We start from the raw sequence: 57,671 nt of genomic DNA on the forward strand, positions 1-57,671 counted from the left end.
AAAGTGGCTTAAAGAGGAGAAAGCGCATGTTTGCTGGGGTAAGGGGAAGTATGCGCTCTTTACTACTTTTTTCCTGTATGTTTCGAAAAATAAAGGGGGCTGGGAAAATGGAGTCAGAGCAACTCCATTTTTTCACAGCCCCGTTTTTTTCATCCAGCTGCATAGTTTACCTTTATGACGCCAATGCGACAATACCGGAGATTCATGGATGTGCCAGAGCCTATGAAATGACAGGAGAGGAGCAATACAGAAAAGTAGTGGAGAACTACTGAGAACTGGCTGTAAACAGGCGGGGAAGCTTCGCAACCGGAGGACAGACGGCTGGAGAGAGCTGGCTTTACCGATGAAGTCCAGCTTCACGGAGATAAGGACAATCCACAGTCAATCCTGACTTCTTCCCATGAGTGGGAGTGGGAGCACAGGAAGGAGGATTACAGGACGGTAGGGCAAGAACGGAATTTCTGTTTCAAGCCTTTGAAAAATATTGGCAGAGAGATGTATACGGTTTATTTTCCGGTAGCAGATACAGATTCGACAGTGCACAAAAATTAATGCGGAAGCGGATTTCTAAGATATGGAAATCCGCTTTTTTTAATTCTGCTGCCAATACAATGCGTTTCCAAAGAGAAGAGATGAGTTTCTGCATTCAACTCTGGCGGATTGTCCATGTCGTATGTTAAGGCCGGTATGCTATAATAAGAATACTTTAACAGGCTTCTGTAAACAGACGATGGTAATCAGTATTGAAGGAGGGTATTTTATGAGAAAAAACAGACACATCTTAGCATGGACACTGGCTGCACTGACAGCAGTATCTTCTCTTTCCGGATGTTCCGGCTCTGCAAACCAGACAACAGCTGTGGAGACAAGCGCAGAAGGAACTACAAAAGCAGAAGAGACCACGAAAGCAGAGGAAACTGCAAAAGAAGAGGAAACCACACAAGCGGAAAAGAAAGACGTGACATTATCTCTTTTGATTGACAACAACGTATCTTTGGACGGACTTCAGGCTGTGTGCGATCTGGCGAAGGAAAAGCTTGGAATTACGATTGAGATCGAGTACAAGGTAGATGACAGCGTGCTTAAGACGAGACTTGCATCCGGAGAAATGACGGACCTGCTGGTATATAACTCGGGTTCTCTGCTGGACGCATTAAATCCTTCTGAGTACTTTATTGACTTAACCAACCAGCCTTTTGTAGAAAAGTATGATGAGACCTATAAGAATTCTGTTACTGTGAACGGGGCTGTCTATGGTGTTCCATTTGCATCTACGCAGGCAGGTGCAGTTATGTATTATAAGCCCATCTATGAAGAATTGGGATTGAAGATCCCTGACACGTGGGATGAATTCTTATCTAACTGTGAAAAGATAAAAGCAGCGGGGTATACCGCCTATATTAGCTCTACGGCAAAAAAATCCATGACACAGGTGCTGTTTTTAGGTGACCACTACAACCTGGTGTCAGCCAATCCGAATTTTGTAGCGGAGTTTGAAAAAGGAAATGCAAAATATGTTTCAGATCCGGCAGCTATAAGAAGCTGGGAGAAGTATGAAGATGTGTGGGGATATCTTCAGGAAGGACATACGGCAACTACATATGATGAAGCCTGCGATATGCTGGCTAACGGAGAAGGGGCTCATTGGATCAGTTTGACGCAGGCTCTGTCCAATATTTATTCTTTATATGGAGAAGACACGGTTAATAAGATAGGTGTATTTGGGGTTCCAGGAGATAAGGCGGATGATCATGGTCTGACCGTTTGGATGCCCAATTCCCTTTATGGGAATATCAATTCTGATAAGAAGGACGACATACTTCGGTTTATGGAGTTCTATATTTCAGACGAAGCACTGAATGCATATGCGGGAGCAATTCTTCCCGATGGTCCGTACTGTATTAAGGGGTACTCCCTTCCGGATAACTCTTATGATGCAGTAAAAAATGATATGCAGGTTTACTTTGATCATAATAAAACAAAAGTTGCCATGGAATTTGAGACAGCAGTGAAAGGTGCGAATTGTTCTACTATTACGCAGTCGCTGATATCTGGTCTTACTACTGGAAAAGAGGCCGCTTCAGATTATGACGAGGACTGTAAGCTCCAGGCACTTCAACTTGGACTCGATTGGAAATAAGTGATTGAAAATAAAAGAGGATGTGGAAACATCCTCTTTTGTGAAAGCAGGTGAGAGTATTGAAACAGAAAAAAAGATATTCCGGATGGTTTTTAGCGCCTACGTTGGTGGTTTTTATCGGACTTTTCATATTACCACTTATTATCTCCCTTTATTTTAGTCTGACAGTCTGGAGCTTTACGAATGTCACCTTTGTAGGACTGGAAAATTTTAAAATGTTTTTTAAAGATAAAGCGCTCAGCCGCAGCATGATTAACACGTTTCTCTACGCGTTTTCCACTTGTGCCATAAAAGTCGTGCTGGGCTTTTTTCTGGCCGTATATCTAACCGGGAATATCCGCTTAAAAAGAACCCTGAGGTCAATGGTGTTTTTTCCTCATCTGGTCAGTTCTGTTGCTGTAGGAATTACATTTGCGGCATTGATGCATCCATCCCGGGGATTGTTTAATAAAGTTATTATATTTTTTGGAGGACAAGGGATTAACTGGCTTGGAAACCCGGATATTGCATTATTTTCTGTTATAGGTACAGATGTATGGAAGGGACTGGGAGTCGCAACCGTCATCTTTATTTCTGGAATCCAGGCCATAGACAGGATTTATTATGAGGCGGCGGAGGTGGATGGAGCGAGAGGGATTCAGCTTCTGCGTTATATCACAATGCCATTATGCCGGCCGGCAATGAATTCTGTTATTATCCTGGCGCTGGTGACAGGTATGAAAACATTTGACTTAATTAAAGCCATGACAGAGGGAGGGCCGGGGACTGCAACCGAAGTAATCGCACTTTCTGTATATAAACAGTTCGCCGCGGGATATTACGGCCTCTCTACAGCAGGAAACGTTATTATGCTGGTAGTAATTGGACTCATTGCTTATCCTCTGCAGAAGTTTCTGATCAGCCGTGAAGAATAGGAGGGCAGTTAAAATGAAGAAGAAAAATATACGGTGTTTTGCAGCGACTGCAGTCGGTGTTGTATCGGGGTTTATTATATTTGTTATTCCTTTTTTATTTATGCTCGTTAATTCTTTAAAAGACAGAAAATCGGCTAACCAGTTGAGGCTTTCACTACCGGAAAGCGTGCATTTTGAAAACTTTCTTGACGTCATAAAGGAGCAGAACTATATGTTGCTGCGGGCGTATAAGAATAGCTTTATTCTGGCGTTCTTTTCCATTCTGCTGCTGGTTGTATTTTCATCTATGGCCGGATATGTGCTGCAGAGGCGCAGCGACAGAAAAATTACAGCCGCAAACGCTGTAATTCTGGTTGGCCTTATGGTGCCGCCAGCCATTATGCCTACGATCTGGGTACTGCAAAGTGTAGGCCTTTACAAAACTATGGTGGGGATGATTCTTATCGAGGTGGCGCTTCATACTCCGTTTACTGTCATGCTGTATCGGGGATTTATGGCATCAATTCCCATTGAACTGGAGGATGCCGGATATATCGATGGATGCTCCCAATGGAAGATGTTCTGGACGGTTGTATTTCCACTGCTAAAACCAGTGAGTGCCACAGTTACGATTCTCAATATGGTTTCCGTTTTTAATGATTTTATGAATCCGCTGTATTTTCTTCCAGGAACAAAGAATGTAACGCTTCAGCTGACACTATACAGTTTTATGGGGCAATTTTCCAGTTCTTACAATTTATTATTTGCGGATGTGATACTGATTGTCTTGCCTATGCTCATAATTTTCTTTATACTGAATGATAGAATTGTTGATGGTATGACGGCGGGGGCGGTCAAAGGCTAGGTTGAGGCCTAAGGTCAGCTACGCCCGGAAAAGGTGGGGAATGGTATGAGGTTTCAGCGAAAAATTCTGTTGAATTATGTACTTCTTCTTTTTATATCTGTGGTGATTATAATTGTGCTGTATTATAATTCCTCCCGAAAACGGTACGCGGAGCAGGAGTATTCTTACTTACAGACCCTGTCAGGACAGATGATGCAGCAATTGGAGATGGAATACCGATCCATGCAGGAGATGACGGAGTCTCTTCTTTCTGACCCTGTGATTCTGGATAATTTAAAAATTCTGGCTACCATTTATGAGGACAGCGATTATCGGGTAGAAGCGAAAAAGAAGATTATGATCAGACTGAACACCTACCATATTGTGAAAAATTTTTACAGGGTTTTAATTTATAATAATCGTGGCGACATATTTGCAAGCTATGATTTTGATGAACGAAAGATCAAAAATATGATTCCGGAGGAACAGGAGGTATGGATAACAGGCGCTACGGGTAAGAAAGGAAGGACCGGACTGGTTCTGCCTCATGAGGATCCCTGGGGAATGAAGACCTCACCTGTCATATATGGGGTCATCCGGGAGATTTTAGGCAGCAATATGGGATATTTAGAGGTACAGAAGACAGAAGATTCGCTGAAACGCATCTTTGAGATTTTTGATGACAATATTCGGGTAGCCGCTGTATACGATGGGGGCGGCGCCCTATATGGACTTGAAAACGAAGAGATGATGCAGTACTATGAGGGGCTGGGTAAGAGTGAGAAGCACACGGTAACGGATAGAAAGAATCCTGTGACGGGCCGCAATGAGATCGTGTCCAGTGTCTACTCTGAACTTACAGGAGTTACAATTTTGCTGGCGGAGGACAGACGTGTCATTACACAGAAGATGTCCGGTCCGCTGTGGATGGCATTCTGGATTCTGCTTCTTTTCGTGTCACTGTCTATCTTGTTTATTGTCCGTATATCACAGAATCTTGCGCGGCCGATTAATGAGCTGCGCAGGCAGATGGAGCAGACTAATACAGAGAATATGGGGGAAGCGATCCATATAGAGAACAGCATGGATGAGATTACGGCTCTTACTAATACATATGAAAGGATTTTACGGAGACTGAAAGAATCCCTGATTCAGGAGAAGAACTTATCCTATCTGCAGCTTCAGGCAAGATACGACCTTCTGCAGGCTCAGATTAATCCTCATTTTTTTCATAATGTACTGAACGTTATCTCTTCGAGGGGACTGATGCTGGGGGACGAAACCATCTGTGAAATTTGTGGAAGTTTGTCCGGTATGCTTCGCTATGCCACTGGCAATAAGATACGTTATGCCACGATAGCGGAGGAGTTAATCTATTTGAAGCAGTATCTGTATCTGATGAAGCTTCGGTATCAGCATAAGCTGGAATATCTTATCGAGGTGGATGAGAGGCTTGGCAGCCAGCTGGTACCTAAAATAGCGTTTCAACAAATTGTAGAAAATTCCATTAAGCATGGGTTTAACGGGAAAAATGACGTGATGAAGATAACTGTTACCATAAAGCTTACAGAGTCGGGAGAGCACTGGATTGCGGTATTTACTGATAACGGAGAAGGGATAAAAAAAGAGACGGTGGAACAGTTGGAACAGCAGATGATACGAATGAGGGATAGTCTGCTAAACCGTCATGAAAGCATCGAGATGGAAATTGGCGGTATGGGGCTGCTTAATACCTATGCACGTCTCGTACTGTTTTTTGGCGATGATGTGAAACTGGAGATTATGGGACTGGAAAGCGGGACAACCGTAGTTATAGCTGTGCCGGTATCAGCAGGAGCGGGGGAAGATGTTTCGAGTATTGGTAGTGGACGATGAGCCAAGTGCGGTGGAGTATATCTGCAATATTATAAAAATGAAATGTCCTGATTTGAACGTGGTGGGAACGGCGGAAAATGGACTGGAAGGTCTGGCGGAGTACCAGGTGCTGGAACCGGATCTGGTGGTAAGCGACGTTAAGATGCCGGTTATGGATGGCCTTCTTATGGTAAAAGCCATCAGGGAAATGAACCCGGAGGCACAGATTCTTCTGGTAAGCGGTTATCAGGAATTTAAATATGTAAAAGAGGCTCTTTCGATTGGAGTTTCTGATTATGTATTAAAACCAATGACACCAGCTAATTTTGTAACATCAGCTGCCCCGATTATTAAAAAGTTGAAAGGCAGGATGTATGAACAGCGGAAAGTACTGGTACGTCAGGTGGTGGCGGGAGAAAAGGCCGATGAGGATGAAATCAGAACGTACTTTCCGGAAGAGGAATACTATCTGGCTGTCATTCGGGAAAATGGGCTTCCAAGGCGTTTTACCGGGAATTATGGAATGGAAATGCTCTCTGAGCTGGAAGATACGATATTTGTGTATGGGCGTGATGAGAGGGAGGCTCTCTATATCTGTCCTGCAAATGCACTTAACGATCGGGCATTCAGCCTTATGATTGAGAAGGAGGCATTCAGAAAAAAGAATGACAGCAACTTTGTGACTACGGTGATGATGGAGAAGGCCGTGGAAAGAAGCTGGCTTCCTAAGGCTATGGAGCAGATATACAGAAGTTTAAACAGCCGCCTGTCCATAGGGGTCAACCAAAGATTTTTTGCGGAGGAAGGCGAAAAGGATATGGACAAGAGGAAGGAGCTCTATGATAAGGAGGCGTTAAGGAGTATGGAGCGATTCCTGGAGAAGAAAGAATATGATATGCTCTTAGAACGGCTGTGGGAATTTATAAAGAGTACAGAGAGGGCGGCTTATCCGCAGCTCTGTCTGGAGCGGTTCGTGAGGCAGCTGGCGCTTAAAATTCAGCAGTACAGGAACTTTCGGGGGGATGTATTTGAGGATGAGATGATGATGGAGGATGCATTTTACTATGCTGGCAGTGTAGAAGAACTGTTCGACAGCTTAAAAAGTATTTTTATACGGTATTGGAAGGAGGACAGGGAGGCAGTAAAACTGGATTCTAATCAGTTTTTAGACACGATAAAGTGCTATATTGACCAGCATATGGCGGAAGATATCACGGTTTCCACGGTTTGCAGGGAATTCGGACTGTCTCAGTCCTATTTAAACATGATATTCCGGAAATATGGGATGCAATCGTTTAATATCTATCTGCGCACAGTCCGCATAGAGAAGGCAAAACGCATCATGGAGAGGAATCCCCAGATGTTTATTAAGGATATCGCTATGATGGCGGGCTATAAGGACCAGTTCTATTTCAGCAGAATATTCAGAGCAGTAACGGGCGTGTCTCCATCGGAGTATATTGAACGTGGTTCGGTGGGATGAGTTGGAGGTAGTAAGGTGTATCGGGAAAATCAGAAAGAATTTTCAGAAGAGATATTTGCAGACCCGCCGGTGGAATACAGGGATTTTCCGTTTTGGGCGTGGAATACAGAGATGACGAAGGAAGACATCGATTTCGGCCTTTCTATTTTTAAGGAGATGGGAATGGGAGGGGCGTTTCTTCACAGCAGAACGGGGCTTAATATCCCCTATTTAGGCGAAAAATTCATGGATCTAATTGATTATGCGTGCAGCCGAGCGGAAGAAACAGGGCTTATTCCGTGGCTTTATGACGAGGACCGGTGGCCTTCCGGTTTTGCAGGAGGTCTCGTGACGAAGGAGAAGGCAAACCGCAGCCGTTTTTTGGTCTGGTCTCCAGAGCCGCTTAGGGAAGGACAGATTGTGGAGAACAGGGGCTTTACTTCCTCTGCGGCCCCTGTCAGGAGTGGAGAAAGAAAATTTTACAGTATATATGAAGTAACAGGAAAGAATGGTTATTTAAAATCGTATCGAAGGCTGAAGGATTTGAATTTGCATAAGGCGCAGACGGAGGAGGGAGAGCAGACCTTTCTGTGGTGGGCTTACCTGGAAATCTCAGGCGATAATCCATGGTTTAATGGCCAGTCGTATGTGGATACATTAAATACGGAAGCAATAAAACAGTTTATTGATATAACCTATGAGGGATACCGTCTAAAGCTTGGCGATAAATTTGGCTGCAGGATCCCTGGAATATTCACGGATGAGCCTCAGTTTACACCGAAGCAGCGGGCGGAGGGGATAGAAAGCCGGGAAACGGTCATTCTTCCATTTACGGATGTACTTCCAGAGCTGTTTTTGGAGAAATACCATTTTGACCTGATGGATGCACTGCCGGAATTGTTCTATGACTGGGAGGACAGAGTTTCCCTGGCCAGGTACTGTTATCATGATTTGACAAGTCAGATGTTTGCCGAAAGTTATGCCGGACAGATTGGTAAGTGGTGCAAGAACCACAGACTGGCTCTGACCGGTCATCTTATGAAGGAACCGCTCCTCTCGTCCCAGACCCAGTATGTGGGGGAGGCGATGCGCGCTTATCCGGCATTTGAAATTCCCGGTATCGACATTCTCTGCGACCGGCATGAATATACGACTGCAAAACAGGCGCAGAGCATCGTTCATCAATATGGAAAATCTGATATGATCAGTGAACTGTTCGGGGTAACGAACTGGGACTATGATTTTCGGGGGCATAAGCTTCAGGGGGACTGGCAGGCAGCTCTGGGGGTTACAATGCGGGCACCTCATCTTTCCTGGACATCAATGGAAGGGGAAGCAAAAAGGGATTATCCTGCCTCTATTTTTTACCAGTCCCCATGGTATCAGGAGTATCGGCTGATGGAAGACTATTTTGCCCGGATTACGTCTGTCATGAGCCGGGGGAATGCAGTTGTAAGAATCGGGGTAATTCATCCGATAGAAACGTGCTGGCTGCATTGGGGAACACTGGAAAAGACGGGAGAACGGGTAATGGAACTGGATGAGCAGTTTTTGCAATTGACGGACTGGCTGATCGGAGGCAGTTTTGATTTTGATTTCATATCGGAGGCGCTGCTTCCGGAATTATACAGAGGGTGTGCCGGGGCTGGTTTTTCTGTGGGGGAAATGAGCTATCGTGTGGTTATTGTACCAAATATGGAGACGATCCGATGGGCGACACTGGAGGCACTAAAGGAGTTTCACAGCAGGGGAGGCGCTGTTGTTTTTTGTGGGAGAATTCCGGCCTGTGTGAATGGAAAACTTTCCAGTGAAGGAGTGAGGCTGGCGGAGCAGTGTAAAACAGTTCCGTTTATGAGAAGCAGCCTGCTAGGGGAACTTCAGGAGTTTTCAGAGGTTGAATTATTCGAGCAGGGGTGTGGAAGAATTGATGATGTGATCTGCCAGCTCCGGGAAGAGGGCACAGAACGTTTTCTTTTTATAGCGCACAAAGAGAATCCGAAAGGAAAGGATACGGCCAGAGTACGGATTATAATCGTGCGAATGAGGGGGAGTTGGTTATGCCGGCGGCTGGATGCTGTGAGTGGTCGTGGAGAAGATATGGAAGCGCGGCCAGGACTTGATGGATGGACAGAGACAAAGGTAAGAATTTATGAGCACGACAGCGTATTGATCCACTTAAGACCATTTTTTAGTGAGGAGCAGGAGACGCGGACAAAAGGAGAGAAGGTAAGCCAAAAAGGACAAACAGTAGGAGAAAAAGCCGGAGAAGAGGGGCAGATAGCAGTGGAGAAGGGGCAAAACAGAGATCAGGAAGTCCAATACTGCAAACGAACGCGAGTGTCTCTATCCGAGCCGAACGTACTCGTATTAGATATGCCGGAGTATTCGTTGGATGGAGAGGAATGGAAGGAAGAAGAGGAAATACTGAGGATTGACAATGAAATACGGAAACGGCTGGGATACTCTCTGCGCATGGAGGCGTGGCCTCAGCCATGGGTAAAGCAGAAGGCGGACGAAGAAATACATAAGGTTGAACTGCGTTACTTTATATACTCGGAGTGTGAGGTCCGGGAGGTATGGCTGGCCCTGGAACGGCCGGAAGAGACTGAAGTTTATTGGCAGGGGAATCCTGTTGCCGGAGAGCCGGTTGGCTGGTATGTGGATAAGAGGATTCAAAAAGTAGCTTTAGGGGGACTGAAAAAGGGCTGGAATGAACTTCGGATGGTCTGTTCATTTGGCAGCAGGACCAATCTGGAAGCAGTTTTTCTTTTAGGCGGGTTTGGTGTTAAGGTAACTGGACGCAGAGCCGTGGTGACAACATTTTCAGGGGACTTGGATTTCGGGGACTGGACAGTACAGGGACTTCCGTTTTATGGAGGAAATGTGACCTATCACATAAGTGTTATAGGGGAAGGACATCCGATGAAAATCAAGGTGGGAAAGTTTCGTTCACCGGTTCTCCGCGTTGATTATCGTGAGAAGAAGCAGGGGAATATCGCATTTTCACCGTATGAGCTGGTAACGGAAAAAATTGAGAAAGGAGAACAGCGCATAGATATTACGGCGTTTGGAAACAGGTTAAATACATTTGGTGCACTCCATAATTGTGATGATTCCGACCATAAAGCGGCGCCGGGATACTGGAGGAGCGAGGGGGATGCCTGGTCCTATGAATACTGCCTCCAATCAGCCGGAATATTGAAGGCGCCAGAAATCACGAGATGTTAGAACTCCATTTCCTGGGAACAGGAGCGGCTTTTTATCCGGAACTGGGCAATACAGCTGCCTTTTTCCTGCATGGTGATACTCTGTATCTGATAGACTGCGGGTCTTTGGTGTTCCACAAACTCTATCAGTTGTCTGAATATAAGGAGGCTCGCCACATTACTGTTCTTATTACCCATATGCACACGGATCATATTGGCAGTCTGGGAGATTTAATCGCTTATTCCTGGTTTAAAAAGGGAATTCGTGTTCGGGTTTTCTATCCGGATGAGCGGTTGAATGTATATTTAAAATTAAGTGGGATTGACCGTGAAATCTATGAATATACTGCCTGGCGGCCGGAGGAATTGCCTTTAGGGATTAAGGCGAGACGTGTGTATCACGATCCCTCTATGGGGTGTTTCGGGTATGAGATCGGTGATGGAGAGGAGACAATCTATTATAGTGGAGACAGCGGGCTGGTTGACAGTAAGATGCTGGAGGGACTGAGGACGGGGAAATTCACACGCCTCTATTTGGATACCGCCAAATATGCACCGGCTGAATCGGGGCATGGCAATTTCAATGCACTGAAGATGGTGGCGGATCCTTCTCTTAGAGAAAGGATTACCTGCATACATCTTGACTGTGATTTTAAAGAAGAGATCCTGGAGGCGGGATTTTGTATGGCGAAAGTGGTAAATTAAACAGTTGATTCGTATCGTAGAACAGGCTCCCAAATCCTGGATTTCAGATTTGGAAGCCTGTTCTTTGTCGTATGGTTTAAAAAGTGTATGGCAGGATCATCAAAAACTCATGGCGCTACAGTTCATTCTTTTCTCTAAGGTCTTTTACTGCATTAACCAGAGTTTCATTTTGGATATGGGTGCCGATGGATATGCGGGCATAAGGGAAATCACCGCGTATCATGACTCCATAGGGCAGGAGCGCGAAATAGAGATCATGGCAGGAACAGCCAAAATCCACGTAGATAAAGTTAGCCTGAGATTCGTAAACCCTGTAGCCCAGCGCTGTAAACTCATCTGTTAAGTACGTTCTCTCATCACGGTTGCTGTTTACTGTTTTCAGACGGAATTCTTCATCATCGAGGGCCGCGATCGCGCCTTCAATTCCTACTGTATTTAAAGAACGGGCCGCCATGGCCTTATTCATATAGCCGATGATCTCAGGGCAGGCAAGCGCATATCCCATACGGATGCCAGCCATTCCATAAAGCTTTGAAAATGTTCGAACGACGACCATGTTAGGCTGATCTTTCAGGCGGGAAACCATGGTGGTATTCTCCGGATCATCTGTAAAATCTATGTATGCCTCATCGACTACCACGATAACATCTTTAGGGAATTTCTGAATAAATGAGTAAAGCTCATCTCCGGAAAGACAGGTGCTGGTTGGATTATTAGGATTGCATACAAACACGAGGCGTGTCTTGTCCGTTACTGCATTTAGAACCGCTTCCGTATCCAGTTTCATATCATCTTTTCTGGAGGGAATATCTACAATGGTGCCGTTATTCTTGTAAACAATGTAGTAATATGGCGGGTAGGCAGGGGAGGTGATAATACATTCGTTGCCGGGCTTTATGAATGCCTCGCCTGCAAAGGCCAGGGCGTTGGCGGCACCGCATGTAATCATGATATTCTCCGGAAGCATGTCGTGTTTTGCAGCCAGCTTGTTTTTTAAAACGGTGTCACGGGTGGAGTCCGGGTAGAGGTGACAGTCGTTTAACGCGGCCGCCATGGCTTCCAGCGCCTTGGGCGATACGCCATAGGGATTCTCGTTGGAGGCCAGCTTATAAAGGGTGTCTAAGCCGTATTTTTCCTTTGCGGCCTTGATGGAAATACCTACCGGAATTACGGTAGAGGGTGCTTTTTTCAGAGCATAGCTCTGAGCAAGATGTTCAAACATGATTAAACTGCTCCTTTACATATTGTAGTAATTAACCAGATTGTAGCATGGTCATGAAAGTTTGTCAATCTAAAATCACCATAAAACATGCAATAAACCAATGAATATATTTAAAAAGTTATCATAAAATAGTCAAAATGGATTGACAAACGCATTGCATGACAGTATAGTTAGGTTGAAAGTAATTGGATTCCGGGGGGCCAGGCATGAGGTGACCGGAGAAATTTTAAAGGCAAAGCCGAAAGGAGACGATTTATCATGAGTATCAGAGAAAAAAGAATATCTTTCAAAGAGCTTCTTGAGAAGGAAAAGGGGATTATTGCTCCCTGTGTGTTTGATTCCGCTTCTGCGCGAGTTGCGTATATGGCAGGTTTCAAAGCACTCTGTTTAAGCGGAGCAGAGCTTTCCATGGCTATGGATGGGCTTCCGGATCTTGGCATTCTCAGTCTGCCGGAACTGGAGTGGATCATCAGTCGTATTACGGAAAATTGCCCGCTGCCGATTATCGTGGATGCCGAAGACGGATTTGGCGGACCACAGAATGTATACCGTACGTGTAAGCGTCTGGCTGCCGCAGGTGCTGCGGCGATTCTGATGGAAGATGAATCGGAGCCGGGATTTGCAAAAGGGGTTGTGGAGAAAAATATTATTCCGAAAGAAGAGTACTGGGCAAAGGTACGGGCAGCGAAGGCCGCGCTGGAAGGCACCGAGTGTATTTTCATTGCACGTACCAATGTGCTGATTAACACAGAAGAAGGATTCCAGGATGCGATTGAGCGATGCAGAGGATCACTTGAAGCCGGCGCTGATATGCTGCTGGTCAACCAGCTGAAGACCGCGGAGCAGGCCGAGCGCTTCTCGAAGGAGTTTCCGGATGTGTGGAAGATGTTCCCGGATATCAACCAGTCGGTTAAACAGCCGACCATGGATGCAAAGGACCTGTATCCGTTGGGCTACAATATCGTAACCATGCATTTTCTGATGAAAGGAGCCATGGTGGGAATGCTGAATTATGCGCTTCGTGTGGCAGATGAGCAGAATAACATTTATCCGCGTGATGATATGCCATATAATATTTCCGGCCAGAGCGCGCAGCCGTTTTATCCGGTACAGGAGTGGCTGGACTTAGAGGCGGGCTTCTCGGGAATACATAATACGTTCTGGGGAGATAAGCTTGATTTAACAAAACGGTAAGAGAGAAAAAAGACGGTGCTGTCAGATCAACGACAGCACCGTCTTTTGTTAGATGGTTAATAAAAGTTTTCTTCTGGCTGAATTTCGCCGCTTTCCGGACATTCAAAGAGTCTGACATTATGACGGTCAAAGTAATCATGCCATTCATCGGAGACCACTTCATCGGTAAAGAGATTATCTATTTCATCAAAATCGCAGAAATGAGCGAAGGATACCTTTCCGAATTTGCTGTGATCGGCCAGGAGGCACCTCTGCTCCGCGCACTGTATAATGGTTTTTTTCATGTCTGCGACCCGTTCGTCGGAGACGCCCAGTCCTCTTGCCATGTCGAAGGATTTGCAGGAGAAAAATGCCCGGTCTACCTGAAACCGTCTCAGATACTCGGAAGCTGTCGGTCCCAGAAATGATTCTTCACTGATATCGTATCTGCCGCCCACACAGATCAGATGGATGGTACTGCTTTTGGAAAGACAGTTAATCACTGCGAGTGAGTTGGTCAGAACGGTAATATTCATGTTTGCCAGGCCTTCACACATGTGAAAGACCGTGTCGGAATTATCCAAAAAGATCGTATCACCTGATTTGATGAACCGGACGGCTCTTTTGGCTATACGGGTCTTCCCCTCTGAAAAGGTGCTGTCCAAAAGCTTCTTGGGCGGAAGGGCCGAAGTCCGTTTTTTCAGTGTGGCACCGCCGTAAACCTTGTTTAGAAAACCTTCATCTGCCAATGCATCAAAATCGCGGCGCGCTGTCTCTACACTGATTTGAAATTTTTCCATTACTTCAGCAATGGTAATGCTTTCTTTTTCTAATAATAACGCCCGAATCGCCTCACGGCGCTGAATTGATAACATTTTCATGAGAAGTCTCTCCGTTTCCATAATCATTTTCTTCCATTTTATCAGAAAATAGGAGTTTTAGCAAGGAAAAGGGGAAAAGTATGAAAATCCTTTCATAAAAATAAAAAATCAGGCAGTACTTTTTGTGATAATGACAATAATAATACTATATTGTGACTGTATCTAGAGGATAAATGATGAAAATATAGCGAAAAATAATTGACAAAGTTGTCATAATGCTGTATATCTGTATTAGGTAATAGTACCAGGATATCGGTGCTGTTTTTAAAATACACGTGTATAGAAGAAAGAGAGGAAAGGGACATGAAACGAGCAATAACAATTGCAGCAGTAGTTATGGCGGCTATTTCGATTGCCGCCTGCGGATCCGGAGGGAAAGAGAGCGCCAATGCTTCGGGCGGAGGCACCGGTGAGGTTACAAAGCTTACATACGCCTGTCCGGGCAAATCGGCGCGCTATAACTTTGTAAATGAAGAAGGTGAACTGGACGGCTATGAAATTGCAATCATGAAAGAAGTGGATCAGCGTCTTCCTGATGCAGTCATCGATCTGATTTATACTGGGGAGTTCTCCGCATTGTTTCCGGGCCTGGAATCTGGTCAGTATGACATCATAGGTGGTGGAATATCGTGGAAACAGGAACGCGCGGACAGCTATTTGTATTCCGAAGTTCCCTATTTTCACAGCCCCACAGTCCTGGGCGTGCGCCAGGAGGAAGACAATATAAAGACGATTGAAGACCTTGCCGGAAAAAATATTGCTCACATAGCGGGAACCGCGCAGGCCATGTGGCTGGAGGCTTACAATGAGGAGCATCCGGATCAGAAGATCAATATCGATTATGTGGACGCCAGCTCTATAGAAATCATGAACATGGTCGCAACCGGACGGTACGATGCGTGTATTCATGCGGCAGCAGATTTCGCAATAGCAAAGCAGGAACTTGGGGTTGATTTAAAGCTGCTGGATATTGAGAATGCGGATGAAATTCAGAAGCCGGACTCTTTTTATCTCTATGCAAAAGATAATACGGAACTTCAGAAGAAGATAGACGCAGTTTTGAAAGAGATTCGTGACGATGGTACGATGTCCCAGCTGTGTGAAAAATATTTTGGAATGGATCTGGTACCGGAACACTGATTGGAGAAAGCTGCGTATGAATAAAATATTTGATGTAAAAGCAATTTGGGAGTATCTGCCGAAAATCCTGGAAGGACTTCCTGTGACTCTGGGGCTGACGGTGGTGGCCATGGTCCTTGGCGTGGTCCTGGGGTTTGGCATGGCAATCGCGCGTATACGAAAGGTTCCCGTGCTGAGTCAGTTCTGCTCAGTATACCTCTCTTTTGTCCGGGGCGTACCGCTCATGGTTTTACTGTACCTGTCCTACTACGGAATCCCGATTCTGCTCCGGGCGGTCAACTTAGAGTACGGGACGGATATGAATGTGAATATGGTTCCGGCGTTTGCGTTTGCCCTGGTGGCGTTTGTGGTTCAGGAGACCGCGTATGAATCAGAAATTATCAGAGCCGCGCTTCTTTCCATCGACAGAAAGGAGATCGAGGCGGCTAAATCTCTTGGAATGACGACGCTTCAGACCATGGTCCGGGTGGAGATACCACAGGCGCTCGTTGTGGCAATTCCGACGTTTGGAAACCAGATTACGTCGCTGATCAAGGGGACATCTCTGGCATTTATGATAGCAGTTGTGGACATTATGGGAAAAGCTAAAATTATCGGAGGGCGGACTCTGCGTTACTTTGAAGCGTATATCTGTACCGCAATTATTTATTGGGTGTGCTGTATTATCATCGGGTTTGCATTTAAGTGGCTGGAAAAGAAAGTGAACTACAGGGAGAGAAAGGAAAAAAAGGATGATTGAGGTTAAAAACTGGAAGAAAAGTTTTGGCAGCAACCAGGTTATTAAAGGGGTTGATTACCGGGTGGAGACCGGTGACGTAGTTGCCATAATTGGAGCCAGCGGGTCCGGTAAATCTACCTTTCTGAGAACCCTGAATTTTCTGGAGAAGGCAGAGGAAGGCATTTTGACGCTGGATGATATAACACTTGATATGTCGGGCAAGATCAGTAAAAAGGATATTCTGAATGTCAGGAGAAACACAGCCATGGTATTCCAGGGATTCAATCTGTTCAGCCATCGCACTGCCCTGGAGAACGTGATGGAAGCACTGATTGTAGTGAAAAAGATGAATAAGGACGATGCGAAAAAGATCGCAAAGGAAGAGTTTGCCAGAGTCGGCCTGCAGGACCGCATGAATTACTATCCCCATCAGCTTTCCGGCGGTCAGCAGCAGAGAGTAGGCATTGCCCGCGCCCTGGCTTTAAATCCGAGGGTAATCCTGTTTGATGAACCGACTTCTGCTCTGGATCCGGAGATGGTAGGCGAGGTTCTGGACGTGATCCGTTCAATCTCACATCAGGGGACAACCTTGATTATCGTGACCCATGAGATGGCGTTTGCCAGAGATGTGGCGGACCGTGTAGTTTTCTTTTCCGATGGTGTTATTCTGGAAGAAGGGCCTGCGAAAGAATTCTTTGCCAATCCGAAGCATGACAGGACCAGACAGTTTATTCAGAGGATTAATAATCATTAAAGTAATAGATTTATGCAGTATATGAAGTAAGAGAGTCCGGCAGACCGGACTCCCTTTTAAGAAAGGCATGTTGGAAATTATTAGTAAACACCCTGTGTCATCATCGCATCCGCCACTTTTTCGAAGCCTGCAATATTGGCTCCGGCGACCAGGTTGTAACCCAGACCGTACCGTTTGGCAGCATCGACAGAATTGTTATAGATATCCTTCATGGCTGTCTTTAAACGGGTATCAACCTCTTCGGCCGTCCAGGACAGCCTCTGGCTGTTTTGACTCATCTCAAGACCGGAAACACAGACGCCGCCCGCATTTACTGCCTTCGATGGCGCTACAATTATGTTTTCCCGGGCACTTAAGTATTCCAGCGCGGAAGAGGTGGAAGGCATATTTGCGACTTCGATATAGTATCTGGTACCGTTCGCGGCAATTTTCTTTGCATCTTCCAGATCAACCTCGTTCTGGGTTGCGCATGGCATGGCAACGTCTGCCTTTACTTCCCATGGACGTTTGCCTGGATAAAACGGGACTCCGAATTTATCCGCATAGTCCTGAACCCGGTCACGGCGGGAGGCGCGCATCTCAAGAAGGTAATCGATTTTTTCTTTTGTGACAATTCCGTCTTTGTCATATATGTATCCGTCAGGGCCGGAGATCGTAAGCGGAATACCGCCCAGTTCCACGATTTTGCTGATAGCTCCCCATGCTACGTTGCCAAAACCGGAGATTGCGAAGGTTTTTCCCTGGATCGATTCGTTCTCGTGATTCAGCACTTCATTCGTATAGTAAACAGCGCCGTAACCGGTAGCTTCCGGACGGATCAAAGAGCCGCCGTAGGCACGCGGTTTTCCAGTGATTACACCGTTTTCAAACGCGATACGGATACGCTTATACTGACCGAACAGATAACCGATTTCTCTGGCACCAACTCCAATATCACCGGCCGGGACGTCCGTATCCGGCCCGATATAATGATAAAGGCCTGTCATAAAGGACTGGCAGAATCTCATGACTTCCCCGTCGCTCTTTCCGGCGGGGTTAAAATCAGAACCGCCCTTAGCTCCCCCCATGGGAAGCCCGGTCAGCGAATTTTTGAAAGTCTGTTCAAATCCCAGGAAAAACATGACACTGGGGGTTACTGTGGGATGGAAACGGAGGCCGCCTTTGTAGGGACCGATGGCAGAGTTAAACTGTACACGGTATCCGCGGTTGATCTGGGTGAATCCGTTGTCATCCACCCAGGCAACACGGAATGAGATAAATCTGTCCGGCTCGATCATGCGGGTCAGGATATCGGCTTTTACATATTCCGGATGTGCATCGATTACCTTTTCCAGTGAATAGTAAACCTCTTTCACACACTGTAAAAATTCCTGCTTGTTCCCGTCTCTGCGCCTGGCCGTTTCAATAACGGCATCAATGTACTCTTTTGCACTTGTGTAGGTTCGCATTTTCTTTCTTCTCCCTCATATTGAAATAAATATGCCTTTCTTATGCCTTTATTATAGCAAAGGGAATAGAGATGTCAATCACTTTTTACCAAAATATATTCAAAATATAGTAATAATATGGTTAATAAACTATCAAAAAGAAGGAAAGCAAAAAGACACCATGAGGGTGTCTTTTCGATGTGGATTACTTCCAGTCTTTCGTATAATCGTGAAGAACTTCCGCACCGTTGAAGGTGTAGCCATTGCGGAACCAGTAGGCGCCGATAATTTCTCCTTTGGGTGCCAGAGGCAGATGCTCCTCGAGATCGGAGGGGAGAAATTCCAGATCGCCGCTGCCCGCCCATGCAACCGGATCAGTCTGTTTATTCACAGCGCCCAGCTTAACAAGTTCACATACAGAGGGCTTGTGGCCGGGAACCAGGCTGGGAAAATGACGCAGATGGATGAGCGGGAGACCAAGCGGTTTCGGAAGCTCGTCGGGTGAAATACGGCGGTCTATGGTGAGTGTTCCTTTGATCAGCCGTTCTCCGTGAGAGGCGACGGTTCCGGTCAGCTTTGCACCGGGCCCCATCTCCGGCATGCCGGGATTATAAGGATTATAGTCGGTAATGCTTATCTGCCCCATTTTTTTAGGAAATCCCATGGTCCAGCCTCTGGCCATGGAAAAATCATTGTCCACCCAGATGGGAAGACAGATCTGGGCTTCTTCTCCCTGATAGTTACAGCCTGTCCAGATCGCGGCTTCTTTGTACTGCGTCCGCTCCGGATTCGTGTAGGCCAGTTCCCTGCCGTCATCCCATACGGACCACCATTTACTGAAGGCCACGTAGGCGATATCGGGATGCTCTTTGCTCAGCGTCAGTGGCTCCGGTATCCATTTAGCCAGGGCATCGGGAGCGGCGCGGTATACAATATTAAGGTACTCAGTGCCGTAGTGCCAGGGATAGCTGCCTAATAAGGAACACTTTCCCTCGGGAGACAGCGGGTAACAAAAACCTTTTAAGTCTGTGATTTTAGCCATCGAAAATCCTCTCCTTATCTATATTATGACGATATTATAGCAATGTTATGACTCTAAGTCAACGAAAAACGGGAATATAAATCGAATGAAATCATAAAAATACCATTCAAAAAGAAAAGAAACAGAAAGAAAAAAGAAAAGTTGTCAACAAGGTGAGAAAAAGAAAAGGGAGATAAGATCATAATATGACAATGTTTTTAAGATATTATGTGAAATTTTAGTAAGATACTATTGACGAACCGTTTGTTTTTTATTATACTTAGACGCAAAAGGGGTGTTTTTTCACAATCAGTTATCATTTAATCAAAATAAAATAAAAATACTGCACAAATGCTAAGGTTATGGAGGGGAAATGGTATGGAATTTGATATAACAAAGCCACATTGCTATTACTTTAATGAGATCTGCAAAATTCCTCACGGTTCTGAAAACGAGAAACAGCTGAGTGACTGGATTGTTCAGTTTGCAGTAAAGCATAAGCTTTCATTTGTTCAGGACGAGATGGGAAACGTCGTTGTCTATAAGGCTGCGACGGCCGGATATGAAGACCACCCCGGCGTTATCATCCAGGCCCATATCGATATGGTATGTGAAAAAATACCGGAATCCTCTCATAATTTTTTAACAGACCCGCTTCAGCTTTATACGGAAGGGACTCATTTGAGGGCAAAGGGTACGACGCTCGGTGCGGATGACGGTATGGGGGCTGCGTATATGCTGGATATTTTATCTGATGAGGAGCTGGAGCACCCATACCTGGAATGCTGCTTTACCGTTCAGGAAGAGATCGGGCTGTATGGAGCAATGGCGCTTAAGCCAGAATATTTTAAGGCGAGAAGACTCATCAATCTGGATGGGGCAGGAGAATACAGAACTTACACGACGCTGGCGGGTTCCAGAAACATGACGATCGAAAAGAAGCTTCCCATGACTCCGGTGTACGATCCGGGATACTGTCTGAGCATCAGCGGTCTTCTGGGAGGGCGCAGCGGTGATGATATCGGGAAAGAGCGGGCCAATGCGGGAAAGCTGGCGGGACGCATGCTGTTTCATTTTCTGCATGAAGGGATATCCTTCAGACTTGCTGATATGAAGGCAGGAGCAAAGAAATCAGGAATTGCATCGGAGGCCGTCGTACTTTTTACATCAAAGTCTCCGCGAAAAGATCTGGATAGAGTATTAAACGATGTGAAAAAGGCGATTAGCGAGGAATACGAGTTCAGCGATTCGGGTATCCAGATTACACTGTCGGAGAGAGAGGTCGTCATGGCGGCTCCGGAGGCGGAGAGCAGGGAGCTTGCCTTGCTTCTATATCTGCTTCCATACGGAGTATTTGCCAGATTTCTTCCACTGGATGGACTTCCTTCCTGGTCTGCCAATATAGGATCGGTGTCGGTAGAGGCTGAGAAAGCGGTAATTTTGTATGCGTCACGCAGCCCGTTTGAGAGCTGTATGGATGAGGCGGAACATGCAGCGGCTCTTCTCTGCGAAAAAACGAACGCTGAGATGACCAGGAAGAATGACTATTACGGTTACCGGTACCTAAAAGATTCTCCTTTACGGGACATCATGGACCGTGTTTTTTTCGAGGAATATGGAATTCCGCTGAATCATGTGGCTGCACACGGAGGGAATGAATGCGGGGCGTTTAAGCATATGTTTCCGGATATGGATATCGTGACCAGCGGAGCTATTTATGCAGGGCACCATACACCGGACGAGTATCTGGATCTGGGTTCATTTGACCGTTCTATCCATTTTTTGAAGGCATTGATCCGGCAGCTGTAAAGGAGAAGGTATAGATGGAATTTGATCTGACAAAACCCTATTGTTACTATTTTAATGAAATTTGTAAAATACCTCACGGTTCCAGACAGGAAAAGCAGCTCAGTGACTGGCTTGTTGCATTTGCCAGGGCGCATGCGCTTACGGTTATCCAGGATGAGTTGTGGAATGTGATTATTTATAAGCCGGCCAGCCCGGGGTATGAGACACATCCGGGAGTGATCATTCAGGCACACATGGATATGGTCTGTGAAAAGACAGAAGGATGCTCTCACGATTTTCTGAAAGATCCGCTGGAGTTGTATGTGGAAGATGATTTACTGCGGGCTAAGGGAACAACCCTGGGGGCGGATGACGGTATGGGATGCGCCTATATGCTTGCAGTTCTTGCAGATTCTTCTCTCTCCCATCCTTATCTGGAATGCTGTTTTACGACACAGGAAGAAGTCGGGCTGGTGGGAGCGCAGGCTCTGAAACCAGAGTATTTTAATGCGAGAAGGATGATTAATCTGGATGGCGCGGGAGAGTATAAGACGTATATGAGCATGGGCGGAGGCGAGCAGATTATGCTTAAACGTCCCATTAATTGGGAAGTGAACCGGATGCCGGCCTACGGTCTGGAGATCAGCGGCCTCCTGGGAGGCCATTCCGGAGGGATGATAGACAGGGAACGGGCCAATGCAGGGAAGCTGGCAGCCAGAATCCTATCCTGTTTCCTGCAAAACGGAATGAAGCTGAGGCTGGTGAAGGTGCAGGGGGGAACGAAGCATAATGTGATTATGAACCGCGCCCAGGCAGTTTTCACCACAGATGCGGATGAAGAGAGACTGAAGGAGCTGGTCGCTGCGTGCGAAAAGATGCTTCGGGAAGAATATGAGCTGAGTGATCCGGAGCTTGCTGTGAGCGTTGCAGGTCAGGAGGCGGAAGCGTACGCGCTTTTGGAAGAAGACAGCCGGGATTTGATCGAACTGATTGAACTCCTTCCCTTCGGTCTCCTGGCGAGAAATACGGCTCTTTCCGACAATCCCCCGGTTACCTCTGTGAATATCGGGATTCTGGATATCGGAGAGAAGGAAGCAGTGATCGGAGTCTCTGCCAGAAGCGCACTGGAATGTGCGGTGGAAGAAGTGAAAAACAGGGTGATGCTGTTGGGAGAACTGTTTGGAGCCAGCGCAGAGTATTCCGGATACTATCCCGGGTGGAAGTATGAAGCTAAATCAGAATTACGGGAGATCATGAAGACGGTGTTTTACGATATTTACCGGAAACCTTTAAATTGTCTGACCGGCCATGGTGGAAATGAATGCGGCGTATTTAAAAAGATGCATCCCGATATGGACATTGTGACCAGCGGCGCAATCTATGGAAAGATACACAGTCCGGAGGAATTCCTGGATCTGGCTTCTTTTGACCGATCCTGGATCCTTCTTACAAACTTGCTAAAAGCTCTTTAAAACATGATAGTTTCAGGGCGCCATGCCCTGTGAGAAAGGAAGATAGAAAGAAATGAGAGATGCAAGAGTAGATAAGATGGCACACAATATTGTGAACTATTCCTGTAATGTGCAGCCGGGGGAAATGGTATTGATTGAGTCCTTCGGGAATCATAACTACGATCTGGTGAAGGCGCTGATGCGCGAAGTGTATTTGGCGGGAGGGAGTCCGTTTCTATGGCTTAAAACCATGGAACTGCAGCGGGAACTCCTGATGCAGTGCAGCCGGGAACAGCTGAAGGTGATGGAGGAAGTGGACAGTCTCATGATGAGTCATATGGATGTCTATATCAGGGTGCGCGGCGAGGAGAATACCTCACAGATGAGCGATGTTCCGGCAGAGAATATGGCTGACTACGCAGCCATTTACCAGAGACCGGTCCATTCGAGACGAAGCACGGATTCGAAGTGGTGCGTCATGCATTACCCTACCGACGGAATGGCGCAGGCGGAGTGTATGAGTATGGAAGCGCTGGAAGACTATTTCTTTGAAGTGTGCACCATGGATTATTCCAGGATGGAAAAGGCGTTTGAGCCGTTAAGGGAACTGATGGAAAAGACGGACCGGGTGCGTCTCGTCGGGAAAGGAACCGATATTACTTTTTCTATCAAGGGCATGCCGGCCATTCCCTGTGCGGGAAAGCAGAATATTCCGGATGGAGAGATATTTACTGCACCGGTGAAGGACTCCATCAATGGCGTGATTACATATAATACAACTGGATTTTTCGACGGATTTGCATTTGAACAGATCTGTTTTCATTTTGAAAACGGCCGGATCACGGAGGCTGCATCCAATGATACAAAACGTCTCAATAAGATTCTTGACCGGGATGAGGGATGCCGTGGAATCGGGGAGTTTGCCATTGGTGTGAATCCTTATGTGACCAGGCCGATGAAGGATTCCATGTTTAATGAAAAGATGTCGGGAAGCATCCATTTTACTCCGGGTAATGCGTATAAAAACTGTGACAACGGAAATCATTCCTCCATTCACTGGGATCTGGTTTATGCGCAGACGCCTGAGTATGGCGGGGGAGAGATGTACTTTGACGATGTTCTTGTCAGGAAAGACGGAAGATTTATTCTTCCGGAGCTTTTAGGCTTAAATCCTGAGAACTTAAAATAAAACAGAGGTCCCATAATCTTAAACGGGAAAACCGTTTAAAAATAAAAAAGGAGGAACTTAAATGAAAAAAGTTGTTTCATTATTACTTGCGGGAGTCATGGTACTTTCACTTGCCGCATGCGGGGGGAAGAAAGAGACTACCGCAGTCACTACAGCACCAGCCGAATCAAAAACGGAAACAGAAGCAGAGCCGCAGAGTGAGTCTTCGGGGGGAGAAAACACCGGCGCCAGCCAGATTGTCTATGGTGTTACCAGCACGATTGCGGGAGATATGGGGCTGAACCAGTGGTCCAGCGTTGGCGGTGACAAGCCGATTCTGTTCCTGATCAATGCCTATTCGCCTACCTGCTATGATCAGGACGCATTGTGGCTGTGGGATGAGACGGTTGTGGAATCCCACGATGCCAGGACGAATGATGACGGAACACTGACCTACACCATTCAGCTAAAGGATGATTTGTACTTCAGCGACGGATCTAAGATCACGGCTAAGAATTACGTAGCGTATCCGCTGCTGTTCTCTTCACCGGCAGCCGTAGCCGTCAGCGCATATGGTACCGCGGGTAAGGAGTATGTAGGACATCAGGAGTATAAAAATGGTGAGAATTCTGTATTTGAGGGGCTCCATCTGATTGATGACAGGACCTTCAGCATTACCGTTGCAAAGGATTATAATCCTTATTATTATGGCCTGGCGCTGCTTAATATTTTCCCGATGGCGTATGAGCAGTGGCTGCCTGATGGGAACTGGGACATCGCAGATGACGGCGATGGCTGTTACTTTAAGGGGGGTGTGGAGTTTGACGGAGCGAACTGCGGAGAAGCGATCACAGCAGGCCGTTATCTCTACGAAGGCCGTATCTGTTCCGGACCATACTATCTGGAAAGCCTGGATACAGGAGCCGGTGAAGCGACTCTCAAGGTAAATGAGCACTATAACGGGAATTTTGAGGGACAGAAGGCGGACATTGAGACCATCATCGTTAAAGCGGTCAACTCTGCAACCATGCTGGATGCGTTGAAGACCGGCAGTGTTGACTTAATCGACGGAATCGGTGAAGGCGACATCATCAATGCCTGTCTCGATCTCGCAGATACCGGAGAATACGGGGCCGACTGTTATAAATACAGCGGATATATGAAGCTGTTCTACCAGTGTGACTGGGGTCCGACCCAGTATGAACCGGTGCGCAAAGCCGTTGCATATTTAACGAACCGGGAAGAAATGTGTCAGGAAGCGACTCTGGGGTACGGCAATGTGACGAACGGGCAGTACAGCTTTGCCCAGTGGATGGCACAGGATATGGAAGAAGAACTGAGCACCGAACTGGAAGCCTATGCCTACAACCCGGAAAAAGCAGTTGAGATTCTGAAGGAAGACGGCTGGATCTACAATGCCGACGGAAGCGATTATACGGATGGGAGCGGAGAGCTGCGCTATAAAAAGGTCAGCAAAGAAGAGACCGCATATATGAATGGCTGTGCGGAAGTAAACGGAGAATGGTATATGCCTCTGGTACTGGAATACTTAGGCCATGCAGAGGGCGATGGTATCGAGACCGTTCTGGATGAGCTGCTGACAATCTATTTATGTGAAAATGAGAATACGTCGAAAGCCGGTATGAAGTTCAATCGTACGGTAATGGCCGACTCTGAGCTGCTCAGCTATTTAAACCGCCGCGGGGCAAACGGCGAGGAGAAATATACGCAGCCAAGCTATAACGTGATCTCCCTTGCATCTGGTCTTGGAGCAGCCAAATTTGACAAGACCTACAGCTGGACTTTTGATGAGAACCTGCTTGCAAATAACAAGAACCGGTATTTCAACCATACGCTTGATGACTTATCTATGGATATGATTTACGGTGTTGAGGCCGGTGATGATGATACGTTCAAGGACATCTGGTTCCGTTACCAGAAGGAGTTTAACAATACTCTGCCGGAGGTACCGCTGTTTAACTGGACTTACTGTGCGGTATACAATGGTAAACTGAACGGTTTTCAGGAAACAAATATCTGGAGTTTCCAGTATGCGATTCTGTATGCTTCGGTGAAATAAGCCGGAAGTAAAAGAGGGATACGACCCGAAATGCGGGGCGGGATTACGCCTGCCCCGCGTTTTTTAAACTTTTATTGAGAAAGGAGGATATCGTATGGCTAAATATGTAGGAAAACGACTGGTGTATATGGTCGTTGTATTCTTTGTTATTTCATTTATTATGTACATGCTGTACAACTTGATTCCCGGGGACCCGGCAGCCATCGAACTCCAGACAATTCGTGATGAAATCAGCGCGGATGATTACGAGGAAATGTATCAGCAGGTCAGAGACCGCCTGGGACTGGATGATCCCATCGTAATCCGTTATTTCCGGTGGCTTGGTTTATATCCTTCCGTGGAAGGAAAAATGGATGGCGTATTCCAGGGGAATCTGGGGTATTCGACCATGTATAAGGATGATGTGGTAAATATCATCGCGGCACCGCTGCAGAATACCCTGTTTTTGAATATTTTTGCCACAATCCTTGCACTGGCCATAACGATTCCCCTGGGAATTTTCTGCGCAGTGAAGAAAAACAGCCGTTTTGATCAGGCGGTTCAGGTCTTTACCATTGTCGGTTACAGCATTCCGATTTATATCATCGGTCTGGTCTTTATCTTTTTTCTGGCTGTCAAATTCCATGTTTTCCCGGTTGGCGGTGTGAAGAGCTCCGGCGCGGAATATACCGGATTTGCGGCAGTTAAGGATCGTCTTTACTACATGGCACTTCCCTTAATTGTTACAACCTTTGCCAACTTAGGCAGCATGACGCGTTACGTCAGAGCGGCTATGATCGACGCCTTAAGCATGGATTACATACGAACCGCACGGGCCAAGGGCCTGAAGGAAAAAGTAGTCATCTACTCTCATGCCTGGAGGAATGCGCTGCTTCCCGTGGTGACGGTTATCATCGGCTGGTTCCTGCGCATTTTCAGCGGTTCCGTGGTAGTGGAAAACACGTTTTCCTTCCTTGGGATGGGGGCCCTCAATGTAACCGGTTTGAAGCAGAGTGATTATGAACTGGTTCTGGCTATTCAGCTGTTCTATACGATTATCAGCCTTGTAGGCATCCTGATCACCGATATCAGCTATGGTCTGATTGATCCTCGCGTTCGCGTAGACAAATAAGGAGGAAACGCAATGGAAAAGAAAAAGAAAACACACAGCCGCATTTCCACCTGGTTTCGCCGTATGTTCTTTGGCCCTGGCCGGGAACTGAGCTTTCTGGAGGAGGAGCAGGTGCAGAGCCCTCTCCGTTCCATGGCAAAACGATTTTTTACCAACAAAATTGCCATGACGGGACTGATCGTATTTCTGTCCTGCCTTCTGCTTGTTATAATCGGTCCGATCTTTTTGCCGCTGGATCTCTCTTATTCCGACGCGACCCAGCAGAATGTTCCGCCGACGAGAAAACTGGCAGCCGTACCGGAAGCTTTAAAGAGTGATTTGAAGAAGCTTTCCGTCGGCACCACTTACGGTATCGGCTGTGACAATGCAGGGCAGGTATATACCTGGGGATATACGAAAATTACGGATAAGATTGATCTGGCGGAAATTCCGGATGAGGTTAGAGAAGCCAAGATTGTGGACGTGGCTGCCGGTTATGACCATGTATTGGCGCTGTCGGATAAAGGACGGCTGTACGTATGGGGAAATACCAGACTGTCCCAGGCTGATATTCCGCAGAAGGCGCAGAAAAAGGACATCATTTTAATTGGCGCCAGCACACAGTATTCCGCGGCTTTGACAAAGGAAGGCTATCTGTACCTGTGGGGAAACGGAAATACCGCAGATATCAAGGTGAAAAAAGATTACCAGAATCACATAGCCAAGTTTGCACTGTCTGACTACGCCTATGTCTGTCTGATGGATGACGGAAGTATCCAGTATACCGGTTATAATGCCACAACATCCTATGCGCAGATACCGGAAGGGTTAGAAAGCGGCGTGATCGATATCGCGGCATCCTCCACGACCTTTGCGGCGGTTACGGATGACGGCGAGGTGGCCGTCTGGGGAAATGTGACGAATGGAGAGAACGAGGTTCCGGAATTTGACGGTGAGATCAGGGAAATTTATGGGGGGCGATACCATTATACGGCGCTTCTGGATACCGGAAAAATTATTTCCTGGGGAGACAACCATTTCGGACAGGCAAAGGTTCCAGATCATCTCGCTGAAGGAAAAGAACAGATAAAGGATATATACACCGGTTACTATCAGAATTATGCGGTGAATGAAGACGGGAAGATATTTACCTGGGGGCTGAAGGGGTATCTGATGGGAACCGACAATCTGGGGCGCGATGTTCTGACAAGGCTGGTAAACGGAGGAAGAGTCACTATGACGGTCGGTGCCGTCTCTGTTATTATCATGCTGTTGATCGGCATTACCATCGGCGGACTGTCCGGATATTTTGGAGGCCGCCTCGACGTAGTGCTGATGCGTATCGCGGAGGTAATCAGCGGAATTCCATTTCTGCCGTTCGCACTGATTCTTTCATCAGTGGTCAGTTCCAGCGTTTCACTGACGCAGAGAATGTATCTGATTATGGTAGTTTTGGGTATCTTAAGCTGGCCGCCTCTGGCCCGGCTGGTGCGGGCTCAGATCCTGGCCGTGAGAGAGCAGGAGTATGTCATGGCGGCAAAGGCAATGGGGGTGAAGGAGCTTACCATTGTATTTAAGCATATTCTGCCCAACATCCTTTCCGTTGTTTTAGTGAACATAACGCTGGACTTTGCAACCTGTATGCTGACAGAATCCTCCCTGTCCTATCTGGGCTTTGGAATTATTCCGCCTACCCCTACGTGGGGAAATATGCTTACCGGAGCGAACAACTCCGTGGTGATTCAGCAGTACTGGTGGAGATGGGTGTTCCCGGCACTGATTTTTGGTATCTGTACCATTGCCATAAATCTGATGGGAGACGGTCTCAGAGATGCAGTGGACCCGAAATCAGAGGAGAGATAAGGAGGTAGAATGATGCCATTACTTGAAATGAAAGATCTTCATACCTTTTTTCATACAAAGCGTGGAATTGTGAAGGCGGTAAACGGGGTATCGTACTCCGTGGATGCGGGAAAGACTCTTGGTGTCGTAGGGGAGTCCGGGTCTGGAAAAAGTGTGTCGGCTATGAGCATGCTGCAGTTGATTGACGGAAATGGTTATATTGACAGCGGTGAGATTATTTTTAACGGCAGAGATTTAACGAAGCTTAGCCGTCAGGAAATGTATAAAATACGGGGAAATGATATCTCTGTTATTTTTCAGGAACCGATGACCAGCTTAAACCCTGTATTTACGATTGAGAGACAGATCAGTGAACCGTTCATGAATCATCAGGGAATGAAGAAGGAGCAGGCGGCCCGGGAAGTGGTGAAAATGCTGGCGGATGTGAAAATTCCGAATCCGGAGGTGGTGGCGAAGCAGTATCCGCATCAGCTTTCGGGAGGAATGCGGCAGCGTGTGATGATTGCCATGGCGCTGGCCTGTAAGCCAAAGCTTTTGATAGCGGATGAGCCGACGACCGCCCTGGATGTCACCATTCAGGCCCAGATCTTAAATCTGATGAACGAGTTGAAAAGAGAGCATGGGACATCGATCCTGTTCGTTACCCATGATCTGGGCGTAATCAATCAGATGGCGGATGATGTGGCTGTCATGTACTGCGGGCAGGTGGTGGAGCTGGCCCCTGCGACGGTACTGTTTGCCCCGGACTGTGCGTATTCGCACCCGTATACGGAAGGGCTGATGTTTTCGGTTCCCAGACTGGATACCCCTGCGAATAAGCGGCTGGAGGCGATTCCGGGCGCCGTACCCCATCCCCTGGATCTGCCGAAGGGATGCAAATTTGCGCCCCGCTGCAAGTACGCGACAGAGCGGTGTCAGACAGAGGAACCGGAGCTGCTTACGATGTCTGAAAGGCAGCAGGTCCGCTGTTTCTATCCGCTGAAGGAGGAAAGACATGGAAAAAAGAGATAAGGTGCTGATCCGTATCAGTAATTTAAAACAGTACTTTCCTTTGAAGAAGAAAGGGCAGTATGTGAAGGCGAATGACGGAATCTCTCTGGATATTTATGAGGGAGAAACGTTCGGACTTGTGGGAGAGTCCGGCTGCGGAAAGTCCACGCTGGGGCGGACTCTGCTTCAGTTTTATAAGCAGACGGATGGGCGTACCATCTATTACGGCCACAACGCGGAAGAATTTGCCCCCGCCTATGTAAAGCATACAATTCAGAATCTGGAGAAACGCAGAAAGGAATACGGAGAGCTGGAGACGGAGAAGAAGCGTATTCAAGCCGCCTATGAGAAGCTTTTAGAGAAACAGCGCTATGCGGAGAAGGAGAAGCTGGACAGGGCGGTAAAGGCGGCGAATGACGCGTTTCTCGATCTGGCTGGCGTTGTGGGCGGGCTGATGGAGGCGGAGAACTTAAAGCCTGTGCAGGATATCTTTCTGCAAAAATATGAGATCTCTTTAAGAGCGAAAAAGGCAGGGGAGCGTCTGCGCAGGGCAAAGGTGAACCTGGCTGATTCCGAGTACCGGGTAAAGAGCAGAAAAGAGAGCGGCAAAAACAGCGAATCCGCGCAGAAGAGGGTGAAGAGGGCCGTTGAAAAGCTTAAGAAAACAGAGGCGGAGATTACAGCCATCGAAAAGGAGCTGGAGGCGGTAAAAAGCAGAATCGATGAGATGCGAAAGCCCTATGCCGGTAAGGCGGAATTTGAGCGCATTGAGAAGTACAGGGATAACGGTATCGATTTAGCGAGGCTCACCTATAATGAGATGCGCCTCCTGCGAAGAGATCTGCAGCTGATCTTCCAGGATCCGTATTCTTCCTTAAATCCCAGAATGACGGTAGGTCAGATCATCGGAGAGGGGATGCTGGCGCACGGGATGTTTCACAAAAATGACGGACGGATGCAGGAGGAGGTGCTGCGTGTCATGGAAGAATGCGGGCTGGCTCCCTATTTCCTGCACCGGTTCCCGCATCAGTTTTCAGGAGGACAGAGACAGAGAATTGGTATTGCCAGAAGCCTGGCTGTAAGACCGAAATTTGTAGTCTGTGACGAGGCGGTTTCTGCACTTGACGTCTCGATCCAGTCCCAGGTAATTAACCTGCTTCAGGATCTAAAGGAGAAGGAGAACCTGACATATCTGTTTATTACCCATGATCTGTCTGTGGTAAAGTATATCAGCGACAGAATTGGCGTCATGTATCTGGGTGCCATGGTGGAGCTGGCAGATGCTCAGGAAATTTTTGAGCACCCGGGTCATCCGTATACAGAGGCGTTGATGGCGGCAATTCCGACGACCGATATCGGGGATAATAAGAAGGAACTAAAGATTTTGGAGGGGGATATTCCAAGTCCGGTAAATCCGCCCAGGGGCTGTAAATTCCACACCAGATGCAAATACTGTACGGAAATCTGCGGACAGGCAGTGCCGGAGTGGGAGGAAGTCAGTCCGAATCACTTCGTGGCCTGTCACCATAAGATAAAGCTCCGGGAACAGGAATAATACCAGGGGGGAAAGGCTGAGAGGAGACTGGGATATGGTCGTTCAGGATAAGATGGATCAGGCGCTGGAACTGTACCATGAAAGACAGAAAATTAAGACGGAGGAGTACCGGAGAAGATACGGTGAAGCTCCGCCGGAGGTGGAGAAGGGAGATGTACCGGCTATGATATTAGCGGCGTTTCTGATGATTCTTCCGGCGGTTCTTCTGCTTCTGATTCTAATGGTGGGAGCAGGATATTTTTTCCTGCTTCATTAATAAGGTAAGTATTATACAAAAGGGGACGCTGTAATCTCAGAGGATTGGGAATCTGAGATCACACGGCGCCCTTTTCCTGTACCAATTGTGTCTGTGTCTCTCTTCGGCAGAATTTACGTCTCCTCCCGCAGAACCACCCGCGAAGCGCAGCTTCCGCCCCGGTGAATGCGGTTGTGGGCGGTCTTTATGGCCACGCTGTTGAAGCCATCCCGGGTGTTGCGGTTTGGAAAGATGAAATTCTCCGCACTGGAGGTGATGGTAACTCTCAGGCGGTGACCTTTTAAGAAGGTATGAGATACTTTTGTGGTTCTGATCTTGACCGGATAAACCGTGCCCGGCTCCATGAAATCGGGATGATCGAACTGATTCCGGTAGCGGACGCATAAGACTCCGTCGGCCAGCTTCATGGAGCGGCCGGATTCGTCTACATCTGTGATGCGCACGACGAGATCGGTATCCTCACAGTCAGAGGAAAGAAAAATCTCAGCGGTGGCGTCTCCGGTAATCGTTAAGTCTTCGGTCAGGCATTCGGTGGTATAGCACAGGACATCAGACCGTTTCTCTTCTTCCGCGTAATCGGCAGGGACCTCCAGTTCATTTTCCGACATGTCAATAAGATGGATCGCCGGATCTTCCGGATTATACAGATAAGAATCGGAAGATTCATGCACCGGAGAGTCTGTAGTCAGAAGACCGCCGTTTGATGCGGCCGCGTCCTCGCAGCTTCCATCCAGATAGAGCACCAGTTCTTTTGTCTCTGGTACAGGCCAGTTATCTGCCGTCTTCCACTGGTTGGACCCACAGGTATAATACTCTGCCTTCGGTGTCCGGTCGATTCCATTATCTACACCTTTTAAATAGTGCTCCAGCCATGCGAGGCAGATGAAATCCATGTCGTAACGGAGGGCGTTGCTGCCAAGCGCAAGGCCGCCCGGATCGTAGGACGCATTGCCGCTGTGCAGCCAGGGACCCAGAATGACTTTCTTTTCCGGATAGTCCCGATATAATTCCAGGGCTTCCGTGGTGCCCATGCCGTTATCGTCAAACCAGCCGGACATGATCAGAGCGGGGACCCGGCTCGCTTCAGTCCGTTCCTTCCAGTTACCGCGCTGCCACAATTCGTCATAGTCCATATGGCTGAGCCATTTCTTCAGAAATGGGATGTCGTAGCCGAGGGCTTTTGGCGCCAGTTCCTCCAGAGGGCGAATATTCAGAACATCATCCCAGTCGTCTCTCGCCATGAGCTCCGGGTTGGCATGCTGTCCGGAGACGAGGAAGGCCCAGGCGAGCATACCGGAATTAAAGCAGCCGCCTCTTCGCGGAACATCCACGAAGGGACTGCCGGCACAGACATTGCTGAGCATGGCTTTCAGATGCGGATTGCCGCTGGCCGCTGCTGCCCACTGGACATAGCCCAGGTAGGAACCTCCGGTCATGCTGACGCCGCCGTCGCTCCAGGGCTGGCCGGCAATCCAGTTCAGCGTGTCGTCACCGTCCTCGACTTCATAGTACATGGGAAGCCATTCGCCTTCGCTGTCTTCCCGGCCGCGGACATCCTGGATCACCACGGCGTAGCCGCGCTGTACAAAACGATAGTACGCGGCTGTGCCAATGGTTTTTCCATAAGGGGTACGAACTAATACGGTGGGGACTCTTCCCGCGCCCTCCGGCAGATAAATATCCGTTGCCAGACGTATGTTGTCACGCATCGCCACCATCTCTGTGACCGGGGGCTTCACCGTGAAAAGAGGGGTCCCGCCCATTGTCTTCCAATCGTTCAGGATCGTTCTGTCTTCAAACCCTTCTTTTACCAGAACCGCGCACTGGTCGCGAAACGGAGTGACGAAAGCAACGACGGTTCCCTCTTCTGTGATCAGATCGACTGGAAATTTAATGTTCCGCTGTACAAAGGAGTCTTCGCTTTTCCTCTCATATATCTCTCCGGAGGGAGTGGTGAAGCACGCTGCCTTTTCCTTTGTGATCTCGCTTATTCCCGCCTCGTAGTCAGGCAGCTTAAGAAGGATATGGCGGACATCCATTTTCCCAAGCTCGAGGTACCAGGTTTCGTCCTCTGTAAGCTCTTCCCATTCTTTAAGAAGACCGGTATGTACATCCAGCGGCCGATGGCAGACGCGGTCTTTCGTCCGTTCACAGATACCATATAAAATGCCGGACAGATAAAAGTTCCATTGTTCCATAGTTTCCTCCTTGTTTACGCACCAATGAAAAATTTGATCAGATAAGCAACCATAATGCCCACATAGTTTCCGCAGACGCCGCCGATTACACCCATGATCAGCCCGACGCTGACAAGCCGGTTCCATTTGGCGCTGGAGGCGACTAAAGATGCAGTGGTACCGTCGGCAATTGCACCGGTGATTCCCAGAATTACGTATTCGTAAGGAACCTTAAACAGTCTGGAAAGGAATAAGTGAAGCGCGATGCTTCCGACGATAACACAGAAGCAGAAGAGCGTGATCGTCATGGTGGAGCCGAAGAAGGAGACAAGATCTACGCTGAAGCCGATGATGGATAAGTACATTAACCCAAAAAACAGCCCCAGATTCAAATTCCCTCTCAGTCTTCCTACGGCCGGAATCTGGGCGGCCGCTATGGAAATCGTGGAGATCAGCAGGATTCTGCCTGCACTTGCGATGGAGGAGGGCAGAAGTGCCGACAATTTGGTGGCAATGGTAACTATGGTAACCGCGATAGCCAGGAGCCATGCGATATCCTGGATACTCCATTTCTGTTCAGCCATCAGCACAGGCTCGTCACCGTCGCCGATGCGGTCCTCATCCGAGAGATGGTAGGGCCAGATTTTCTTTAAATATTTCACATTCTGGAACAGGGCCGGGGCGGCAAACATCAAAAACAGGGTCGGCATACCGATCACATAATCCGCCGCATTAGCGGCAGCGATGGTCTCATTGGCCGCATCAAGTCCGACTGCGATCGCTGTTAAGTTGGAACTTCCGCCGGTGTAGGTGCCTACGAACATTCCGGCAATCTTCCAGCCTTCAAACATCCGGTTTCCAAATATGACACCGAACACCGTGGCCATAAGGCAGACACTGAATACGGCGCAGACCAGAGCCACCAGCGCCTTTCCGGAAAGCTTGGCCAGTTCCTTTAAATTGATATTCAGCAGATAGATCGAGATGGACATCGGGACGCAGTATGTAATGATGACACCGTATACATCCTGATATCCCGGAACAATGTGCAGGTTTACAAGCGCAAGTCCGATAACGATAACTGTAAGCGCCGGGCCCACGTATTTAAATGCCTTAAAGCGCTGTACCCACAGGGAAAATGCCACCATTACCAGTATAACTGTCAATAATTCGTCGGTTGTTTGAAAAATCGGGAACTGCATACTCATACCTCTTTCGTTAGAATTTGGTAATGATTCAGCCGCACGGCTGAATCATTACATAATTTGTATTATCTCGGTTTACATGTTAAAGGTTATGCCAAATCCCGGCTCATCCAACAGTGTGAATGTATCCTTATCCTGGATAAACCCGCCCTCGACCGGATTCTCTTTATAGTACAGGAAGCTGTCACAGTCGGCTTCAGTCACATTTTTCTTAGCAGCGACCAGACTCAGACCGGCGGTGATGGCCAGCTTGGTTTCCAGCATACAGCCTACCATGCAGGTGACTCCGTTGGCTTCGGCGATAGCATTGATCTTGGCAGCAGGATACAGGCCGCCGCATTTCATCAGCTTGATGTTGAGAATATCGGCTGCCTCCAGTCGGCAGGCTCTGGCTGCATCCACCGGTCCATGGATGGATTCGTCCAGCATGATCTGGATTCCGCCTGTTTTTTGGCGGATATAGGCGGAACCTTCCATATCCCAGTGCGGCAGACACTGTTCGACAGCTTCGATTCCATACTCCTTAAAACCTTCCAGTGCGCAGACGGCGCTTGATACGCTGTATCCCTGGTTCGCATCAACACGGAGGCGGACTGCAGGGCCGACGGCTTCGCGGATAAGCTTCATTGCACGGATATCTTCTTTATAGTCGATTCCTGCCTTGATTTTCAGAATGCGGTATCCTTCCGTAGAGACAAGCCTCTTCGCTTCGGCTGCCATGGCTTCCGGGCTGGTGATGCCGATGGTGATATCATTCTGCACTACGTTACTGTAGCCGCCAAGCAGCTTGTAAACAGGCTGTCCCATGGATTTCCCCATCAGATCGTACATTGCTAAGTCCACGGCACATTTTGCTGCTCCGTTTCCCACGATCACGTTGTCCATCATGGCATGTATGGCTTCGATATCCATGGGGTTCATACCCATCAGTCCCTGCTTAAAGATTTCCAGAACAGCAATGACGCCATCGATGGTCTCGCCGGTGACAGGAGCAAAGGGCGCTGCTTCCCCGTAGCCTGTGAGTCCGTCCTCTGTAGTTACTCCGATCAGTACACTATCCAGGCTGCTGACGGTAGCAAAGGCCACCTTGAACGGTTCCTTCAGCGGAATCTGTACTTTTTCAATTTTCATACCAGTAATCTTCATGATTATCCTCCTTGTATTATGGTTATATCATAATTTTCGCGTTATAATATGAAATAATTTTACTATAGCTTAAAATAACGGTCAACCATTTCTGGACATTTCCTCGTAAAAAACAGGAAATAATCAGTAAAAATCTTGCGAAAGTATCTGAGACACGCTATGATAGAAGAATCAGAAAAAAGGAGCTTTGCATGTTAGGTACAAATATCAGAGAATATAGAAAAAAACAGAAGCTTACCATGAAGGAGCTGGCGGAGCGGACAGGTCTCTCCATCGGATATATTTCCCAGGTGGAACGGGGGGAGACAGAACCGTCGCTGTCATCTCTGAGGAAAATCGCAGGCGAATTTGATGTTCCCGTGTATGTGCTGCTGGACGATCATAAGAATGATTCCAGCCTTACCATACGCAGGGAAGAACGCATGACAGCCCATGTCAGGAAAAACAGTGTGGAATACGAGTTTCTGACGCCATTTTCCTCACAGAATTTTTCACCCAAAGCGCTGATGATAAAAGCCACACTCGAACCACATTCCAGAGATTCGGAAATACCCATCGTCCACCATTCCGAGGAGACGCTTCTGGTTGTCAAAGGAACACTTAAGGTGGTGGTCGGTGAGGAGACAATCGTGCTGCGGGAGGGAGATACTACGATTATCAAAGAAGATTTTCCCCACACCTGCATCAATGATGATGATGACTACACAGAGGTGATCTCCGTCATCACACCGCCGATCTGGGGGACGCTGCATTTTCCAGGATAAAAAGATGGAAGGACCGTGATCAGGGCCTTCCATCTTTTTATCCCGGCATATGCTTATACTCCTTTACGGTACATCCGTAGTACTTCTTAAAGCTGGCGCTGAAATACTGGCTGTTGCGGTAGCCGGTGGCCTCGGCCACCTCGTAGCTTTTCATATCAGTAGTCCGGAGCAGCTCGCCGGCTTTTTCCATACGCACAGAAATCAGATAGTCGTATAGATTGATACCGAACTGGTCCTTGTAGAGACTCGTTAAGTAGCAGTGGTTGACATTAAAATGACGGGCGATCATGACCAGGCTCAAATCAGGGTTCTGGTAGTTCTTTTCGATATAACACCTGATTTTGGACAGAAGCGTGTAGGTCTCGCTGTTTTTAGACTGCATAGCTGCCTGGCAGGAGGCGTATAAATCGTTTAATTCCTGCATGATGCTCCCCTGGTAAAAGATGCCTTCCAGGAGCATATCCCGCTTTAAACAACTGTTGATATACTTCTTCAGTTCCTCCATACTGGTTAAGAAGCGGTTCTTCTCCTTGCAGTCCGGCATGGTATAGATAATAAACAGCTGAAGATTATCCATGCAGATGAAAAGGCTTCCATAGTACTGGCGCGTCAGCGTGTTGCACAGTGTCTGCAAGTATTCCTGACACGCCGCCGTGTCTGGCGGAGCATCTTTTCCGAAATCCATGAATAAGACCATTCCGAGACCGCCGGTGATGTTGATGTCAAATGCGCGGAAGATTGCATCGTCAGCCTCACGGAAATTTTCATACATCAATTTGGAAATGTACTGGCGCCGGATCAGGGGGTATTTTTCATTTAATATTTGGTTGACCTCCCTGGCACGGATACATTTTTTCTCAGCCCGCCGGAGAACATCAAGCAGCTGGCTGTTATCGATGGGCTTGTTTAGATAATCGACGGCATCCAGGGCCAGAGCCTGCTTGGCATATTCAAATTCCTTATATCCGGACAGAAAAATGAAAAACAGATCCGGATAGTAGTCTCTGGCGATTTTCGCCATCTCAATTCCATCCATGATGGGCATCTTAATATCGGATATGATGATGTCCGGTTGGTTCTCCTTCATATATTCCAGGGCATCTACACCATCACGCGCGGTATAGACCAGGTTCCACCCAAAATCATTCCAGTCAATTCTTTGAGCCATATTTCTTCTTGCGACTGCGTCGTCGTCTACAAACAGTATTTTCAACATTTTTATCAATCCTTCCGAAGTTTTTCCTATGATCAACGATTCAGGCGGGCGCTTACGTGTTTTGGGTGCCCTGTTTCTGGCTTAGGACCTGAAAGGGAATTCTCAGCGTCACCGTCGTGCCTTCTTCCAGAACGCTGTCGATGGTGAGACCATAGCCAAAGCCATAGGTAAGCTGAAGACGGTCGTGTACATTTTTAATTCCGTAGATATGAGCGGGCTTTTCTGACATGGAACAGTATAAGGAAGCCCGGATATCTTCGAGAAGCCGGTCGGGGATGCCGCCTCCGTCATCGCTTATGCGGATCAGAAGACAGCTTCCCTCTTTCTCTGCGGTGATCCTTATGGTTCCATCGGTCCGACAGGGCCGCAGTCCATGGTACACTGCATTTTCCACGATGGGCTGCAGCACCAGCTTGATGATGGAACAGTCCCAGTATTCGGCGGGGACAGAGATCTCATACTGGAAATCTTCGAAGCGCGTCTTTAAAATAGCCAGATACATCTCCACATGAGTCAGTTCATCTCTCAGAGAAATCGCCACCATGCCCTTGCTGACGCCGATACGGTAAAATGCAGCCAGCTGATCCACCATCTGTCCGGCTTTTTCCACCTCACCCAAATCGCACAGCTGGTGAACACAGTCCAGCGCATTGTAGAGAAAATGAGGATTGATCTGAAAGTACAGGGCCTGGAGTTCCGCCTCCTGTTTGGCGAGCATTTCAAACTCCAGGTTTTTCATCAGCAGCTTGATCCGGCCGATCATGTGGTTGATTCCTTTGCAGATCTGATTGATTTCCTTGCCGCCCCATGCGGTTATCGCTGTATCTAAGTGGTTTTCTGAGACGTAGTTCAGCTGCTCCATGAGAGAACTGATGGGACGGGTCAGCAGGTTGGTAACAGTAAAATAGAGGGCGAGGCAGACGGTGAGCAGGAGAAGGCTGAATTTTATCGCGACATCGGAGAAGCGGTGGTAATTCATGTACATTTCTTCCATGGGGATAACGGCCAGTACGCCCATATTCTCATAGGCCAGCGGGCGGTAGATGACGTAGTTTTCACCAAACTGCCGCGTGATGGTCGTCTCTGGCACCGCATCGCCGGCCAGCGATGAGATAGCGTGTAAATCCTCTTCCGACAGCTTCTCCAATGTGTCGGTTCCGAAGAGTTCAGAGGAGGAAAACTGCAGCTTTCCATCTTTTACAAGGGTTACACATGAGGAGGCGGTGATTTTGCAGTTGATCAGTGAGGTGGTGAAAAGCCTGTCATCAATGCCAAACACCATAACTCCGTGTACGGCGGAATCAGGAGAACCCAGGACCTCCATAAGCGAGGCGGCAGGCAGGCGGCCGCTGAACGTGGAGTAGGGATAGGGCTCTGAAGCACTGGTAATCCAGTGCAGGGAGTATGGCGGATAAACTTCTGAAAAGTCCTCGTAATAGAAATTGGAACGCCGCAGCTGTTCTCCGGTATTGGAACGGAACATACTGACGGTATAGTCATCTAGAAATAAAAATACGGAATTAAAGTAAGCGGAATTCATGACGAGAAAATCATGGACCGCGTTGGAGAAGCCCCGGTAATTTTCCGCCGAAATAGGTTCCCGGTCCGCCAGAATGTTTTTCCGCAGCTTATAATAATAGGATGAAGCTGTAATCGTGGTGGGAAGATTGCTTACCGCGGCGATCTTCTGTTCCAAGGTATCGCTCGTCTGACCGATGATGGCTACCGCGTTCGCCTGAATCAAGTCTGTGATCTCTTCTTTGCCGGCGCGGTAGAAATAGCTGCACGAGAGGAGTACCAGCAGGACAAACGGCAGGCAGAACAGCAGCATAAGACTTCTGATTGACAGTGAAAAAAAATGTTTCTTCACGAGTGATTCCCCCTTATCATTCGATAGAAATACGGTTTCCGTATGTGTTACAGTTCCCGGTCCCACCTGCCTTCCGCTTCCCGGTCTGGCCCGGCTGGCTCATGCAGCCTTTCCAGTTCCGGTTTCGGAGATAAGCACTTCTAAACGTGCAGAATTTTTCTAAAAACCGGGGGAAATGCCCAAACTCGCTGCGCTCAAACAAGTGGACATTTCCCCTGAACGAAAAACCCTGCGCGTTAAGAATTGCTAATTCCCTGCAAAGTCACAGGAAAGGCTGCATGAGCCAGCCGGACCAGACCGGGAAGCGGAAGGCAGGTGGGGCCGGGAACTGTAATCCGTATGTGTTTCCTTTACCATATATAGTTTTGATAAGTTTGTCAACAAAACCTAAAGATATTATAATTTTCACGAAAGATACTTTATTTACCCGTGAAGGCTGATGTGGTTAAATAGAGACATGAAGTTAAGCGCTTACATGAACAAAAAGAAAGGGGAAGAGATTGTGAAAAAGGAAAAGTTTAATTTTGCTCCATATATTCTTATATTACCGGCATGCCTTTTGATGGGGCTCATCATGATTTATCCATTGGGAAAGGTTTTCTACTTAAGCTTCCAGCATTATAATCCGACGAAACCGTTTACCAATGGGTTTGCGGGACTCGATAATTTTATTACGATCTTTACAAAGAAAGAGTTCTACAATGCACTGGGCGTTTCCGCAAAGTTCGTAGCATGTGAGGTGGTACTTCAGCTGATCTTCGGCATGATTGTGGCACTGATCTTAAATCAGAAGTTTAAAGGGAGGGGATTCTTCCGTGCCCTTACATTCATTCCATGGGCTTTATCCGGAGTACTGACTGCGGTTTTATGGAGTATCATGTTCAACCAGCATTTCGGAGTGCTCAATGATCTTCTGTCGAAACTGGGGATCATCAAGGAACCCATCGCCTGGCTGGCGAATACGAAATTCGTACTCGGTTCCGTCATTGTGGCGGAATTATGGAGAGGCATTCCTTTCTTTGCCATCAGCCTTCTGGCGGCGATGCAGGGGCTTCCGGATGATATATACGAGGCGGCAAGAGTGGACGGCAGCACGAAGTTTCAGACATTCCGCTTTATCACGCTTCCGATGCTTAAGAATACTATCGTGCTGACGACTCTGCTCCGCACCATTTGGGAATTCAACAGTGTGGACCTAATCTACAGCCTGACCGGCGGCGGTCCGGTGGGCAAGACGACCACGCTCAGCATGCTGATTGCCAATCAGGCCATCAAGACGAGCAACTATGGATACGGCTCGGCGCTCTCCGTTGTCAGCTTTGCGATTCTGGCCGTTATCGCGGTGATTTATATGAAACTGTCCGGATTTGGAAAGGAGGAGGCATAACCATGAAGGAGAAGAAAAGAGATATTATATTCCTGCGGTGGCTTCCGCTGCTTCTGATCAACGTGTATGTGGTGTTTCCTATTTACTGGTCCTTTATCACATCGTTAAAGAGTGAGGCCGACATTGTCAGCACGCCGATCCAGTATATCCCGCGGTCGCCGTCCCTGAACAACTTTGCGAACGTATGGGTTCATGCCGGATTCAGTCAGTATTTTGCAAACAGCCTTCAGATCAGTATTGTGTCGGTGTCAATCATCGTTGTCCTGTCCATTATGGTGGGATATGCGCTGACGAGATATAAATTCAAGGGGAAAAAGCTGTTTATGGGCTTTCTGCTGGCCAGCCAGTTTATACCGGCGGCGGTGCTTCTCGTTCCGCTGTTCAATATTTTCCAGGGAGTCGGACTCGTGGGAACAAAGACGGCCATCGTGTTGGTAAATATCACCTTCCATATTCCGTTCAATGCGATTCTGATGAAGGGCTTCATCGAGGGAATCCCCTTTGAACTGGAGGAGGCGGCCATGGTGGACGGGTGCAGCCGGTTTAAAGGAGTGGTGAAAATCGTGCTTCCCATGCTGGTACCCGGAATCATTACGGTGGCGGCGTTCGCATTTATCGCCTGCTGGAATGAGTTCCTGTTCAGCCTGATGTTCTTAAACGATCCGGCGAAATATACGGTGCCCATCGGCTTAAAGATGATGCAGGGCGAGTTCAGCGTTCAGTACGGCGCCATGGCATCCGGCGCAATTATCGCCATGTCGATTCCGGTATGTCTGTTCGCCTATCTTCAGAAATATCTTGTAACCGGTTTAAGCGCCGGCGGTGTTAAGGGTTAACAATTATAGAATAGAATAAAAACAGGAGGAAGTAAAGTTATGAGGAAGAGAATTACAGCATTAACAATGGCAGGGGTTATGACAGCGGCACTTCTCAGCGGATGCAGCGGCGGAAACAGCACCAGTACCACCACAGCCGGAGGAGCTGCGGACACGACGGGAGCAGAAGCGGCTCAGACGACGGCCGGAGGCACCGAGGCGGCAGCGGGAGAGAAGGTGGAGATCACTTACTGGGATCAGAACGCGGATACGAAGAGGACGGAGATATTCAACAAGCTGATTGCAGATTTTGAGGCGGAGAATCCGAACATCACGGTAAAACTGGTTCCAGTTCCCGCCGATCAGGCGAAATCCAAATATGATGTGGCAATCCAGTCCCACACCGCTCCGGACTGCGGCGGTGTCAGCCAGTACTGGATGAGCGATTTCCTGATTCAGGATGCCCTGGTTCCGCTGGACGACTATATTGCGGGATGGGATCAGAAGGACAAGACTCTCTCCGAGTTCGACGAAAGTATCCGCAGCATGGCTCCAGACGGCAAGATGTATGGTCTTGCGCACATGGTAACTGTGCCGGTTGTTTGGTATAATACGGAATTGATGAACAAATCGGGATGTGAGATTCCGAAGGACTGGGACGGTGTGTTTGACTGTGTAGAGAAGATGACCGATAAGGCAAACGGCGTCTATGGATTCTCGATCCGCGGCGGCGCCGGAAGCTCCCAGCAGTTTGAGCAGATGATGTATCAGTATTCCGGCCAGCTGGATATGTTTGATGAAAACGGCAATTCCACGGCCAATGATCCGGCTCATGTGGAGCTGCTTGAGAAATTCGCAAGTATTTACAATGTATACACACCGGAGAGCGATATCACCAATGCGGTGGCTGAGATGAACGCGGCGTTCGATTCTGGTTCCGCGGGAATGATCTTCCATAATCTGGGCTCTTATGGCCAGCACGTACAGACACTGGGTGAGGACGGTTTTGCCGGACTGGTACGGTTAAATGCTACAAATGGAACGAGAACCATCGTATCCAACGGCGCAATGTGCTTATCCGTATTCAAGGATTCCAAGCATCCGGCAGAGGCCTTCAAGTTCGTCAGCTTCCTGGCGCAGCATGAGGCGTGCAGCTACATCAGCGAGCAGATCGGCCAGATTCCCTGCAACAAGGAAGCCCTGGAGGACGAGTGGGTGCAGAATGCAGGCCCGATTAAGGAGGCCGCAGATGCGCTTCTCGATTCCGGCACGACGGTGACTACGCTTCCGATCAATGTAATCGGCTACTATGACCTGCATCAGAACACCCTGGTGGAAGGATTCCAGAATGTGCTTCTCGGCAACATGACCGCGCAGGAATACTTAGACAACTGGGCGTCTGAGATGACGAGACTGAAGTCCGAGTACGACCAGTACTTACAGTCTAAATAGAACGAAGAATGGAACGAAGAATTCAGAGATGTTTTCAGAAAAGCCCATGAGGCGGAGGAGAGAAAATGGATTGGTTGGACGAATTTAAAAATCCTCCCGCCCGATGCCGTATCAAGCCGTTCTGGTTCTGGAACGGCGATATGGCGGAGGACGAAATAAAACATCAGATAGAGGAAATGTCGGATAAAGGCCTTGGCGGGGCCTTTATCTGTGCAAGACAGGGACAGAAGGTCCCCTATCTGTCGGAGGAATGGTTTAAAAAGGTAAGTTTTGCGGCCGAAGAGGCGGTGCGGTGCGGCCTTGAGACGTGGCTTTACGATGAGTATCCATATCCGAGCGGTATGAGCGGCGGCGAGGTGCTTCTTAAGCATCCCGAAGCGGAGCACATGGTTTTAAATCACCGGTCTCTGGATCTGCCGGAGGGCGGTACGTTTGAGATGAATCTGGGCTGGTGCGAACTGCTTTATGCGAAGGCATTTCCGGCAGGGGGGCAGGCAGGAGATGGAAGCGTGGATTTTGCCCATCCGGTGGATCTGGAAGCGTTGGCCGGCAATCTTCAGACGGAAGAGATATACCAGACAACCGGTCTGACGAAATACAACAATAAGCGTTTTTTCACCTATCGGCCGGAACGGATTCTGAAGGGAACGCTGCCGGCGGGAAGCTGGCGGGTGGAAGTGTATACCCAGGCGGCCCTCGGCGAGTTTAAGTATTACGGAGGCTTTTTCGATCCGTGTTCAAAGGAAGCGGTGCAGACATTTTTAGAGACAACCCATGAGAAGTATGAAAAGTATATGGGGGAGAAGTTTGGAAGCAGGATTTACGGCATGTTTTCCGATGAGGTGGGGCTTCTAAGCCCGATCCCGTGGTCCAAACGGCTGCCGGAATACTTTAAGAAGGTGAAGGGGTATGATCTTCTGGAACATTTGCCTGCGCTCCACAATGCCGCGTATGAAAATGCTTATGCCATACGGTATGATCTCTATGACGCCATCCATAAGCTGTTTGTGGAGAACTACCATAAGCAGGTGTCGGACTGGTGCGGCAGCCACCATCTGGAGTATGCCACAGAGGTTCCCTCCATGCGCATGAGCACGCAGCGTTACAGCGCGATCGTGGGCGGAGACACAGCCCATGAGAAGCTGGGCCGCCCGCTGGAATGGATCTATGATGAATATATCCGCAAATACCGTTCTAATGCGAAAGCAGTCAGCTCTCTGACCCGCCAGCTGGGAAAACAGTTTTCCATGATCGAGAGCTTCCACAGCCTGGGCTGGACCATGACGCTTCAGGATGCAAAGTGGATGTTTGACCGGCTGGGAGCAAGCGGAATTAACTTTTACAACGTGCACGCGTTTTATTATACCATCGACAGCATTACGAAGCATGACGCACCGCCTTCCCAGTTTTTACAGAATCCATACTGGAAGCATTACCGCCTTCTGGCAGATTACGCGGGGCGGCTCGGTACGTGGGTGACGAACACGGAAGCTGATATCCATGTGGCGGTGCTCGATCCGGCGGCTACGCTGTGGGCGTATCTGGGCGAACCGTTTATCGGCTTCGTCTATCAGGGAGAGGATGAGGCGGAACGGCAGAAATGCGACCAGGTGCGAAAGGATTGGGTTGCGGTCTGCAAGGAACTCTTATTTAACCAGATTGATTATGAACATCTCGACACGGAAATCCTGGAACACGCAGATATCCGGGACGGCGAGATTCTCATCGGCAGGGCCTCCTACCGTGTGCTGGTCATACCGCCCACCGATTTTATCGAGGCGGCGGCCTGTGAAAAGATCCGGGAGTTTGCCGCCTGCGGCGGAAAGATCGTTTTCCTGGGAAATCTGCCGGAGGCGGTCATCGACAGGAAGCAGGAACGGGCTGACTGGACCGGCCTGGAACTGAATCAGCGGGAGGACAGGCGTTACTTCGAAGAGATCCGGGATGGCGCCTGGTGTGAATGGTGCAGGGAGGCGGCCGACTTATCTTTTGGAATTAAGACCCGGGATTCGGAGCGAAAAGATATCATCAGCTCTGTCAGGGAAGATGGCGGGGCGTATTACGTATTCCTGGTAAATCAGGGCGGCCGTGATACGGAAGTGTCCGTCACATGCAAACGGGCTGGATGCGTGTATGACGGGGAGCTGTGTCTCGATACCGGAGAGGTGAAGACGGCGGAAGCTCCGATGGAAGCGGTTGCACTGAGAGCGTATGAGAGCCGGATGCTGCGGTTTGTTAAGTGCGGTGAGAAGGAAATGGAGGGTGTGGCGGCTGGTAACGGCAGTGAGAGAGGCGAAGACTGCGGGACTGTTGACGGCAGTGAGCAATCGCCGGAAAAACTGGTAATCGACACTTCCGGCATGATGCCTGTCACCATCGAAGGCGGCAATATCTTCCGACTGGAAGAATTTTTAATATCCCGGGACGGGGGGGAATGGTTTGAAGTGCCAGTGAAGACCTTTATTGAGCAGTGTGCCGACCAGTCCTGCCTGAAACCGGAGGATTATCAGTTTACCGGAGCCTTTGGAATTCCAAAGAAAATTTCGATTCACTATCCGCTTGCGGTGACCTATAAGACCGGCTTTGAGGTGGAAACGGTGCCGGAGACGTGTTCGCTTCTGATGGACCGGGGGGCGGTAAAGGATACGTGGCGTATGACGCTGAACGGGGAAGAAATCCGTGCTGAGACATTCCGGAGCGTATTTATCAATGATCAGAACAATAGGATGGCGGACATTGCCCCATTTTTGAAAAAGGGCTGGAATGAACTGGCGGTGGAAGTGATGCTCACGAAGGATTCTGACGGGATCCGGGATCCGCTCTACTTATATGGTGACTTCGGTGTGAGTGAGACGGAGGCCGCAGGCCGCAGAAGACTCACTGCGAAACCGGAGACTGCGGCGTTTACGCTGGATTACATCAGGGGATTCCCCTACTACAGCGGAACGTTCACCTTCCGGACTGTGCTTGATGTGAAGACGGTTCCACAATTGTTTGACTTAGAGCTGGATAAGAAGGATCAGTGCCATGAATGCCTGGAAATCATAGTAAACGGCGTTTCCGCCGGTGTGCGGGCGTTTTCACCGTATACGTGGCACGGGGACGGAGCGATGTTAAGGCAGGGAGAAAATCAGATAGAAATCCGTCTCACCAATACTCTCGCCCCCATGCTTGACGGAACCTGGTTTGATTATGAGAAACACTGTCTTGTAAAATGTTAAGAGGAGAAGCTTATGAAACCAAATGTGATTATTTTTTTCACGGACCAGCAGCGATCGGATACTACCGGGGCGGGCGGTAATCCCTGCGGATTGACGCCGAACTTTGACCGGGTGGCATTTACGGGGACGTACGCATCGACTGCGGTTACGCCCCAGCCGGTGTGCGGGCCGGCCAGGGCGGTGCTGCAGACTGGAAAATACGCTACCTGTACGGGAAATTACCGGAACGCGATTCCTCTGGGAAGAGATCAGAGGACCATGGCCCATTACTTCCATGACGCCGGGTATGACACCGCTTATATTGGTAAATGGCATCTGGCGTCGGGGCGGCACGAGGTCCAGAAGGAGGAGCGCGGCGGATATGACTGGTGGCTGGGCGCCAATGCCCTGGAGGCTACTTCCAGACCGTATGACACCCTTGTATATGATAATGAGAACCGGCCGGTGAAGTTGCCGGGGCACCGAATTGACGCCCTGACGGATGCCGCGGTCCGCTATATCAATGGTCATCAGGACCAGGATAAGCCGTTCTTCTTATTCCTGTCCTTTTTGGAGCCTCATTTTCAGAATTGTTTCGACGATTTTTCAGCCCCTCACAGCGGGGCTCCCATTAATCCGCTTTATATGCCGCCTGATTTAGGCGCGCTCGGCGGCACGTCATGGCAGCACCTGGGCGGATACTACGGTATGGTAAAACGGCTGGATGAGGCCTTCGGACGAATCCGGGATGCACTGGAAAGCCTTCATATGGCGGAGGACACCATCCTGGTGTTCACCAGCGATCACGGATGCCATTTCAAGACGCGGAATGCGGAATATAAGCGTTCCTGCCATGAAAGCTCTGTCCGCATTCCAATGGCATTTTACGGACCGGGATTTACAGGGGGCGGCAATGTTGCGGAGATTGTCAGCCTGATCGATGTTGCACCGACCCTTCTCGACGCATGCGGGATTCCGGTTCCGGAGGACATGCAGGGCCACTCCCTCATGCCTCTGCTGGGCGGAAAGAAAGCTCCGTGGCCGAAGGAGGCGCTCATCCAGATCAGCGAGGCGGAGGTCGGCCGGGCCATAAGGACGAAACGGTGGAAGTATTCGGTTCAGGCCACTGACCGGGATCCAGTTTTAGACCAGGGAAGCGGCGTGTACACCGAGATGTATCTCTACGACCTGGAACACGATCCTTATGAACTCCATAATCTGATTCATTCCAGGGCCCACCAGGGGGTATGCCTCGCTCTGGGGGAGAAATTGGTAAGGCTTATGAAGGAGGCGGGAGAAGGAGATGCCATGATTCTGCCGCAGGAGAAGGAGATGATTGGACAGCTGGCCGTGTTTGACGGGGAAGAGCTGTTATAGAAAATAAACAGGTGAAAAAAATATGTTTGACACATCAGGTTCAGATGGTTTATAATAAAGGTACAAAAAAGGCAGTTCACTCCACAGAGTGGCTTCCAAAGATTCGTTATATTTTAAAGAAAATAGTCGCTACTTTTGGACGGGTGGGCGACTATTTTTTTGTACCATTTTTTCTATCTATGTAAACGAGAATAGCAATGATAAGCATTGCTGCATTTATGATTATCATAAATTCTTCACAAGTAGACATAATATAGAACCACCTCCTTTCGGAGATGGAAGTCACCCAGCAGATAAACTGCCTAATAAAATTATAACAGAGGATATAACTAATTTCAATGTATATTTAACTATATATGAGCGTGATTAAAGATAAGGGTTTCTTTTCACGGGCTGGGGAATAAGGCATGATAATCGGGGACTTTTGCGAGTCGCTTATCCTGCCCTATGTTCAGATAGATCCGTATCAGAAGATTCCCCGTGTCTTCTGTTGCAAAGTGATCCGGGTCGTTCAGGCAATCACAGAAGTATGTCAGATACTCGAAACTCCTCAGTGAGATCGCCTGGTTGATCTTTCCTTTTAGAACCCTTGTTTTTTAGTATATAAATACAAGCAAGTTATTCACGGGTGGAGTAATTATAATTTCTTTCAAGCTGTGAAACGTGGTAAAGTATGAGTTCTGAAGCAGCCGCCAATAGACATACCAATTATGATTGAAATCAATGGATTTCCATAGTCTGTATGTCTTTTTTTTATATAAATTACTTTCGTTATAAGCAATATGCATATAAGAAATAATGAAGAATAATAAAAATCAAACATATTTTACAAATATATCTTGACATCCATGCCACAATCGTATATCATATAAATACATCATATAACGTTATATAACAATATATAATAATATCGAGTGGAGGATTCATTATGAGACAAGAGCACATCGACCAGATCAACACAGCAGTGGCAGCAGTGGCGGCCAAGGAAGTCATTAATCATTTTTACTTTGTAGCGTGTGGAGGTTCCCAGGCTTTCATGATGCCGGCACAGTACACCTTTGACCGTGAAATTTCGATTCCGGCCAGTATCTACTCTTCCAACGAATTTGTTCACAGAGCTCCAAAGGCATTGGGACCGGATTCCGTAGTCATCACCTGTTCCCATTCAGGCAATACTCCTGAGACCGTAAAGGCAACGGAGGTTGCCAGAGAAAAAGGTGCGCTGACCATTGCCTTATCTCATTTAGAGGATTCTCCATTATGGAACGCAGCAGAATATCCGATCCACTATGATTGGGGAAAAGAGGCGGATGCAAGCGATTTGAACAAGGCTGTGTTATACTATCTGATGTTCAGCATTTTAAACGCAGTGAGTCCATGTGAGAAGTATGAGAAAGGCATCGCATCCGTAGCGAATTTAAATGATGCGATCGAGAAGGCGAAAACTCAGTATGCGGACACCGTTAAGGAGTGGGGAAGCAAGTACAAGAGAGAGCAGATGATCTACACCATGGGCAGCGGCGCCTGCTACGGCGAGGCGTACTCCTTTGCGATCTGCCTGCTGATGGAGATGCAGTGGATTCATTCCCACGCGATCCATTCCGGCGAATATTTCCACGGACCATTTGAAGTGACTGATTTTGATGTTCCGTTCATCATTATCGAGGGCATCGGAGCAACGAGACCGCTCGATGAGAGAGCTTACAACTTCTGCCAGAAGTATTCCGATAAGATTATGCTGGTAGATGCGGACACCTTTGATATGACAGGCATTGACGAGGAAGTGAGAGAGTACTTTGCTCCGCTTCTGGCCGGCGCGGTACTTCGTTCTCTGGCAGACGCATTTGCTTATGAGAGAGGTCATGATTTAAGTGTGCGCCGCTATATGTGGAGAATGGAATATTAATCTGAACCTTGAAAGAATAAGAGAGAGCGACGGAGTTTTAGCAGGAAGGCTGGAATTCCGTCGTTTTTAGAAAAGGCATACAAGGAGGGTATCATATGAAGAAAAGTATTAAGAAAATCATGGCACTTGCACTGGCTCTTACCATGGGATTGTCGTTGACCGCATGCGGCGGATCAAAGGATGGCGGGGATGCCAAGACAACCGCAGCGCCGGAGAGTAAGGCGGCGGATACCACTGCGGCAGGCGGCGAAGCGAAGGCAGAAGAGGGATCCGGAGAGAAGGTAGTAATTAACTTCTTCCACCGCTGGCCCAACGACCCGAAGAATTCCATGTTCCAGGAACTGATCCAGGAATATATGGACGAGAATCCAAATGTCACGATCAACATGGACTGCATCTTAAACGATCAGTACAAAGAGAAAATCCGTATGGTCGTTGCGACAGACGAAGTTCCGGATATCTTCTCTTCCTGGTCGGGAACCTTTGCAAAAGAAATGATTGACTCCGGCAATGTCATGGAGCTGAACGACATCTATGACGGTGACACTGAGTGGTCCTCCAAGATTGCAGGAGCCAGCGTCGATGGCTTTACCTTTGACGGAAAGATCTATGGGGTTCCGTGGTCACAGGATGGCAAAGCTTTCTATTATAATAAGAAGATATTTGCAGAAAACAACCTGGAAGTGCCGAAGACATGGAATGAATTTATCGCCGCGCTGGATACTCTGAAGGCAGCCGGTTATGAGACACCGGTGGTTGAGGGATTATCCGATAACTGGGCAATTCTCCACTATCTGGGAACCATGAATCAGAGAATGGTAGATCCTGCAGTGATCGCGAAGGATTACGATGCGGCGACCGGTGAATTTACAGATCCGGCCTACGTGGAGGTACTCGAAAAATGGAAACAGCTCACCTCCTACATGGGGGAAACCTGTGTAGCCATCGATCATGAAACAGCCAGAAATACATACTTTGCAACCGGAGAGGCTCCGATTATGTATTTACAGTTCGCAGAGATCACCATGCTTGAAAAGGTCATTCCGGAAGGCTTTGAATACGGCTTCTTCAATTTCCCGGCTTTCGAAGACGGAAAAGGCGATCCGGAAGGACTGACCGGCGCACCGGAGGGATTTATGATCAGCAACAAGGCTAAGAATCCGGAAGAGTGTGTGAAGTTCTTAAAGTGGCTGGTCAGCAAGAAGGGCGGAGAAGCTCTGACAACAAAGAGCGGAGAGATCTCCAGCGTAGCGGGTGCAGTGGATGAAACCAATGCCCTCCCGGCACAGTTGGAGGCGATGGAGATTATCAAATCCGCATCCACGCTGGTACCGTGGTTTGACAATGCCTGCGATGCGTCCGTTTATACCGTATACGGCCAGGGGGCACAGGCGATTGCTACAGGCGACGAGACTCCGGAAAGCGTTATGGAACAGGTAAAGGAGGCTGCGGCTGCCTTACATTAATAAAAGGTAACAGTTCAGGACATCCGATGTCCTGAACTGTTACAATAAATGGGATGGATCATAACATTCCGCCGAATGCATGTGAGGGGGAGTATCCGCTTGAAAAGAGAGAAAAAAAGAAATTTACAGGCATTGGCATTTGCCATACCAGCTATTCTGATTCTGGGAATATTCGTATATTTTCCGCTGATTAAAAATTTCATATATAGTTTTCAGTCCTTTACCCTGTCTTCCACAACGAAGGAGTGGGTGGGGTTTGACAACTACAGGCATCTGTTTTCAGATAAGATCATTCTGGTCTCCCTGAAAAACAACATCCTTTATGCTGTCATCTCGATTGTTATCCAGGTGGGATTCGGACTCGTGCTGGCGGCGGTACTGGAGGACATCGCATTCCATAAGTTTGCCCCGACGCTGCGCAGTATCTATTTTATCCCTACCGTGATATCCATGACCGTCGTATGTCTGTTGTTTGATTTTGTATACAATCCACAGATGGGCCTGTTAAACAGCTTCCTGGAGCTGGTCGGACTTGACGGCTTAACGAGGGTATGGCTGGGAAGCAAGAAGACAGCGATGTATGCGGTGATTGCGGTTTCTCAATGGCAGAGTACCGGATATGTTGCCATGCTGTTCATTGTGGCCATCCAGAAGATCCCCCGGGATTTATATGAGGCGGCAGAGGTGGACGGCGCCGGAAAGCTGAAACGCTTTTTCTACATAACGGTGCCGCAGGTGCGCCAGATGTTCTTTGTTACCATGATTTTAACGGTTGTCGGTGCATTTACCGTATTCAACGAACCGTATATCTTAACCGGAGGCGGGCCGGGAACGGCGACCATGGTGCTGTCGCTTCATATGTACCAGACCGGTTTCGTTAAGAACAATATGGGATACGCATCCACGATCGCCATGCTGATTTTTGTCATAACGGCAATTTTATCTTCCGTACAGTTCGCAAGCTTCGGAACGGAAAAGGAGGATCGCTGATGGAGAAGGTGAAAGTAAAAAAGAGAAGAGTATACGGACCCGGCGAGATCCTTTGGCTGGCCATTTTATTCCTCCTGGCCGCCCTGATTTTGTATCCGCTGTTCTGGATTCTGATGTCGTCCTTTAAGGACTACAACGGCATATACGGCGATGTGTGGGGGCTTCCCGATATCTGGCATGTGGAAAATTATATGACAGCCTGGAACCGGGGGATATCTCAGTATTTCCTCAACAGCCTGATTGTAACGATATGTACGCTGGCTGGTGTGGTCTTTGCATCCACTTTTTCCGCATTTGGAATCTGCCAGATGAAAGGCAGACTGGGAAATTTCGTATTTCTCTTCTGTCTCTGCGGCCTGCTGCTGTCACCGCAGGTCTGCCTGCTTCCGCTGTTCATGCTGTTAAAGAGCCTGAAGCTTAAGAATACGCTGTTGGCCATGATACTGCCTTACATCGCGTTCCGGCTTCCGGTATCGATCATGCTGATCCGGTCGTTTTTCGTCGGTATCTCCAAAGAGCTGGAGGAGGCGGCTACCATCGACGGGGCCACGCTGATGCAGATTTACGGACACATATACCTACCGCTGTCCAAACCGATCATCTCAACGGTCATCATCATGACAGCGTATTACGCGTGGAATGAGTTCGTATTTGCCACAATCTTTGTGGACAGCTCGAAGCTTCGCACCATTCCGGTAGGACTGATGGTGTTCCGTGACGGACTCATGACGGAATGGGGTGTCGTATTAGCAGGTATGGTCATCTCCTGTCTTCCGATTATCGTTCTCTTCCTGCTGATGCAGAAGAGTTTTGTAAGGGGCATGACCGCCGGTGCAGTGAAAGGATAACAGATATGAAGTTAATTGCAATTGGAGATAATGTAACGGACTGCTATATGGATGAGGGCGTCTATTTTCCGGGGGGGAATGCCGTCAATGTAGCGGTAAACTGTAAAAAAAATGGAGCAGAGCGCGTTAATTATATCGGTGTATTTGGGGATGATGAGCGGGCGGATTACATCAAGGAGTGCCTGACAAAAGAGGGCGTGACCTTCGACCGGTCGAGAAAGGTGTACGCCCACACGGCACAGCCGCGGGTATACCTAAAAGACGGAGACCGTGTCTTCGCCGCGGGGCTGCGTGACAGCTGCCAGCACTTGTTTGCCATGAAAATTGTGCCGGAGGACATGGAGATTATCAAAGAGTATGATATCTGCCATTCCAGCTGTTACTCCAATCTGGAGTATGAGCTTCCGACGTTAAAGGACATTTGTGAAGTCTCCTTCGATTTCTCCGATAAGCGGGAAGAGGCGTATTTGCAGCGGACGTGTCCGTATCTGACGTACGCATTTTTCTCGGGTTCCGACCTGGAGGAGGACGCATGTATCGCCCTGATGAGGAAGGTTCATGAACTGGGGACCAAAATCGTGGGAGTTACGAGAGGCCATAAGGGAGCCGTCTTCTATGACGGAGAACGGGTCTGGCACCAGGGGATTAAGAAGGTGGACGCCATCGATACCATGGGGGCGGGAGACAGTTTTATCGCGGGATTTTTAACCGCGTATGGAGACGGGAAAGGAATGGAGGAGGCACTTGACTATGCCGCCGACCGTTCTGCCGCCACATGCATGATTCGGGGAGGCTTTGGCTACCCACATAAAATGGAATAAAAATGCAGATTAAATCCGCTTTCCCGGACTTTCAGGGAAGCGGGTTTTCCGGTTAAAAAGGTTGCCTTGACCGATTTTGTGAGATATAATTGTAATTGGGCATCAAGGATGAAGAGTTACAGTTCACTCCCCGCCAGGGGCACCGCAGTTCTGTTCGGCCGGGCAGGCTTCCTCAGCCTTTCCAGTTCCGGTTTCGGGCATAAGAAGTTCTAAACGTGCAGAATTTTTCTAAAAACCAGGAGAAATTCCCAAACTCGCTGCGCTCAGACAAGTGGGAATTTCACCTGAACGAAAAATTTTGCGCGTTAAGAACTTCTAATACCCTGCAAAGTCACTGGAAAGGCTGAGGAAGCCTGCCCGGCCGAACAGAACTGCGGTGCCCCTGGTGGGGAGTGAACTGTAACGATGAAGAAGAGGACAGGAGACGCAGATATGCTAAATCAGAATGCATTGACTCCGTTATATGAGCAGCTTAAGAACGCAATTAAAGATGATATACACGCACAGATCTACAGGCCGGGAGACCGGATGCCGAGTGAGGCAGAGCTGGAAGAAAAGTATCAGGTGAGCAGGATTACGGTTCGCAGAGCGGTGAAGGAGTTATGCGAGGAAGAGATTCTGGTTCGGAAGCAGGGAAAAGGAACATTTGTACTGAGTACCGGAGTGCAGAGCCGGATCGACCAGCTGGCCGGATTTCATGATTCCATGGAGAGCCAGGGAAGAACAGTTCGGACCGAGATACTGGAGAAATCCATTATTTTCGTAAAGCCATCCTATGCGAATGACTTACAGATCTCGGTGGACGATAAGGTGGTGTATTTAAAGCGTGTCATGTATGCGGACGACATCCCCATGATGCTGGATATGTGTTACATTCCGCTTAAGCGCTTTCCGGGGATTTTTGAGAAAATGGAAGGCAATGTCTCGGTTTTTCAGCTTCTGCGCCAGGAGTATCACACAAAACTGGACCGCTACTACAAGGTGCTCAAGGTGAGAAAGGCCTCCAGGGAATTCTCTGAACATTTGAAATGCGGATTGGGTGATCCGCTGTTCGATATTTTCAAGATCACCTACAACGAGGAGGGCGTGGCCCAGCATATTTCCATCAGTATTTTAAAGGGGGAGAATACCTCCTATGTAATTTCTAACAGCGAGAATGACCAGATGACCCATAGTGGGATCAGCTGGCGGGTGTAAAGGAGAAGTCTTATGGCACAGGGGAATGTTGTTTTCACACCGGAGGATCATCTGATCCTTGAATCCTACAAAACCGTGGTGGAGGGGCTTGCTGAGTATCTGGGAGACGGATACGAGCTTGTACTTCACAGTCTGGAAAATCTGGACAGCTCTGTTATCAAGATTATCAACGGACACTACACCGGAAGGACGGAGGGAGCTCCAGTGACGGACCTGGCGCTGACCATGCTGAACCGGATTCAGACGGAAGGGCTGTCCGGCCATATTTCCTACTATACCCACAACAAGAAGGGCGAACCGCTGAAATCCTCCACGATTACGATCGAAGGGACAAATGGGAAGGTCATTGGCCTGCTCTGCATTAATTTTTACTTAAACACATCGGTCGAGACCTTTTTGTCCGGTTTTCTCCCAAGGGCCGCGGACCACAGCTTTGAAAGCGAAAACTACGCGGACAATCCCCAGGAACTGGTGAACCGTGCCGTCACCGCGGCCCAGGCCAAAGTGGAGGCGGATCAGTCCATACTTCCATCGCTGAAGAAGCGGGAAGTGATCGCTCAGCTGGAAGAGCAGGGGATCTTCCAGTTTAAGGAAAGCGTGCCTCTGGTTGCCGATATTCTGGGGCTTTCCAGAAATACAGTCTATCTTCACTTACGGAATTTAAGAAAAAACTGAATATAATTAATAAAAATTATTTTATTGATTTTTGGATTGACTAAAATATATTTTAGTGATATAGTATTAGTACAGCCAAGGGTGGTATTGACGTAACTTTCAATACCACCCTTTCGTGCATTTTAGAGGAAAGAATGGATTCGTGTTTACATCGGGGCAGATTCCGCTTGATCAGGCGACCGGAGCGGTGGTGGAAGGGGGGATTACAGAGCAGGCCCGCCAGTCCATGAAGAATGTAAAGGCAGTGCTCGAGGCGGCGGGGGCCGACTTAACCACTGTGGCAAAGACCACATGCTTTCTGGCGGATATGGGAGACTTCGCGGCATTTAACGAGGTGTATGCCGACTATTTTACGGGGAATCCGGCGAGAGCTGTGTGGCAGTAAAGGACCTGCCAAAGGGTGTGTTGTGTGAGGTGGAAGCAGTAGCGATTGTAAAATCATAGGAGGGATATTACATGGACGTAAAAAGGAGAATGAATGATCGTTTCAAAGACCTGGAGGGCGGATTGTTTTCAGCGGTGACTAAGGCCGATGTCGGAGAGGGCGTGGGAAATTTCCTTGCGGCAGGCGGTGCGAACATGGCGTGGGCGGATCCGTTTTATCCGGATCCATCGGTACCGGAATCGGCAAAAAAGGCTATGATGGAAGCGTTGGAGAGCGGAACCGTCAGCCATTATGTGATGCCGATCGGGGACCTGGCATTAAGAAAGGCGCTGGCGGAGAAGATCAGCAGGAGAACGGGACTCCCCATCGATCCGAGCCGTAATGTGATCGTGAGCCCGGGATCGGACAGCGGCCTTCTGTTTTCCATGATGCCGTTTATCGAGGAAGGGGACGAAATCATGATCCCTGATCCCAGCTATCCCAGCAACTTTTTGAATGCAAAACTTCTGGGCGCGAAGGCGGTTCCGGTGCCGCTGTATGAGGAGGACGGATACCAGCCCAGAATGGAAGAGTTTGAAAAGAGGCTGACGCCGAAGACGAAGATGGTGCTGATCAGCCATCCCAACAATCCGACGACGACCGTGTTCCGGAAGGAGAAGCTGGAGGAATTGGCGGCGTTTATTGTTAAGAATGATCTGATTCTGGTATCTGACCAGGCGTTTGAAGATCATATTTACGATGGAATCGAGTTCGCGGCGCCGTGTACGCTGCCCGGAATGTGGGAGAGGACATTGACGGTCTGTTCCATTTCCAAGGGGCTGGGACTGTCCGGGTTCCGGATTGGATATATTTACGCGGATGATCATATCATGGATGTGCTTTACGGCGCGGCCGTCAACGTGCTGGGGGCTTCCAATACCCTGGCCAGCATCGGAGCGGTGGCCGCGGTAAGGGACGAGGCATTTTTAAAGAGCAACTATGAGCGCCTGCTTCGCCGCAGGGACTTAGCGTATGAGATCCTGTCAGAAATTCCGGGCGTGACGATGAAGCCAAGTGAGAGCGGAATCTTAAGCTGGCTGAACGTGAGCGCGCT

At 48.4% G+C, this 57,671-nt stretch carries 44 protein-coding genes and 1 pseudogene (1 of these 45 running past the window's edge); 36 read left to right on the top strand and 9 right to left on the bottom strand.

Translation table 11 applies throughout. The features are described 5' to 3' along the window. From DFR60_RS30710 to DFR60_RS27410, 8 genes are all read left to right on the top strand, one after another. Nucleotides 1–272, top strand: a 272-nt coding sequence (locus tag DFR60_RS30710; RefSeq protein ID WP_207659582.1) for a hypothetical protein, incomplete at its 5' end; no start/stop codon positions are given. A 488-nt stretch (nt 273–760) separates the two neighbouring features. Next, complete coding sequence (locus tag DFR60_RS27380; protein WP_110326138.1) at nt 761–2,140, top strand: ABC transporter substrate-binding protein; 1,380 nt, start codon at nt 761–763, stop codon at nt 2,138–2,140. Between the two features lie 215 nt (nt 2,141–2,355). After that, a complete protein-coding gene (locus DFR60_RS27385) occupies nt 2,356–3,054 on the top strand; it encodes a carbohydrate ABC transporter permease (RefSeq protein ID WP_243005199.1) in 699 nt (232 codons plus the stop codon). Between the two features lie 13 nt (nt 3,055–3,067). Continuing rightward, nucleotides 3,068–3,898 (top strand): carbohydrate ABC transporter permease, encoded by an 831-nt coding sequence (locus DFR60_RS27390; RefSeq protein WP_110326140.1) that lies wholly within the window; start codon nt 3,068–3,070, stop codon nt 3,896–3,898. 45 nt (nt 3,899–3,943) lie between these two features. Further along, the gene (locus DFR60_RS27395) at nt 3,944–5,752 is read left to right on the top strand and encodes a sensor histidine kinase (RefSeq protein WP_110326141.1); all 1,809 of its coding nucleotides are present in this window, start codon (nt 3,944–3,946) and stop codon (nt 5,750–5,752) included. After that, nucleotides 5,724–7,214, top strand: a complete 1,491-nt coding sequence (locus DFR60_RS27400) for a response regulator transcription factor (protein ID WP_110326142.1) — start codon at nt 5,724–5,726, stop codon at nt 7,212–7,214. The genes DFR60_RS27395 and DFR60_RS27400 overlap by 29 nt, the downstream gene beginning before the upstream one ends. Before the next feature lie 15 nt (nt 7,215–7,229). Beyond that, on the top strand, nt 7,230–10,421 hold the full coding sequence (locus tag DFR60_RS27405) for a hypothetical protein (protein ID WP_110326143.1): 3,192 nt from the start codon (nt 7,230–7,232) through the stop codon (nt 10,419–10,421). Next, nucleotides 10,415–11,104 (top strand): MBL fold metallo-hydrolase, encoded by a 690-nt coding sequence (locus DFR60_RS27410; RefSeq protein ID WP_110326144.1) that lies wholly within the window; start codon nt 10,415–10,417, stop codon nt 11,102–11,104. The genes DFR60_RS27405 and DFR60_RS27410 overlap by 7 nt, the downstream gene beginning before the upstream one ends. A 115-nt stretch (nt 11,105–11,219) precedes the next feature. Here DFR60_RS27410 and hisC read toward each other — a convergent pair whose 3' ends face one another. Continuing rightward, nucleotides 11,220–12,326, bottom strand: a complete 1,107-nt coding sequence (gene hisC, locus DFR60_RS27415; RefSeq protein ID WP_110326145.1) for a histidinol-phosphate transaminase — start codon at nt 12,324–12,326, stop codon at nt 11,220–11,222. 258 nt (nt 12,327–12,584) lie between these two features. Here hisC and DFR60_RS27420 point away from each other — a divergent pair, with 258 nt between their 5' ends. Continuing rightward, nucleotides 12,585–13,520 carry an isocitrate lyase/PEP mutase family protein gene (locus DFR60_RS27420; RefSeq protein WP_110326146.1) on the top strand — a complete coding sequence of 312 codons (936 nt, stop codon included), beginning with the start codon at nt 12,585–12,587 and terminating at the stop codon, nt 13,518–13,520. A gap of 56 nt (nt 13,521–13,576) precedes the next feature. Here DFR60_RS27420 and DFR60_RS27425 read toward each other — a convergent pair whose 3' ends face one another. Next, complete coding sequence (locus DFR60_RS27425) at nt 13,577–14,380, bottom strand: DeoR/GlpR family DNA-binding transcription regulator (protein ID WP_167437747.1); 804 nt, start codon at nt 14,378–14,380, stop codon at nt 13,577–13,579. 303 nt (nt 14,381–14,683) lie between these two features. Between DFR60_RS27425 and DFR60_RS27430 the strand changes: the two genes are divergently transcribed. From DFR60_RS27430 to DFR60_RS27440, 3 genes are read left to right on the top strand one after another with little or no spacing between them, the layout of a single operon-like run. Then, entirely contained in the window at nt 14,684–15,520 is an 837-nt protein-coding gene (locus tag DFR60_RS27430) for a transporter substrate-binding domain-containing protein (protein WP_110326148.1), read from the top strand. 16 nt (nt 15,521–15,536) lie between these two features. Beyond that, nucleotides 15,537–16,259: an amino acid ABC transporter permease gene (locus DFR60_RS27435; RefSeq protein ID WP_110326149.1), complete on the top strand. Its 723-nt coding sequence runs from the start codon at nt 15,537–15,539 to the stop codon at nt 16,257–16,259. Continuing rightward, on the top strand, nt 16,252–16,992 hold the full coding sequence (locus DFR60_RS27440; protein WP_110326150.1) for an amino acid ABC transporter ATP-binding protein: 741 nt from the start codon (nt 16,252–16,254) through the stop codon (nt 16,990–16,992). Before DFR60_RS27435 ends, DFR60_RS27440 begins: the two co-directional genes overlap by 8 nt. Before the next feature lie 80 nt (nt 16,993–17,072). On the opposite strand, the gene gdhA is transcribed toward DFR60_RS27440, so the two are convergent. Together gdhA and DFR60_RS27450 are read right to left on the bottom strand one after the other, a co-directional pair. Continuing rightward, nucleotides 17,073–18,440, bottom strand: a complete 1,368-nt coding sequence (gdhA, locus tag DFR60_RS27445; protein ID WP_110326151.1) for an NADP-specific glutamate dehydrogenase — start codon at nt 18,438–18,440, stop codon at nt 17,073–17,075. 184 nt (nt 18,441–18,624) lie between these two features. Beyond that, nucleotides 18,625–19,461 (bottom strand): acetoacetate decarboxylase family protein, encoded by an 837-nt coding sequence (locus DFR60_RS27450; RefSeq protein WP_110326152.1) that lies wholly within the window; start codon nt 19,459–19,461, stop codon nt 18,625–18,627. 357 nt (nt 19,462–19,818) lie between these two features. On the opposite strand from DFR60_RS27450, the gene pepD (DFR60_RS27455) reads away from it, so the two are divergent. From pepD (DFR60_RS27455) to DFR60_RS27495, 9 genes are all read left to right on the top strand, one after another. Next, the gene (gene pepD / locus DFR60_RS27455) at nt 19,819–21,249 is read left to right on the top strand and encodes a beta-Ala-His dipeptidase (RefSeq protein WP_167437748.1); all 1,431 of its coding nucleotides are present in this window, start codon (nt 19,819–19,821) and stop codon (nt 21,247–21,249) included. A 14-nt stretch (nt 21,250–21,263) separates the two neighbouring features. Then, nucleotides 21,264–22,700 carry a beta-Ala-His dipeptidase gene (pepD, locus tag DFR60_RS27460; protein ID WP_110326154.1) on the top strand — a complete coding sequence of 479 codons (1,437 nt, stop codon included), beginning with the start codon at nt 21,264–21,266 and terminating at the stop codon, nt 22,698–22,700. A gap of 52 nt (nt 22,701–22,752) precedes the next feature. Beyond that, entirely contained in the window at nt 22,753–23,868 is a 1,116-nt protein-coding gene (locus DFR60_RS27465) for an aminopeptidase (protein WP_110326155.1), read from the top strand. Between the two features lie 61 nt (nt 23,869–23,929). Beyond that, complete coding sequence (locus DFR60_RS27470; protein ID WP_110326156.1) at nt 23,930–25,927, top strand: ABC transporter substrate-binding protein; 1,998 nt, start codon at nt 23,930–23,932, stop codon at nt 25,925–25,927. 94 nt (nt 25,928–26,021) lie between these two features. After that, nucleotides 26,022–27,038 carry an ABC transporter permease gene (locus DFR60_RS27475; protein ID WP_110326157.1) on the top strand — a complete coding sequence of 339 codons (1,017 nt, stop codon included), beginning with the start codon at nt 26,022–26,024 and terminating at the stop codon, nt 27,036–27,038. A gap of 12 nt (nt 27,039–27,050) precedes the next feature. Next, a complete protein-coding gene (locus DFR60_RS27480; RefSeq protein WP_243005200.1) occupies nt 27,051–28,880 on the top strand; it encodes an ABC transporter permease subunit in 1,830 nt (609 codons plus the stop codon). A 12-nt stretch (nt 28,881–28,892) separates the two neighbouring features. Then, nucleotides 28,893–29,891: an ABC transporter ATP-binding protein gene (locus DFR60_RS27485; protein WP_110326158.1), complete on the top strand. Its 999-nt coding sequence runs from the start codon at nt 28,893–28,895 to the stop codon at nt 29,889–29,891. Further along, nucleotides 29,875–31,425 carry an oligopeptide/dipeptide ABC transporter ATP-binding protein gene (locus DFR60_RS31350; RefSeq protein WP_110326159.1) on the top strand — a complete coding sequence of 517 codons (1,551 nt, stop codon included), beginning with the start codon at nt 29,875–29,877 and terminating at the stop codon, nt 31,423–31,425. The genes DFR60_RS27485 and DFR60_RS31350 overlap by 17 nt, the downstream gene beginning before the upstream one ends. Nucleotides 31,426–31,459: 34 nt before the next feature. Beyond that, nucleotides 31,460–31,681: a hypothetical protein gene (locus DFR60_RS27495; RefSeq protein ID WP_110326160.1), complete on the top strand. Its 222-nt coding sequence runs from the start codon at nt 31,460–31,462 to the stop codon at nt 31,679–31,681. 113 nt (nt 31,682–31,794) lie between these two features. On the opposite strand, the gene DFR60_RS27500 is transcribed toward DFR60_RS27495, so the two are convergent. From DFR60_RS27500 to DFR60_RS27510, 3 genes are all read right to left on the bottom strand, one after another. Further along, entirely contained in the window at nt 31,795–33,879 is a 2,085-nt protein-coding gene (locus DFR60_RS27500; protein ID WP_110326161.1) for a CocE/NonD family hydrolase, read from the bottom strand. Between the two features lie 14 nt (nt 33,880–33,893). After that, the gene (locus DFR60_RS27505; protein ID WP_110326162.1) at nt 33,894–35,060 is read right to left on the bottom strand and encodes a DUF819 family protein; all 1,167 of its coding nucleotides are present in this window, start codon (nt 35,058–35,060) and stop codon (nt 33,894–33,896) included. A 78-nt stretch (nt 35,061–35,138) separates the two neighbouring features. Next, nucleotides 35,139–36,209 (bottom strand): mandelate racemase/muconate lactonizing enzyme family protein, encoded by a 1,071-nt coding sequence (locus DFR60_RS27510; protein WP_110326163.1) that lies wholly within the window; start codon nt 36,207–36,209, stop codon nt 35,139–35,141. Nucleotides 36,210–36,400: 191 nt separating this feature from the next. On the opposite strand from DFR60_RS27510, the gene DFR60_RS27515 reads away from it, so the two are divergent. Continuing rightward, nucleotides 36,401–36,973 (top strand): helix-turn-helix domain-containing protein, encoded by a 573-nt coding sequence (locus DFR60_RS27515; protein ID WP_002602227.1) that lies wholly within the window; start codon nt 36,401–36,403, stop codon nt 36,971–36,973. A 37-nt stretch (nt 36,974–37,010) separates the two neighbouring features. Here DFR60_RS27515 and DFR60_RS27520 read toward each other — a convergent pair whose 3' ends face one another. Together DFR60_RS27520 and DFR60_RS27525 are read right to left on the bottom strand one after the other, a co-directional pair. Next, a complete protein-coding gene (locus DFR60_RS27520; protein WP_110326164.1) occupies nt 37,011–38,189 on the bottom strand; it encodes a response regulator transcription factor in 1,179 nt (392 codons plus the stop codon). Nucleotides 38,190–38,241: 52 nt separating this feature from the next. Beyond that, entirely contained in the window at nt 38,242–40,059 is a 1,818-nt protein-coding gene (locus tag DFR60_RS27525) for a sensor histidine kinase (protein ID WP_110326165.1), read from the bottom strand. Between the two features lie 574 nt (nt 40,060–40,633). Between DFR60_RS27525 and DFR60_RS27535 the strand changes: the two genes are divergently transcribed. From DFR60_RS27535 to DFR60_RS27605, 14 genes and pseudogenes are all read left to right on the top strand, one after another. Next, complete coding sequence (locus DFR60_RS27535) at nt 40,634–41,446, top strand: carbohydrate ABC transporter permease (protein ID WP_243005201.1); 813 nt, start codon at nt 40,634–40,636, stop codon at nt 41,444–41,446. A gap of 2 nt (nt 41,447–41,448) precedes the next feature. Then, nucleotides 41,449–42,282: a carbohydrate ABC transporter permease gene (locus DFR60_RS27540; RefSeq protein WP_002602231.1), complete on the top strand. Its 834-nt coding sequence runs from the start codon at nt 41,449–41,451 to the stop codon at nt 42,280–42,282. Nucleotides 42,283–42,321: 39 nt separating this feature from the next. Beyond that, the gene (locus tag DFR60_RS27545; RefSeq protein WP_110326168.1) at nt 42,322–43,713 is read left to right on the top strand and encodes an ABC transporter substrate-binding protein; all 1,392 of its coding nucleotides are present in this window, start codon (nt 42,322–42,324) and stop codon (nt 43,711–43,713) included. 65 nt (nt 43,714–43,778) lie between these two features. Next, nucleotides 43,779–46,934, top strand: coding sequence for a glycosyl hydrolase (locus DFR60_RS27550; RefSeq protein WP_110326169.1), 3,156 nt, complete (start codon nt 43,779–43,781; stop codon nt 46,932–46,934). A gap of 12 nt (nt 46,935–46,946) precedes the next feature. Further along, nucleotides 46,947–48,290 carry a sulfatase family protein gene (locus DFR60_RS27555; protein WP_110326170.1) on the top strand — a complete coding sequence of 448 codons (1,344 nt, stop codon included), beginning with the start codon at nt 46,947–46,949 and terminating at the stop codon, nt 48,288–48,290. 928 nt (nt 48,291–49,218) lie between these two features. Beyond that, on the top strand, nt 49,219–50,196 hold the full coding sequence (locus DFR60_RS27565; protein ID WP_110326172.1) for an SIS domain-containing protein: 978 nt from the start codon (nt 49,219–49,221) through the stop codon (nt 50,194–50,196). Nucleotides 50,197–50,291: 95 nt separating this feature from the next. Then, the gene (locus DFR60_RS27570) at nt 50,292–51,662 is read left to right on the top strand and encodes an ABC transporter substrate-binding protein (RefSeq protein ID WP_110326173.1); all 1,371 of its coding nucleotides are present in this window, start codon (nt 50,292–50,294) and stop codon (nt 51,660–51,662) included. A gap of 99 nt (nt 51,663–51,761) precedes the next feature. Further along, complete coding sequence (locus DFR60_RS27575) at nt 51,762–52,652, top strand: carbohydrate ABC transporter permease (protein WP_110326174.1); 891 nt, start codon at nt 51,762–51,764, stop codon at nt 52,650–52,652. Next, entirely contained in the window at nt 52,652–53,500 is an 849-nt protein-coding gene (locus tag DFR60_RS27580; protein ID WP_110326175.1) for a carbohydrate ABC transporter permease, read from the top strand. The genes DFR60_RS27575 and DFR60_RS27580 overlap by 1 nt, the downstream gene beginning before the upstream one ends. Nucleotides 53,501–53,505: 5 nt before the next feature. Then, on the top strand, nt 53,506–54,321 hold the full coding sequence (locus tag DFR60_RS27585) for a PfkB family carbohydrate kinase (RefSeq protein ID WP_110326176.1): 816 nt from the start codon (nt 53,506–53,508) through the stop codon (nt 54,319–54,321). A 432-nt stretch (nt 54,322–54,753) separates the two neighbouring features. Continuing rightward, complete coding sequence (locus DFR60_RS27590; RefSeq protein ID WP_110326177.1) at nt 54,754–55,518, top strand: GntR family transcriptional regulator; 765 nt, start codon at nt 54,754–54,756, stop codon at nt 55,516–55,518. Between the two features lie 12 nt (nt 55,519–55,530). After that, on the top strand, nt 55,531–56,193 hold the full coding sequence (locus tag DFR60_RS27595) for a helix-turn-helix transcriptional regulator (RefSeq protein WP_110326178.1): 663 nt from the start codon (nt 55,531–55,533) through the stop codon (nt 56,191–56,193). Between the two features lie 133 nt (nt 56,194–56,326). Beyond that, a pseudogene (locus tag DFR60_RS27600) lies at nt 56,327–56,637 on the top strand (Rid family detoxifying hydrolase); the annotation flags it as partial. 12 nt (nt 56,638–56,649) lie between these two features. Then, nucleotides 56,650–57,671, top strand: the 5' portion of a protein-coding gene (locus DFR60_RS27605) for a pyridoxal phosphate-dependent aminotransferase (protein WP_110326179.1). It continues 202 nt past the right edge of the window; only the first 1,022 of its 1,224 coding nucleotides appear in the window; it begins with the start codon at nt 56,650–56,652; the stop codon falls past the right edge of the window.

The organism is Hungatella effluvii (genome assembly GCF_003201875.1).
Classification (GTDB): Bacteria; Bacillota; Clostridia; order Lachnospirales; family Lachnospiraceae; genus Hungatella; species Hungatella effluvii.

Excerpts from the sequence above, each read along its gene's own strand:
- DFR60_RS27380 (WP_110326138.1), top strand. The coding sequence starts at position 761 with ATGAGAAAAAACAGACACATCTTAGCATGGACACTGGCTGCACTGACA.
- DFR60_RS27385 (WP_243005199.1), top strand. The coding sequence starts at position 2,356 with ATGTTTTTTAAAGATAAAGCGCTCAGCCGCAGCATGATTAACACGTTT.
- DFR60_RS27390 (WP_110326140.1), top strand. The coding sequence starts at position 3,068 with ATGAAGAAGAAAAATATACGGTGTTTTGCAGCGACTGCAGTCGGTGTT.
- DFR60_RS27395 (WP_110326141.1), top strand. The coding sequence starts at position 3,944 with ATGAGGTTTCAGCGAAAAATTCTGTTGAATTATGTACTTCTTCTTTTT.
- DFR60_RS27400 (WP_110326142.1), top strand. The coding sequence starts at position 5,724 with ATGTTTCGAGTATTGGTAGTGGACGATGAGCCAAGTGCGGTGGAGTAT.
- DFR60_RS27410 (WP_110326144.1), top strand. The coding sequence starts at position 10,415 with ATGTTAGAACTCCATTTCCTGGGAACAGGAGCGGCTTTTTATCCGGAA.
- hisC (WP_110326145.1), bottom strand. The coding sequence starts at position 12,326 with ATGTTTGAACATCTTGCTCAGAGCTATGCTCTGAAAAAAGCACCCTCT.
- DFR60_RS27420 (WP_110326146.1), top strand. The coding sequence starts at position 12,585 with ATGAGTATCAGAGAAAAAAGAATATCTTTCAAAGAGCTTCTTGAGAAG.
- DFR60_RS27425 (WP_167437747.1), bottom strand. The coding sequence starts at position 14,380 with ATGAAAATGTTATCAATTCAGCGCCGTGAGGCGATTCGGGCGTTATTA.
- DFR60_RS27430 (WP_110326148.1), top strand. The coding sequence starts at position 14,684 with ATGAAACGAGCAATAACAATTGCAGCAGTAGTTATGGCGGCTATTTCG.
- DFR60_RS27435 (WP_110326149.1), top strand. The coding sequence starts at position 15,537 with ATGAATAAAATATTTGATGTAAAAGCAATTTGGGAGTATCTGCCGAAA.
- DFR60_RS27440 (WP_110326150.1), top strand. The coding sequence starts at position 16,252 with ATGATTGAGGTTAAAAACTGGAAGAAAAGTTTTGGCAGCAACCAGGTT.
- gdhA (WP_110326151.1), bottom strand. The coding sequence starts at position 18,440 with ATGCGAACCTACACAAGTGCAAAAGAGTACATTGATGCCGTTATTGAA.
- DFR60_RS27450 (WP_110326152.1), bottom strand. The coding sequence starts at position 19,461 with ATGGCTAAAATCACAGACTTAAAAGGTTTTTGTTACCCGCTGTCTCCC.
- pepD (WP_167437748.1), top strand. The coding sequence starts at position 19,819 with ATGGAATTTGATATAACAAAGCCACATTGCTATTACTTTAATGAGATC.
- pepD (WP_110326154.1), top strand. The coding sequence starts at position 21,264 with ATGGAATTTGATCTGACAAAACCCTATTGTTACTATTTTAATGAAATT.
- DFR60_RS27465 (WP_110326155.1), top strand. The coding sequence starts at position 22,753 with ATGAGAGATGCAAGAGTAGATAAGATGGCACACAATATTGTGAACTAT.
- DFR60_RS27470 (WP_110326156.1), top strand. The coding sequence starts at position 23,930 with ATGAAAAAAGTTGTTTCATTATTACTTGCGGGAGTCATGGTACTTTCA.
- DFR60_RS27475 (WP_110326157.1), top strand. The coding sequence starts at position 26,022 with ATGGCTAAATATGTAGGAAAACGACTGGTGTATATGGTCGTTGTATTC.
- DFR60_RS27480 (WP_243005200.1), top strand. The coding sequence starts at position 27,051 with ATGGAAAAGAAAAAGAAAACACACAGCCGCATTTCCACCTGGTTTCGC.
- DFR60_RS27485 (WP_110326158.1), top strand. The coding sequence starts at position 28,893 with ATGCCATTACTTGAAATGAAAGATCTTCATACCTTTTTTCATACAAAG.
- DFR60_RS31350 (WP_110326159.1), top strand. The coding sequence starts at position 29,875 with ATGGAAAAAAGAGATAAGGTGCTGATCCGTATCAGTAATTTAAAACAG.
- DFR60_RS27495 (WP_110326160.1), top strand. The coding sequence starts at position 31,460 with ATGGTCGTTCAGGATAAGATGGATCAGGCGCTGGAACTGTACCATGAA.
- DFR60_RS27500 (WP_110326161.1), bottom strand. The coding sequence starts at position 33,879 with ATGGAACAATGGAACTTTTATCTGTCCGGCATTTTATATGGTATCTGT.
- DFR60_RS27505 (WP_110326162.1), bottom strand. The coding sequence starts at position 35,060 with ATGCAGTTCCCGATTTTTCAAACAACCGACGAATTATTGACAGTTATA.
- DFR60_RS27510 (WP_110326163.1), bottom strand. The coding sequence starts at position 36,209 with ATGAAGATTACTGGTATGAAAATTGAAAAAGTACAGATTCCGCTGAAG.
- DFR60_RS27515 (WP_002602227.1), top strand. The coding sequence starts at position 36,401 with ATGTTAGGTACAAATATCAGAGAATATAGAAAAAAACAGAAGCTTACC.
- DFR60_RS27520 (WP_110326164.1), bottom strand. The coding sequence starts at position 38,189 with ATGTTGAAAATACTGTTTGTAGACGACGACGCAGTCGCAAGAAGAAAT.
- DFR60_RS27535 (WP_243005201.1), top strand. The coding sequence starts at position 40,634 with ATGATTTATCCATTGGGAAAGGTTTTCTACTTAAGCTTCCAGCATTAT.
- DFR60_RS27540 (WP_002602231.1), top strand. The coding sequence starts at position 41,449 with ATGAAGGAGAAGAAAAGAGATATTATATTCCTGCGGTGGCTTCCGCTG.
- DFR60_RS27545 (WP_110326168.1), top strand. The coding sequence starts at position 42,322 with ATGAGGAAGAGAATTACAGCATTAACAATGGCAGGGGTTATGACAGCG.
- DFR60_RS27550 (WP_110326169.1), top strand. The coding sequence starts at position 43,779 with ATGGATTGGTTGGACGAATTTAAAAATCCTCCCGCCCGATGCCGTATC.
- DFR60_RS27555 (WP_110326170.1), top strand. The coding sequence starts at position 46,947 with ATGAAACCAAATGTGATTATTTTTTTCACGGACCAGCAGCGATCGGAT.
- DFR60_RS27565 (WP_110326172.1), top strand. The coding sequence starts at position 49,219 with ATGAGACAAGAGCACATCGACCAGATCAACACAGCAGTGGCAGCAGTG.
- DFR60_RS27570 (WP_110326173.1), top strand. The coding sequence starts at position 50,292 with ATGAAGAAAAGTATTAAGAAAATCATGGCACTTGCACTGGCTCTTACC.
- DFR60_RS27580 (WP_110326175.1), top strand. The coding sequence starts at position 52,652 with ATGGAGAAGGTGAAAGTAAAAAAGAGAAGAGTATACGGACCCGGCGAG.
- DFR60_RS27585 (WP_110326176.1), top strand. The coding sequence starts at position 53,506 with ATGAAGTTAATTGCAATTGGAGATAATGTAACGGACTGCTATATGGAT.
- DFR60_RS27590 (WP_110326177.1), top strand. The coding sequence starts at position 54,754 with ATGCTAAATCAGAATGCATTGACTCCGTTATATGAGCAGCTTAAGAAC.
- DFR60_RS27595 (WP_110326178.1), top strand. The coding sequence starts at position 55,531 with ATGGCACAGGGGAATGTTGTTTTCACACCGGAGGATCATCTGATCCTT.